44 protein-coding genes are annotated in these 49,842 nt (G+C 71.9%); 28 read left to right on the top strand and 16 right to left on the bottom strand.

The features are described 5' to 3' along the window. The first annotated feature begins 182 nt into the window (after positions 1-182). Entirely contained in the window at positions 183-2,117 is a 1,935-nt protein-coding gene (locus ABD211_RS29650; protein ID WP_344138952.1) for a M3 family metallopeptidase, read from the top strand. Between the two features lie 98 nt (positions 2,118-2,215). Here the strand turns inward: ABD211_RS29650 and ABD211_RS29655 are convergent, their stop codons facing one another. Genes ABD211_RS29655 through ABD211_RS29670 form a run of 4 tightly spaced genes read right to left on the bottom strand, consistent with a single transcriptional unit; the run spans position 2,216 to position 5,625 of the window. Then, positions 2,216-2,929 carry an ABC transporter permease subunit gene (locus tag ABD211_RS29655; RefSeq protein WP_344138954.1) on the bottom strand — a complete coding sequence of 238 codons (714 nt, stop codon included), beginning with the start codon at positions 2,927-2,929 and terminating at the stop codon, positions 2,216-2,218. Next, entirely contained in the window at positions 2,926-3,843 is a 918-nt protein-coding gene (locus ABD211_RS29660) for an ABC transporter ATP-binding protein (RefSeq protein ID WP_344138957.1), read from the bottom strand. Before ABD211_RS29660 ends, ABD211_RS29655 begins: the two co-directional genes overlap by 4 nt. After that, on the bottom strand, positions 3,840-4,712 hold the full coding sequence (locus ABD211_RS29665) for an ABC transporter permease (RefSeq protein WP_344138959.1): 873 nt from the start codon (positions 4,710-4,712) through the stop codon (positions 3,840-3,842). Before ABD211_RS29665 ends, ABD211_RS29660 begins: the two co-directional genes overlap by 4 nt. Beyond that, entirely contained in the window at positions 4,702-5,625 is a 924-nt protein-coding gene (locus tag ABD211_RS29670) for an ABC transporter ATP-binding protein (RefSeq protein ID WP_344138961.1), read from the bottom strand. The genes ABD211_RS29665 and ABD211_RS29670 overlap by 11 nt, the downstream gene beginning before the upstream one ends. A gap of 192 nt (positions 5,626-5,817) precedes the next feature. On the opposite strand from ABD211_RS29670, the gene ABD211_RS29675 reads away from it, so the two are divergent. Next, a complete protein-coding gene (locus ABD211_RS29675) occupies positions 5,818-7,140 on the top strand; it encodes a vWA domain-containing protein (RefSeq protein ID WP_344138963.1) in 1,323 nt (440 codons plus the stop codon). A gap of 27 nt (positions 7,141-7,167) precedes the next feature. Here the strand turns inward: ABD211_RS29675 and ABD211_RS29680 are convergent, their stop codons facing one another. The 3 genes from ABD211_RS29680 to ABD211_RS29690 form a co-directional block, all read right to left on the bottom strand. After that, entirely contained in the window at positions 7,168-7,338 is a 171-nt protein-coding gene (locus ABD211_RS29680) for a DUF4236 domain-containing protein (protein WP_344138965.1), read from the bottom strand. Positions 7,339-7,476: 138 nt separating this feature from the next. Beyond that, complete coding sequence (locus ABD211_RS29685) at positions 7,477-8,712, bottom strand: glycosyltransferase family 4 protein (RefSeq protein ID WP_344139028.1); 1,236 nt, start codon at positions 8,710-8,712, stop codon at positions 7,477-7,479. Between the two features lie 210 nt (positions 8,713-8,922). Next, positions 8,923-10,863 carry an amylo-alpha-1,6-glucosidase gene (locus ABD211_RS29690; RefSeq protein WP_344138968.1) on the bottom strand — a complete coding sequence of 647 codons (1,941 nt, stop codon included), beginning with the start codon at positions 10,861-10,863 and terminating at the stop codon, positions 8,923-8,925. Between the two features lie 110 nt (positions 10,864-10,973). Here ABD211_RS29690 and ABD211_RS29695 point away from each other — a divergent pair, with 110 nt between their 5' ends. Next, on the top strand, positions 10,974-13,625 hold the full coding sequence (locus ABD211_RS29695) for an MGH1-like glycoside hydrolase domain-containing protein (RefSeq protein ID WP_344139030.1): 2,652 nt from the start codon (positions 10,974-10,976) through the stop codon (positions 13,623-13,625). On the opposite strand, the gene ABD211_RS29700 is transcribed toward ABD211_RS29695, so the two are convergent. Both ABD211_RS29700 and hisN read right to left on the bottom strand, forming a co-directional pair. Next, on the bottom strand, positions 13,626-14,486 hold the full coding sequence (locus tag ABD211_RS29700; RefSeq protein ID WP_344139032.1) for a hypothetical protein: 861 nt from the start codon (positions 14,484-14,486) through the stop codon (positions 13,626-13,628). 100 nt (positions 14,487-14,586) lie between these two features. Further along, positions 14,587-15,381, bottom strand: a complete 795-nt coding sequence (gene hisN, locus ABD211_RS29705; RefSeq protein WP_344138970.1) for a histidinol-phosphatase — start codon at positions 15,379-15,381, stop codon at positions 14,587-14,589. Between the two features lie 67 nt (positions 15,382-15,448). On the opposite strand from hisN, the gene ABD211_RS29710 reads away from it, so the two are divergent. Beyond that, a complete protein-coding gene (locus tag ABD211_RS29710; protein WP_344138972.1) occupies positions 15,449-15,994 on the top strand; it encodes a DUF2087 domain-containing protein in 546 nt (181 codons plus the stop codon). Between the two features lie 673 nt (positions 15,995-16,667). Here the strand turns inward: ABD211_RS29710 and rsgA are convergent. Continuing rightward, positions 16,668-17,597, bottom strand: a complete 930-nt coding sequence (gene rsgA / locus ABD211_RS29715) for a ribosome small subunit-dependent GTPase A (RefSeq protein WP_344139034.1) — start codon at positions 17,595-17,597, stop codon at positions 16,668-16,670. 141 nt (positions 17,598-17,738) lie between these two features. Here rsgA and ABD211_RS29720 point away from each other — a divergent pair, with 141 nt between their 5' ends. From ABD211_RS29720 to rsrA, 5 genes are all read left to right on the top strand, one after another. Next, complete coding sequence (locus ABD211_RS29720) at positions 17,739-18,455, top strand: SOS response-associated peptidase (protein WP_344138974.1); 717 nt, start codon at positions 17,739-17,741, stop codon at positions 18,453-18,455. Positions 18,456-18,768: 313 nt separating this feature from the next. Beyond that, positions 18,769-19,176 (top strand): WhiB family transcriptional regulator, encoded by a 408-nt coding sequence (locus tag ABD211_RS29725; RefSeq protein ID WP_344138976.1) that lies wholly within the window; start codon positions 18,769-18,771, stop codon positions 19,174-19,176. Positions 19,177-19,208: 32 nt separating this feature from the next. After that, on the top strand, positions 19,209-19,811 hold the full coding sequence (locus ABD211_RS29730; RefSeq protein ID WP_344138978.1) for an alpha/beta hydrolase family protein: 603 nt from the start codon (positions 19,209-19,211) through the stop codon (positions 19,809-19,811). A 364-nt stretch (positions 19,812-20,175) separates the two neighbouring features. Then, positions 20,176-20,811 carry a sigma-70 family RNA polymerase sigma factor gene (locus tag ABD211_RS29735; RefSeq protein WP_344139036.1) on the top strand — a complete coding sequence of 212 codons (636 nt, stop codon included), beginning with the start codon at positions 20,176-20,178 and terminating at the stop codon, positions 20,809-20,811. A 4-nt stretch (positions 20,812-20,815) separates the two neighbouring features. Next, complete coding sequence (rsrA, locus tag ABD211_RS29740; protein WP_344138980.1) at positions 20,816-21,091, top strand: mycothiol system anti-sigma-R factor; 276 nt, start codon at positions 20,816-20,818, stop codon at positions 21,089-21,091. A gap of 63 nt (positions 21,092-21,154) precedes the next feature. Here rsrA and ABD211_RS33990 read toward each other — a convergent pair whose 3' ends face one another. Next, the gene (locus tag ABD211_RS33990) at positions 21,155-21,229 is read right to left on the bottom strand and encodes a 50S ribosomal protein bL37 (RefSeq protein WP_369814844.1); all 75 of its coding nucleotides are present in this window, start codon (positions 21,227-21,229) and stop codon (positions 21,155-21,157) included. A gap of 143 nt (positions 21,230-21,372) precedes the next feature. On the opposite strand from ABD211_RS33990, the gene ABD211_RS29745 reads away from it, so the two are divergent. The 4 genes from ABD211_RS29745 (at position 21,373) to ABD211_RS29760 (ending at position 24,880) form a co-directional block, all read left to right on the top strand. Next, positions 21,373-21,588, top strand: coding sequence for a biotin/lipoyl-binding carrier protein (locus tag ABD211_RS29745; protein ID WP_344138982.1), 216 nt, complete (start codon positions 21,373-21,375; stop codon positions 21,586-21,588). Continuing rightward, positions 21,585-22,109: a GNAT family N-acetyltransferase gene (locus ABD211_RS29750; protein WP_344138984.1), complete on the top strand. Its 525-nt coding sequence runs from the start codon at positions 21,585-21,587 to the stop codon at positions 22,107-22,109. Before ABD211_RS29745 ends, ABD211_RS29750 begins: the two co-directional genes overlap by 4 nt. Before the next feature lie 210 nt (positions 22,110-22,319). Next, entirely contained in the window at positions 22,320-23,348 is a 1,029-nt protein-coding gene (locus ABD211_RS29755; protein WP_344139038.1) for an SIS domain-containing protein, read from the top strand. Between the two features lie 44 nt (positions 23,349-23,392). After that, positions 23,393-24,880, top strand: coding sequence for a sensor histidine kinase (locus ABD211_RS29760; RefSeq protein ID WP_344138986.1), 1,488 nt, complete (start codon positions 23,393-23,395; stop codon positions 24,878-24,880). Here the strand turns inward: ABD211_RS29760 and ABD211_RS29765 are convergent. Continuing rightward, entirely contained in the window at positions 24,864-26,663 is a 1,800-nt protein-coding gene (locus ABD211_RS29765; RefSeq protein WP_344138988.1) for a glycosyltransferase family 39 protein, read from the bottom strand. The genes ABD211_RS29760 and ABD211_RS29765 overlap by 17 nt on opposite strands. Positions 26,664-27,151: 488 nt before the next feature. On the opposite strand from ABD211_RS29765, the gene ABD211_RS29770 reads away from it, so the two are divergent. The 3 genes from ABD211_RS29770 (at position 27,152) to ABD211_RS29780 (ending at position 30,558) form a co-directional block, all read left to right on the top strand. Then, positions 27,152-28,861: a nitrite/sulfite reductase gene (locus ABD211_RS29770; protein ID WP_344138990.1), complete on the top strand. Its 1,710-nt coding sequence runs from the start codon at positions 27,152-27,154 to the stop codon at positions 28,859-28,861. Positions 28,862-29,009: 148 nt separating this feature from the next. Next, positions 29,010-29,762: a phosphoadenylyl-sulfate reductase gene (locus ABD211_RS29775; protein WP_344138992.1), complete on the top strand. Its 753-nt coding sequence runs from the start codon at positions 29,010-29,012 to the stop codon at positions 29,760-29,762. A gap of 13 nt (positions 29,763-29,775) precedes the next feature. Continuing rightward, entirely contained in the window at positions 29,776-30,558 is a 783-nt protein-coding gene (locus ABD211_RS29780) for a sirohydrochlorin chelatase (protein ID WP_344138994.1), read from the top strand. A gap of 428 nt (positions 30,559-30,986) precedes the next feature. On the opposite strand, the gene ABD211_RS29785 is transcribed toward ABD211_RS29780, so the two are convergent. Together ABD211_RS29785 and ABD211_RS29790 are read right to left on the bottom strand one after the other, a co-directional pair. Continuing rightward, positions 30,987-31,241 (bottom strand): WhiB family transcriptional regulator, encoded by a 255-nt coding sequence (locus ABD211_RS29785; RefSeq protein ID WP_344138996.1) that lies wholly within the window; start codon positions 31,239-31,241, stop codon positions 30,987-30,989. Between the two features lie 343 nt (positions 31,242-31,584). Further along, complete coding sequence (locus ABD211_RS29790; RefSeq protein ID WP_344138998.1) at positions 31,585-32,508, bottom strand: diacylglycerol/lipid kinase family protein; 924 nt, start codon at positions 32,506-32,508, stop codon at positions 31,585-31,587. Between the two features lie 52 nt (positions 32,509-32,560). Between ABD211_RS29790 and ABD211_RS29795 the strand changes: the two genes are divergently transcribed. Continuing rightward, positions 32,561-32,983 carry a hypothetical protein gene (locus ABD211_RS29795; protein WP_344139000.1) on the top strand — a complete coding sequence of 141 codons (423 nt, stop codon included), beginning with the start codon at positions 32,561-32,563 and terminating at the stop codon, positions 32,981-32,983. 11 nt (positions 32,984-32,994) lie between these two features. Beyond that, entirely contained in the window at positions 32,995-33,726 is a 732-nt protein-coding gene (locus tag ABD211_RS29800; protein ID WP_344139002.1) for a FadR/GntR family transcriptional regulator, read from the top strand. On the opposite strand, the gene ABD211_RS29805 is transcribed toward ABD211_RS29800, so the two are convergent. Further along, positions 33,723-34,136 carry an ATP-binding protein gene (locus ABD211_RS29805; protein ID WP_344139004.1) on the bottom strand — a complete coding sequence of 138 codons (414 nt, stop codon included), beginning with the start codon at positions 34,134-34,136 and terminating at the stop codon, positions 33,723-33,725. The two genes, ABD211_RS29800 and ABD211_RS29805, sit on opposite strands and share 4 nt — an antisense overlap. A gap of 53 nt (positions 34,137-34,189) precedes the next feature. Continuing rightward, the gene (locus ABD211_RS29810; protein ID WP_344139006.1) at positions 34,190-34,834 is read right to left on the bottom strand and encodes a sigma-70 family RNA polymerase sigma factor; all 645 of its coding nucleotides are present in this window, start codon (positions 34,832-34,834) and stop codon (positions 34,190-34,192) included. A gap of 335 nt (positions 34,835-35,169) precedes the next feature. Here ABD211_RS29810 and ABD211_RS29815 point away from each other — a divergent pair, with 335 nt between their 5' ends. The 10 genes from ABD211_RS29815 to ABD211_RS29860 all read left to right on the top strand — a co-directional run. Continuing rightward, positions 35,170-35,874: a class I SAM-dependent methyltransferase gene (locus ABD211_RS29815; RefSeq protein ID WP_344139008.1), complete on the top strand. Its 705-nt coding sequence runs from the start codon at positions 35,170-35,172 to the stop codon at positions 35,872-35,874. A gap of 109 nt (positions 35,875-35,983) precedes the next feature. Next, positions 35,984-37,852, top strand: a complete 1,869-nt coding sequence (locus tag ABD211_RS29820) for an Ig-like domain-containing protein (protein WP_344139010.1) — start codon at positions 35,984-35,986, stop codon at positions 37,850-37,852. 164 nt (positions 37,853-38,016) lie between these two features. Next, positions 38,017-39,642, top strand: a complete 1,626-nt coding sequence (locus tag ABD211_RS29825) for a DUF11 domain-containing protein (RefSeq protein WP_344139012.1) — start codon at positions 38,017-38,019, stop codon at positions 39,640-39,642. A 159-nt stretch (positions 39,643-39,801) separates the two neighbouring features. Beyond that, positions 39,802-40,755, top strand: coding sequence for a L,D-transpeptidase (locus tag ABD211_RS29830; protein ID WP_344139014.1), 954 nt, complete (start codon positions 39,802-39,804; stop codon positions 40,753-40,755). Between the two features lie 211 nt (positions 40,756-40,966). After that, positions 40,967-41,554 carry a DUF4956 domain-containing protein gene (locus tag ABD211_RS29835; protein ID WP_344139016.1) on the top strand — a complete coding sequence of 196 codons (588 nt, stop codon included), beginning with the start codon at positions 40,967-40,969 and terminating at the stop codon, positions 41,552-41,554. Next, positions 41,551-42,354 (top strand): polyphosphate polymerase domain-containing protein, encoded by an 804-nt coding sequence (locus ABD211_RS29840; RefSeq protein ID WP_344139018.1) that lies wholly within the window; start codon positions 41,551-41,553, stop codon positions 42,352-42,354. The genes ABD211_RS29835 and ABD211_RS29840 overlap by 4 nt, the downstream gene beginning before the upstream one ends. Positions 42,355-42,376: 22 nt before the next feature. After that, a complete protein-coding gene (locus ABD211_RS29845; protein WP_344139020.1) occupies positions 42,377-44,509 on the top strand; it encodes a CotH kinase family protein in 2,133 nt (710 codons plus the stop codon). Positions 44,510-44,603: 94 nt separating this feature from the next. After that, a complete protein-coding gene (locus ABD211_RS29850; protein ID WP_344139022.1) occupies positions 44,604-45,434 on the top strand; it encodes a tyrosine-protein phosphatase in 831 nt (276 codons plus the stop codon). A 227-nt stretch (positions 45,435-45,661) separates the two neighbouring features. Next, positions 45,662-49,258 carry an ExeM/NucH family extracellular endonuclease gene (locus ABD211_RS29855; RefSeq protein WP_344139024.1) on the top strand — a complete coding sequence of 1,199 codons (3,597 nt, stop codon included), beginning with the start codon at positions 45,662-45,664 and terminating at the stop codon, positions 49,256-49,258. 66 nt (positions 49,259-49,324) lie between these two features. After that, positions 49,325-49,842 (top strand): hypothetical protein (locus ABD211_RS29860; protein WP_344139026.1); only part of this gene is annotated, 518 nt, incomplete at its 3' end.

The raw sequence follows: 49,842 nt of genomic DNA on the forward strand, positions 1-49,842 counted from the left end.
CCGCCGCCTAGATCAACAACACTGCGAAAGTCGAGCGCGTGTTTCGTGCCAAGATTTTTCATGGAGATCATCTTTCCGGAGCCGCATCCGTCGGAGTCGGCACATGCCGCAGCTTCGGCGTCCGGCGCGAGGTGCCCGGGGTAGGGTCGGCGGGTTGGCGTGCCGGGTGGCGGGAGGGCGTTATGTCGGGTGAGTTTGAGGCCGCGCGGCTGGCTTCCGGCGGGCCGGAGGAGTTGACGCGGGCCACCGGGGCCGCGATCGCCACCGCGCGGGCGGGCATCGAGCGGTTCAAGGCCGCCGAGGGCGCCCCCGACGCGCTCCTGGACATCTTCGACGAGGCGAACGCCGCCCTGTCCAACCTGCGCGAGCTGGCCGGCATGATCGCGAAGGCGCACCCGGAGGAGGCGGTGCGCACCGCCGCCGACGCGGCCGAGCAGGAGATCGACAAGGTCGCCACGGATATCTCCCTGGACCGCGGCGTCTACGACGCGCTGGCCGCCATCGACCTCGGCGCGGCCGACAAGACCACCCGGTACTGGGTGGAGAAGACCCTGCGCGAGTTCCGCCGCGCCGGTGTGGACCGCGACGACGCCACCCGGGCCCGCGTCCGCGAGCTGCAGGAGGAGCTCGTCGGCATCGGGCAGGACTTCGACCGCAACATCCGCTCCGACACCCGCACGGCCACCGTGGCGCCGAGCGCGCTGGACGGCCTGCCCGACGACTACGTGCGGGCCCACCCGCCCGGCGAGGACGGCCTGGTCCGCATCACCACGGAGTACCCGGACATCATCCCGTTCCTGACCTACGCCACGAGCGCGGACGCGCGTGAGGAGCTGTGGCGGCTGTTCCAGATGCGCGGGCACCCGGCCAACATCGAGGTGCTCGACCGGCTGGTCGAGCGCCGCCACGAGCTGGCCACCCTGCTCGGCTACCCGAGCTGGGCGCAGTACGTCACCGAGAACAAGATGATCGGCAGCGCCGACGCGGCCGGCGACTTCATCGACCGCATCGCGTCCGTCGCCGCCGGCCGCCTCGGAGCCGACCTCGCCACGCTGCTGGAGCGCAAGCGCGCCGACGACCCGGAAGCGGCGGCGGTCGACCCGTGGGACAACGCGTACCTGCAGGACCGGGTCAAGGCGGAGCGGTTCGCCTTCGACTCGCAGGCCATGCGGCCCTATTTCGAGTACGACCGGGTGAAGGTGGGCCTGATGGGGCTGACCGAGCGGCTGTTCGGGGTGACGTTCACCCGCCGCGAGGACGCCCCGGTGTGGCACCCCGACGTGGAGGCCTACGACGTCGCGCGCGGCGGCGTGCTGATCGGGCGCATCTTCCTCGACATGCACCCGCGCGCCGACAAGTACAACCACGCGGCCATGTTCACCATGGTCAACGGCAAGGCGGGGGTACGCATCCCCGAGTGCGCGCTGCTGTGCAACCTGCCCAAGCCGGGGGCGGAGCCGGCGCTGTTGCAGCACAACGAGGTGAGCACGTTCTTCCACGAGTTCGGCCACCTGATCCACCACATCTTCGCCGGGCACACCCGCTGGGCGGGCGTCGGCGGCATCAGCACCGAGTGGGACTTCGTCGAGGCGCCCTCGCAGCTGCTGGAGGAGTGGACGCTCGACGCGCCGACGCTGGCGCTGTTCGCCGTCCACCACGAGACGGGCGAGCCGCTGCCGGCCGAGCTGGTCGAGAAGCTGCGCGCGGCCGAGGAGTTCGGCAAGGGCATCTTCGTGCGCCAGCAGATGTTCTACGCCGCCGTCAGCCTGGAGATCTACCGGCGCGACCCGGCCACCTTCGACATCGCCGAGCTCAAGCGGGAGCTGCAGGCGAAGTACGCCCCGTTCCCGGAGGTGCCGGGGACGTGGTTCCACCTGTCGTTCGGTCACCTCGACGGGTACTCGGCGATCTACTACACGTACATGTGGTCGCTGGTGATCGCGAAGGACCTGTTCACCGTGTTCAAGCGGGAGGGCCTGCTGGACTCCGAGACGGCCGGGCGCTACCGCGACGCGGTGCTGGCGCCGGGCGGGTCGGCCCCGGCGGCCGAGCTGGTCCGGGACTTCCTGGGCCGGGAGTACACCTTCGACGCGTACCAGGCCTGGCTGAACAGCTGACGCGTTGACCGCAGTCGATCTATTTGTCTAGACTCGCGGAAAAAGGTTGCCGACCCCTCGGAGAGTGCGGGGCGCCCCACGGGCGCCCCGCACACGAATCAGGAGGTCTCGCCCGCCACGCTGAACGAACGCAGCCGGTTGATGGCGATCAGCGTGCCGCCCACGAGGAACACCGCGGACATGATCAGCGAGAGCGGCACCCCCAGCGAGCCGCTCAGGATCTCGGAATCCGCGATCTTGTCCGCGACCGCCGCCACGTACGCGCTGATCGACAGCTTCTGGGTGCCCGACAGCACGTTGCCGAGGATGCCCTCCCAGATCAGCACGTAGAGCAGGCCGAGCAGCACCGGCCGCCGGGTGAGCATGCTCATCGCCACGAACAGTCCCGAGTACGCGCACGCGCCCACCGCCGCGCCGGCCGCGAGCCCGTAGCCCACCGAGGCGGTCCCGGTGATGAGGCCGGCGATGCCGAGCGCCGGGGCCACGGTCACGGCGGTGACCAGGATGGCCACGACCAGCTTCGAGATGATGATCTCGGAGCGGGGCAGCGGCTTGGCCAGGATGTGCGTGATCGTGCCGTCATCGATCTCGGCGCCGAGCACGCCCGTGCCGATGATGAGCGCCATGAGCGGCAGCGTGATGCCCAGCCCGAGGCCGCCGAGCACCGGCCCGCCCCAGTCCTCCGGCTTCGCGTTGAGCGCCTCGCACAGCACCGCCAACCCGATGACCAGCAACGGCAACGGAAGCAGCAACAGGAACCTGCGCCGCCCGAACAGCCCGCGCAGCGTCATTGAAGCAATCGTTATATTCATGCCGCCACCAGGTACGAGAAGACGCTTTCGAGGGACTCGTCGGCCGGGAGGACGCGGCGTACCCGTACTCCCGAGGTTGTCGCGATCTTCGGCAGGGCGCGGGTGAACGTGCCGTAGTCGCCGGCCCGCACGGTGAGCCCCGTGGCGTCCAGCTCGACGCCCGCGACGGACTCCTCGGCCATGAGGGCCACCGCCAGCCTCCGGTCGTCGCTGGAGTGGATGGTGAACACGTGCGGGCGGTTGGTCATCAGCCGCCGGATCGTGCGGAAGTCACCCGACGCGGCGAGCCGGCCCGCCACGATGACCTGCACCGTGCCGGAGACCTGCTCGACCTCCTCCAGGATGTGCGAGCTGAACAGGATCGTGCGCCCCTGCCGACCCAGCTCGTCGAGCATGTCCATCATGTGCAGCCGCTGGCGTGGGTCCATGCCGTTGAACGGCTCGTCGAGCAGGAGTACGGCCGGGTTGTGCACCAGCGCGGCCGCGACCCGGGTCCGCTGACGCATGCCCTTGGAGTACGTCTCGATCCGGCGGTCCTGGGCGTCGGTCATCTCGACCAACCCCAGGGCCCTGGCGGCCGCGGCCCTCGGGTCGGGCAGTTTGTGCAGCTTGGCGCTGGCCTCCACGAACTGGCGGGCGGTGAGGAACCCGTGCGCCGCCTCCCGCTCGCTGACCAGGCCGAGGTCGCGGTACACCCCCGGGTTGCGCCAGGTCGGCTGGCCACCGACCTGGACCGTGCCGCGCGAGGGGGCGAGGAAGCCGGCCATCATGTGCAGCAGCGTGGTCTTGCCGGCGCCGTTCGGCCCGAGCAGGCCCGTCACGCCCGGCCCGAGCGTCATGGTCACGTCGTTGACGGCCACCACGTTCCCGTACCAGCACGACACGTTGGCGAGCTCAACGTTCACCGAGGTCATCGGGCCACCTTCCGGTAGCGCAGGAGGAGCAGGAGTACGCAGCCGACGATCAGCACCACGGTGCTCAGCGCGTAGTAGATGCCGTAGCCGGCGATCTCGTCGAAGTCTTTACCCTGGTCGCCCGTGAGCCAGGCGTTGGTGATCAGGACCAGGGACACCGGGTTGATGATGCCGGACAGCTGCTTGACCGCCCCGGTGCCGATGACCTGGAGGACGCCGAAAATGGGCGAGGTCACCAGGAACGCCACCACGATGAGCGCGGCGCTGACCGCGCGCCGGCCGGCCAGCGACGCGATGAGGATCGAGATCGCGCCGAACACCAGGCCGAACAGCAGCGCGGAGAGCTGGCCCTTGCTGTAGTCGACGGTCTCGTGCCAGACCGCCCTGCCGCCCTTGACGGAGAACACCGCGCCCAGGTACATGAGCGTCAGCGGCAGGGCCTGCAGCAGCCACACCGCGGTGACCATGGCGCCGAGCTTGCCCAGCGCGTAGTCCGAGCGCCGCAGCGGCCGGGAGAAGTACAGCGGCAGCACCCCGCTGCGCAGGTCGCGGGACACCAGTTCGGGGGCCGTGGTCGCGCAGAACAGGATGATCAGGAAACTCAGCTGCGCCGCGAACTCAGTGTAGCTGATGACCGCCTCCCCGGTCTGGGCCCGGATCGCCGTGACGATCGCCGCGACGAGCAGCAGGATGCCCTCGGCGAGCCACGGGAAGATCTTGGCCTTGGGGCCCCGGCCGAGGCCGAGGGCGGTGCGCACCCCGTGCACGTACAGGGAGCGGGCCGCGTAGCCGCGGCCCAGACGGGCACCGGCGTAGCGCTGGTAGCCGATGTCGTGGATGACGCCGGCGGGCTGGTTCTCAACCGACATGGGCGGGCTCCCCGGCGGTGTCGCGGAACAGGTCGGAGACGTGGTGGCGGCGCTGGTCGAGCCGGTGCAACGGCAGGTTGAGCGCCGCGACGGCGGCGAGGACCACGTCGTAGGTGGTGTCGTCGGCGAGCGGCACGAGCAGGTCGCGGCCCTCGGCACGGACGTCGAGGCCGCTCTCGGTCAGGCGTGCGGCGAGCGCGTCGGCGCCCTCGGTGACCTCGATGGCGAGCACGTCGCTCGCCTTCGTCATGGTCGAGATGTTCGCGGCCCGCAGCAGCCGGCCGCCGTCGATCGCGATGAGCGTGTCGCAGATGCGCTCCACCTCGCCGAGCAGGTGCGAGCAGACGACCAGCGAGATGCCGAACTCGCTGCCGATGCGGTCGATGAGGTTGAGCATCGCGTCGCGGCCGGCCGGGTCGAGGCCGTTCGTCGGCTCGTCGAGCAGCAGCAGGTCGGGGTCGTGCACGAGCGACTGGGCGAGCTTGACCCGCTGCTTCATGCCCGTGGAGTAGCCGCCGATGGCCCGGTAGCGCTCCTCGTACAGGCCGACGTGGCGCAGGGTCTCGGAGGCGCGCTCGCGGGCCGCGGTGCGGGGCAGACCGGACATCCGGGCCATGTGGGTGACGAACTCCGCCGCGGAGAGATCAGGTGGCAGGCAGTCGTGCTCGGGCATGTACCCCACCCGGGCGCGGACCTGCTCGGGCTCGCTCGTGGGGTCGATGCCGAGCACGCTGACCCGCCCGCTGGTCGGCGGCAGCAGGCCGAGAAGGATCTTGATGAGGGTGGACTTGCCGGCGCCGTTCGCGCCGACCAACCCGATCACGCCGGGCGAGACGTCCACGGTGAGATCGCTCAGCGCGGTGACCCCGTTCGGGTACCTCTTGGTGAGCGCCTCTGTCGCGATGAGTGTCACCGCCACACCGTAGATGGCAAGGGCTGGCCGGGGGATCCCGAGTCCCCCGGGTATATCCCGAGATCACGCCCCGTAGGGGTCGGATTGGCCGACCGTCGTCCTTCGAGTGGCCGAAAGGAGCACAACGATCAGTTGCGTCCGTCAGCCGACTGAACGCCCGACTCCGCGTCGCTACCATGCCCGCGCGCACGTATGACCGTCGCATGGTGCTCGGCGGTCGGCGAGAAGGAAAGGAACCGGCACGAGATGAGCCGACTCAGTGTGCCGCCACGGCGGGCGTTCGTACGGCGGGTGGGCGCCGCGGCGCTGGCCATCGCACTGGCCACGGGAACGGGCCTGGGTGCCCCGGCGCCGGCTCACGCCGATCCCGGCGAGACGTCCCAGCAGGACATCTTCGAGAGTCTGGAGATCGGCGACGTGCCGATCCACTTCGAGGTCATGGTGGACACATCGGCCACGATGTTCAAGGGCGGCCGGTTCGCCGCGGTGCGCAAGTCGCTGCTCGCGCTCGTCAGCGCCATGAGCCCCAACGACACGATCAACATCAGGACGTTCGCCGACTCGGACGGCGACTGCTACAACGGCTCGCTCGTCAATCCGCAGGACATGGTCTCCTGCCTGCCCGCCTCGTCCGAGGGCGATCGCTCGAACATGGCCCGCCCGATGCTCACCGCGTTCCGGAAGATGCGCGACGAGAACGCACCCGTGTCGGCGCTCATCGTGATGAGCGACATCGACCGCAAGTCAAGCGCCAACACCGACCGCAAGGACCCGCTCTGGAAGACGCTCAAGCCGGCCTCGAACGTGCCCGGCCTGCGCGTGTTCGGCTCCACGACGGGCGGGGTGTCCAGCGCGGGTGCGCTGCGCTCGGTGTTCAGCGGCGTCCAGACCATCAACATCACCAAGACCGACCAGGCGAAGACGTTCTACGGCAAGCTCCGCACCGACCTGCAGGTGAGCCGGTTGAAGTCGGTGCTCAAGCCGGACCTGGCCGCCCCGGTGACGCTGAAGTGGGACCACACGCTCGACAACGTGGACCCGTCCACGGGCACCGCATCGCACATGCTCACGCTGCAGGCGAAGACGACCAGAGTGCCGATCGTCCTGACCGACGTGACGCTCGAACGGATCGAGGGCGACCAGACCGTCACGGTGGGGAACCTGCCGGACCGCATCGAGCTCACCCCGGACACCCCGGCGTACTACTACGTGCAGTACGAGTGGCCGACCAGGTCGTGGTTCCGGCTCTCCTCGGAGACCATGGCGGTGCACGCCACGTTCACGCTGCGCGCCACCGTCAGCTCGCCCTGGGACACCGTGCTCGGCAAGCACGGCCTCAAGCGCGCGACGAAGCTCGACGGCCCGCAGACGATCGCGGTCAGCGGCGAGACGACGCTCAAGCCGCCGTACCTCACGTTCGTGCTGATCGTGGTCGGCGCGCTCGCGATCGTCGCGCTGCTCATCGTGGTGGTCCGCAAGCTCAACGACTGGCGCGGCGCGCACCGGCGGGCCTGACGGCCCGCCGGGCGGCGGCGTTCAGGGTTACTTGTCCTGCTTCCAGGAGACCGGACCGGGCAGGTCGACGCGGTGCGCCCGGGTGCGGGAGTTCCACGACCAACGGCCAATCTTGAACGTCCAGGAGGACAGGCCCTTGTTGGTGAAGTTCAACCGCAGTGGACCCAGCCGCCACACCTTGCGGAAGATGATGCCCATCGCGGGCGCCCCTTTCCTTGTGCACTCGGAGTGAGTACGTCATACCCGTCCGGCGTCGACCGCCAAACCGCTGACGTCATCACACACTGTGGAGCCCCGTGGCAAGTTACGCCAGGGGCTCCACAGTGTAGGGGCATGTCAGGCGGCGAGCAGGTTGCCCTCGGGCACGACGACGGGTGTGGGAAGCGCGTCGGTGACGAATGACGGGGCCTGCGCCACCGCCGCGTCGTACGCCGAGACGACGTGGCGGGCGATCGTCGGCCAGCCGTAGCGGGTCGCCACCATGGCCTTGGCCTGCCGCGCCACGCGCTTGGCGAAGGTCTGGTCGGCGAGCAGCGAGCTGACCGCCTCCGCCAGCCCGAACGGGTCGCTGGCCGGGAACGTCACGCCGGTCACGCCCGGCTCCACGATCTCGGCGAGGCCGCCGGTGCGCGCCACCGCCAGCGGGGCGCCGGCCGCCGCGGCCTCCAGCGCCACCATGCCGAACGGCTCGTAGATGCTCGGCACCACCATCGCGTCCGTGGCGGCCAGCACCGCGGGCAGGTCGGCGCCGAGGAAGCCGGTGAAGCTCACCGCGCGCTGCAGACGCAGCTGCTTCGTCGCGTCGACGAGCTCGGCCTTGTGCGGCCCGTCGCCGGCGATGACCAGGCGCATGCCGGGGTGCCGGGCGCGCAGCTCGGGCAGCGCGCTGACCAGGTGCTGCACGCCCTTCTCGTAGACGAGGCGACCGGCGAAGCCGAGCAGCGGCCCTTCGCCGGCGAAGCGGGTACGCGCGGCGGCCACGGCCCGTGCCGTCGTCCGCCAGACCGAACTGTCCACGCCGTTGGGCACCACGTCGACCCGCGACGCGGGCAGCTCCAGCAGCCGGGTGACCTCCCAGCGCATGTACTCGGAGCAGACCAGCACCCGGCACGCCTCGCGGGCCAGCCACACCTCCACGGAGTGGATGGTGCGGTTCATCTCCTCGGGCAGCCAGCCCTGGTGGCGGCCGGCCTCGGTGGCGTGGATGGTGGCCACCAGCGGGATGCCCAGGTGCTCCTTGAGCGTGACCGCGGTGTGCGTGACGAGCCAGTCGTGGGCGTGGATGACGTCGTACTCGCCGGTCGCGGCGGCGTGCAGGGCGGCCCGGGTCAGCGAGTGGTTGAACGCCATCGTCCAGGAGAGCAGGCCCGAGGTGACGAGCGGGAAGGTCGGCGGGTCCTCGGGAGCGCGGACGATGCGCACGCCGTCCGCGTACTCCTCGCGGGGCGCGCCCGGGGCGTGGCGGGTGACGACGGTGACCTCATGGCCGGCAGCCGCCAGCGATGTGGCCAGAGCATGCACGTGGCGGCCGAGGCCGCCGACGACGACGGGCGGGTACTCCCAGGACAGCATGAGCACCCGGCGGGGCGGTGTGGCGGCGGCGGGCGTCGGTGCGAATCGCGGCTTTTCGGGCACGGTCGCTCCCCCTTCTCTCCCCAGAACCGGCCGTCAGGCGTGCGCCAGCAGACACCCCCTCCACCGGGGGTGCCGTACGCCTAACGGGATTGCCCATCATTCTGTCGGGGGGCTGTTACCTGGGAGAACATGCGGATTTCGGGAATGTTACTTTGCGCCCATCATCCGGTAGCCGCGTGCGAGTTCGGCGACCGACCACGCCTGGAACGGGCACCCCGTCGCCGCGTGCGGCGCGTCGCCGTCGGCGGTCTCGCTCACCGACCCGACGCCCCACTCCGGCAGGTGCGCGACCAGACCGTCCAGCGCCCCGGTCGCGTCCACGCCGACCGCGAGGCACGCGTCCACGTACGGCCCGATGAGCCACGGCCACACGGTGCCCTGGTGGTAGGCGTGGTCGCGGTCGACGGGGGAGCCCTGGTGGCCGCCTTTGTACCCGTTCTCGCCCGTAGCGAGCGTGCGCAGACCCAGCGGGGTGAGCAGGGCGGCGGACACTGCCCGCACGGCCCCCGGGTCCCCGCCGCGCAGCGGGGCGTAGGGCAGGCCGAACGCCAGGAGCTGGTTGGGGCGCAGCGACGGGTCGTCGCCGCGCGGATAGGTCTGCAGTGACGTGGAGTCCACGACGTCGCGCAGCCAGCCCGTCTCCGGGTTGACGAACCGCCGGCGGAACGAGTCCACGGCCAGCTCACGCACCTTGAGCAGGTCGTCGCCGGGTCGGCCCAGCCGCTCCCGCAGCCCGGCGAGCGCGGCCAGCCCGTTGATCCAGAGCGCGTTGATCTCCACGGCCTTGCCGGGGCGGGGCGTCACCGCGATCCCGTTCACGACGGCGTCCATCCAGGTCAGCGCCTTGCCCTCGGCGCCCTGGGTGAGCAGCCCGTCGGTCGGGTCGACCCGGATGCCGTACCGCGTCCCGGCCAGGTGCGCGGTCACGATGCTGTCGAGCCCGTCCAGGATCGACGCGGCGAGGTCGTCGTCGCCGGTCGCCGCCACGTGCCGGTCCACCGCGTGCAGGAACCACAGGGTGCCGTCGGCCGTGTTGTACTCCGTCGCGCCGGTGTCGGCCGTGTTGGCGATCATCCCGTGCGACAGCGTGCCCGCGTAGGCCGCGAGGAGGCGCCGGCCCTGCTCCGCCCGCCCGGTCGTGAGGAACAGCCCTTCGTACGACGTCATGGTGTCCCGGCCCCACGCGCCGAACCAGGGGTAGCCGGCGACCACGTCCGGCCCGACCGGCGTGGTGACCACGAACGCGTCGGCGGCGAGCCGCAGGGCTGCCGATGTCTCGTCCTCAGCGCCGGCCAGGACCGTCGCCGCCCGGTCGCGGGCCGCTTCGATCACCGTCGACGCGGGCGGCGGGGGCGTGGCGAGGTCCCCGGCCCAGGCCGAGACCTCCAGCGTCCCGCCCGGCTCCAGCGTCGCGCCGAAGCGGCCCAGGCAGCGCAGGTCCTCGACCGGGTGCAGGCCACGGGCCGCCTCCTCGCGGGCGCGCACCCCGAGCCACCAGTTGCCGTCCGGCTCGAAGCCCGGCCCGGCGAGCCGGTAGGCATCGGCCACGACCACCCCGTCGGCGGCCGTCGCCAGAACGAGCTCGTCCCCGACGGCGTAGCGCTCGCCGTGCGAGTCACGCCAGGTGCCCAGCGCCTCGACGGCCAGGTGCACCGGCGGCCCGGACACGAGGCGGTGCGTGACGGCGACGGACGGTCGGCCGTACTCCATGGCTATCTCACGCTCGACCACGACGTCGCCGCAGCGCCACCGCCAGCGCGGCACCCCACCGCGCAGCTCGAAGCTCTCCAGCAGCGTGTAGCCGCGCGGCTCCACGTGGCCCGAGGCCCACTCGTGGGTGCCCAGCCGCACCCGCGCCCCCGACGGGAGCGTCACGACCGCGTCGAGGGCGGCCAGCGCCAGCTTCCGCGCGGCGGGCGTGGGGTCGGCCACCACCAGCAGGCCGTGGTAGCGGCGGGTGCGCAGGCCGGAGACGGTGCCCATGGCGTAGCCGCCCAGCCCGTCGGTGACCAGCCACTCGCGGGCACCCCCGGCGGAGAGGGAACCGCACACCTGAGTACCGAGGGACCACCGGGGGATGAATGTCACGTCGCGATCGTACGGGCGCTGCTCAGGGTAACGGAACTGATCGCTGTCGCCGGGTGGTGCGGCGGCCTGTAACACGACTGACGGACAATCTAGGCGTGACTGGGGATGCAATGGACGCTGAACGGGAGAGGCTGGCCGACGCCGACTCGGGCGTGGACGCCTGGCGGGAGTGGGGTCCCTACCTGTCCGAGCGGGCCTGGGGGACCGTCCGGGAGGACTACAGCGAGCACGGGACGGCGTGGGACTACTTCCCCCACGACCACGCCCGGTCGCGGGCCTACCGGTGGAACGAGGACGGTCTCGGGGGCATCTGCGACGAGCGGCAGACGTTCTGTTTCGCGTTCGCGTTCTGGAACGGGCAGGACAACATCCTCAAGGAGCGCATGTTCGGCCTCGCCGGCCCGGAGGGCAACCACGGCGAGGACTGCAAGGAGTACTGGTGGTACCTGGACTCCACGCCCACGCACTCGTGGATGACCTGGCGCTACCACTACCCGCAGGCCAAGTTCCCGTACAGCGAGCTGCACGATGTCAACCGGGCGCGCGGCCGGGAGGAGCCGGAGTTCGAGCTGGTCGACACCGGCATCTTCGACGAGGACCGGTACTTCGCCATCAACGTCGACTACGCCAAGGCCTCGCCGACCGACTACTGCGTCCTGGTGACCGTCACCAACCACGGCCCCGAGGCCGCCCCGCTGCACGTGCTGCCGACCCTGTGGTTCCGCAACACCTGGGCGTGGGGCCTGCCGGGCTGGTCGGACGTGCCGGCCCTGCACGGCTACGACGCCGGCACGCTGGTGGCCAAGCACCGCATCCTGGGCCGGCTCGTGCTCGCGGGCGAGGGCGACCCGGAGGCCCTGTGCTGTGACAACGAGTCCAACGCCGAGCGCCTGTGGGGCCTCAAGAGCCGCTCCAGGTACCCCAAGGACGGCATCGGGGAGTATCTGATCAACGACAAGCCGTTGGTCAACCCCGAGCGGATCGGCACCAAGGGCGCCCTGCACTACGAGCTGAACCTCCAGCCGGGGGAGACGAGGCAGATCCGGCTGCGGCTCGCGCTCGTGGCCAGCAGCGCCGACGAGTGGTCGCCCGAGGCCGCCAAGCGCGACCACGCCGCCCTCGACCTGGGCGCGGACTTCGACGCCGTGGTCGCCGCCCGCCGCGCCGAGGCCGACGCCTACTTCGCCGCCCTGACCCCGCCCACCGCCAGCGCGGACGAGGCGCTCGTGCTGCGCCAGGCCGTCGCCGGCCTCATGTGGGGCAAGCAGTTCTACCACTACGACGTCGTCCGCTGGCTGGCCGGCGACCCGGCCGGGCAGCCGGCGGCCGCCGGGCGCAAGCGGGGCCGCAACGGCCACTGGTGGCACATGTCGAGCTTCGACGTGATCTCCATGCCGGACCCCTGGGAGTACCCCTGGTACGCCGCCTGGGACCTCGCGTTCCAGTGCGTGGCGATCGCCCGGGTCGACCCGTCGTTCGCCAAGGAGCAGCTGCTGCTCCTGCTCCGCGAGTGGTACATGCACCCCAACGGGCAGATCCCCGCCTACGAGTGGGCGTTCGACGACGTGAACCCGCCCGTGCACGGCTGGGCGGCGCTCAAGGTCTTCGAGCTCGACGGGGCGCGCGACTTCGACTTCCTCGCGCGCGTACTTCAAAAGCTCCTGATGAATTTCACCTGGTGGGTCAACCGCAAGGACACCAGCGGCAACAACGTCTTCGAGGGCGGCTTCCTCGGCCTGGACAACGTGGGCCCGTTCGACCGGGGCGCCGCGCTGCCCATCGCGGGCGTGCTGGAGCAGAGCGACGGCACCGCGTGGATGTCCATGTACGCGCTGAACCTGCTCGAGATGACCCTGGTCCTGGCCACCCACGACCGCGCGTACGTCGACCTGGCCACGAAGTTCTTCGAGCACTTCGCCTACATCGCGGCCGCCGCGTTCGAGCAGGGGCTGTGGGACGACGAGGACGGCTTCTTCTACGACGTCATCCGTCAGGCGGACGGCACGCAGGTGCCGCTGAAGGTGCGCTCGGTCGTCGGCCTGCTGCCGCTGGGCGCGAACACCATCCTCAGCTCGATCACCCTGGCGCGGCTGCCCGAGGTGGCCGGGCGCCTGCGCTGGTTCCTCACCAACAAGCCCGAGTACGTGGACGTGGTCGGCGCCCGGCGCATCCGCGACGGCCAGCAGCTGCGCCTGCTGACGGCCGTCGGCACGGACCACCTGCTGATGATCCTGCGCCGGATGCTCGACGAGGAGGAGTTCCTCTCCCCGTACGGGCTGCGCACGCTGTCGCGCAAGCACCTCAAGGAGCCGTACACCGTCGAGCTTGGCGGCACCGAGTTCACCGTGGGCTACGAGCCGGCCGAGTCGGCGACGGGCCTGTTCGGCGGCAACTCCAACTGGCGCGGCCCGATCTGGTACCCGGTGAACTACCTGATCATCGAGGGCCTGCGGCGGTTCGGCCGGTTCTTCGGCGAGGACCTCATGGTGGAGTACCCGACGGGTTCGGGCGTGAAGAAGTCGCTGACCGACATCGCCAACGACCTGTCCCAACGGCAGGTCAACCTGTTCCTGGCCGACAAGGACGGGAAGCGGCCGCTGTTCGGGGACGTCGAGCTGTTCCAGACCGACCCGCGCTGGCGCGACCTGCTGCCCTTCCCGGAGTACTTCCACGGGGACACGGGCGCCGGCCTGGGCGCCATGCACCAGACCGGGTGGACCGCGCTGGTGCTGGACTACATCCTCACCCTGCACGGGCGGTGATTATTCGGGCGCGCGGCGCGTCCCGACGAACTGGTCCGGGCGGCGGTGGCGGCCGATCGCGTGGTGGTGCTGGGGCTCGGCGAAGAATGTCATGCCGATGACCGAGGCCAGCGTCGCCACGAAGCCGACCGCCGCCAGCCAGCCCAGGCCGGGCCGCACCTTGTCGCCCAGGAACATCAGACCGATGATCGCGGGCGGGATCGCGCAGGCGGCGTCCATCGCGGCCACCGCCGCCGTCGTCGACCCGCGCTGCATCGCGAGGCCGAGCAGCAGCTGGGCCACGAGGGAGTGCGCGATCAGGATGTAGAGCAGCGGGTCGGTGATGAACGCGTCCACCGAGTGCGCGTTGGCCAGCGGCCGGGAGGCGACCGCCGCCGCGCCGAACGACATTCCGGCGAGCGCGCCCAGGGCCACCGAGCCGGGTGCCCCGTGCAGTTTCGCCGCGAGCAGCCCCAGGACGGCCACCAGGCCGAGCGTGACGACGAGCGCGATCTCGCCGGTGACCCCGATGTCGCGGGACGGGTGCGGCTGCGCCGAGATGACCAGCGCGGCGATGCCGAGGCAGAGCAGCACCAGCAGCGAGATCTCGGCGGGGGGCAGGCGCCACTTCAGCACCAGGACGCCCAGGATCGCGGTCACGCCGAGGCCGGCCGCCATGCTCGCCTGCACGAGGAACAGCGGCAGGTCGCGGCGGGCGAGGAAGGCCAGGATGAAGCCCAGCATCTGGCAGAGCAGGCCGACGAGGTACGTCCGGTGCCGGGCGAGCCGGACCAACAGCGCGGGGTCGAGGGTGTGATGTGCCGTGGTCTTCGCGGCCGCCATCGACTGCAGCAGGTTGGCCACCCCGTACATGCCGATCATGGCAGCCAGGTAGAACCAGCCCGTAGACATCACGCGAGGAGGATAAGGGGCCGCTTCGGCTCGCGCCGAGACACAGTCGGGCGACCGACCCTCTTCTTGGTCATGAACCGAGCCGATCAAGGATGTCGGCATGCAGCGGCCCGTTCGTGGCGATGGCGCTGCCGCCGCCCGGACCCTCGCGGCCGGCCAGGTCGGTGAAGGTTCCGCCCGCCTCGGTCACGATCGGGATCAGGGCCGCGATGTCCCAGAGCGACAGCTCAGGCTCCACCATGATGTCCACGGCACCCTCCGCCAACAGCATGTACCCGTAGAAGTCGCCGTACGCCCGGCTTCGCCAGGTTTGCCGCATGATGTCGAGCATCGCGTCCAACCTGTCCGCCTGCTCCCACGAGTTGAGCGACGAGTAGCAGAACGACGCGTCCGCCAGCCGCCTGACGCCCGACACCCTGATCGGGGTCGCGGCGTGCTGGTGGCGCCCCGCCCACGCCCCGAGGCCCTTGGCGGCCCACCAGCGGCGACCCAGCGCCGGCGCGGACACCAGGCCCACCACGACCTCGGAGCCCTCCATGAGGGCGATCAGGGTGGCCCAGATCGGCACGCCGCGCACGAAGTTCTTCGTCCCGTCGATCGGGTCGACCACCCACTGCCGCTGGCTCGGCCCGGCCGCCGCGTCGCTGCGCCCGAACTCCTCGCCGATCATGCCGTCGCGCGGCCGCGTGCGCCCCAGCGTCGACTTGATCACCTTCTCGACGGCCGTGTCCGCGTCCGAGACGGGCGTGAGGTCCGGCTTGGCGGTCACGCTCAGATCGAGCGCCCGGAACCGGGCCATCGAGATGGAATCCGCGCTGTCGGCCAGGACATGGGCCAGCGCGAGGTCGTCGGCGTAGCGGGTCACGCACGCAACCTACACGGCTTCGATCTGAAGAGGGGGTCCGGCGCGACACGCCGGTAGGCTCACCGGAATGGGACCGAACGCCGTGCTCGGACTGCTCGCGGAGGAGAGCCGGTTGCGCGCCTTCGCGGCAGTGGTGCTCGGCGCCCGCACGCCCGGCGAGGTCGCGCTCCGCGCCGACCTCAGTGCGCGGGAGGCGGTCGCCGCGATCAACCGGTTGCTCCAGGGCGGCCTGCTGACGTCCGTCGACGGCGGCCTGGTCGCGCAGGTCACCCTCTTCAAGGACACAGTCCGGGAGTACGCCGCGGCGCAGAACGCGACGCCCGCCGAACCCCTCGACCCGGACCGTGACCGCGCGGCGGTGCTGCGCGCGTTCATCGCCGACGGCCGCCTCGTCTCGATCCCGGCCGCCCGCGGCAAGCGCCGCATCATCCTGGAGCACATCGTCTCCGGCTTCGAACCGGGCGTGAAATACCCGGAGCGCGAGGTGGACGCGGTCCTGCGCGCCTGGCACCCCGACTACCCCGCTCTCCGCCGCCACCTGATCGACGAGGACCTCATGTCCCGCGCCGATGGCGTCTACTGGCGCACCGGCGGCCCCGTCCTCCCCCGCTGACCCCGCCTCCCCACCCACGCCCCGCCGGAGGCGACCCCTCGGCGGGTGGCGGGGCGTCCTGCCTAGCGAAAGGCGACCCTGTGGCGTGGCCGCGCCATCGTGACGCCGCCAAAGGGTCTCCATTGCCGGCTTGCGCGGGGTCTGCTGCGCCGAAGGCCACCTCTTGCTGGCTGGGGCCGGGGCCGGGTGGCTGCCGCGGGTGCTCGCCATATGTGCACATCTGGCGAGGTCCGCCGGCCGGCCACCCGCCAGAAGTGCGCATCTGGCGGGGCAGACGGTCCTGCGCCTCGCCAGAAGTTCACTTCTGGTGGGGTGGGCGGTCTTGCGCCTCGCCAGAAGTTCACTTCTGGTGGGGTGGGCGGTCCTGCGCCTCGCCAGAAGCTCACAGTTGGCGAGCGTGATCGCACTGTGCCCCGCCACCTGTGCACTTCTGGCGCGAGGCGGGCCGGGAAGGGCCGTCACATGTGCACTTCTGGTGGGGTCCGGGCCGCGGTGCCCCACCACCTTCGCACTTTCTGGCGCGAGGCGGGCCGCGCGGGTCATCACGCGCGCTTCTGGCGGCCCGCCCTCCCCGCTCGGCCGGCCAGCGTTTGGACCGTGAGGCGGGCTATTTCGCGCGGAATTACCTGTCTAACGGTCCAACGTCGGCCGGGCCACCGCGCGGACGGTGGGGTCAGGCGGAGGGGCGGGTGTCGCCTGTGCGGGAGGAGAGGAGGCGGCGGTAGGAGGTTAGGCGGCGGGGGTCGGCGCCGCCGGCGGCGACCAGGGCGTCCAGGCCGCAGCCGGGGGTGGTCAGGTGGTCGCAGTTGGGGGAGCAGTTGACCGAGGCGGGGAGCAGGTCCAGGAAGCCGTGCAGGACGTTCTCCGGGTCCACGTGGGCGATGCCGAACGACCGTACGCCGGGGGTGTCGACCACCCAGCCGCCGCCGGGCAGCGGCAGGGCGACCGCGGACGTGGACGTGTGGCGGCCCTTGCCGATCGCGCTGACCACGCCCACCGCCCGGTCGGCGTCGGGGCTGAGCCGGTTGACCAGCGTGGACTTGCCGACGCCCGAGTGCCCGACGAGGCAGGACAGGCGCGAGCGCAAGGCCTCGATCAACTCGTCGAGCGGCCGGTCGGGGTGGCACAGCACGTACGGCAGGTCGAGGTCGGCGTAGTAGGCGAGCACCTCCTCCGGCCCGGCGAGGTCGGCCTTGGTGAGGCAGAGCAGCGGCTCGATGTCGGCGTCGTACGCGGCGACGAGGCAGCGGTCGATGAAGCCCGTGCGGGGCGGCGGGTCGGCGAGCGCGCTGACGATGACGAGCTGCTCGGCGTTGGCCACGATGACGCGCTCCTGGCGGCCCTCGACGGTGTTCTCGTCGTCGTCCGCGCTGCGGCGCAGGATGGACGCGCGGTCGTCGATGCGCACGATGCGGGCCAGCGATCCCTCGTCGCCGGAGGTGTCGCCGACGACCGCGACCCGGTCGCCGACGACGACGCCGCGGCGGCCCAGTTCGCGGGCGCGCATGGCGGTGACCACGCGGTCACCGATGGCGCAGGTGTAGCGGCCGCGGTCGACCGCGACGACGAAGCCGTCGAGGGCGGTGTCGTGGGTGGGCCGGATGCGGGTGCGCGGGCGCGTCGAGCGTCCCGGGCGGATCCGCACGTCGTCCTCGTCGTACTCGCGCTTCTTCGGCAGTTAACCGCTCCCATCGGTGGCTCCACGGGCCTGTGTGACATTCTGCCCGGCGCTACCGTATGGGTCATGTGTGGGCGGTACGCCTCGACGCGCAGCGCGGCTGACCTGTCGGCGTTGTTCGAGGCAGCGGACGAGACCGAGGGCGCGCTGGCGCCCGACTACAACGTGGCGCCGACCGATCCGGTCGCGCTGGTGCGGCACAGCGCGCGGGCGGACGGCCGGGTGTTGTCGCTGGCCCGGTGGGGTCTCGTGCCGTCGTGGGCGAAGGACACCAAGGGCGGCGCGCGCATGATCAACGCGCGGGCGGAGACGGTGGCGACGTCGCGGGCGTTCGCGCAGTCGTTCGAGCGGCGGCGCTGCCTGGTGCCGGCCGACGGCTGGTACGAGTGGCTCAAGCGCCCGGACGGCAAGCAGCCGTACTTCATGACCCGCCCGGACGGCGGGCCGCTCGCCTTCGCGGGCCTGTGGTCGGTGTGGGGTTCCGGCGACCAGCGCCTGCTCACCATCAGCGTGATCACGGTCGCGGCGGTGGGGGACCTGGCCGCGGTGCACGACCGGATGCCACTGGTGCTGCCGCCGCAGCGGTGGGCGCAGTGGCTCGCCGCGGACGACGCGACGGGGTTGCTCATGCCGGACACGGACTGGGTCACACAACTGGAGATCCGACCCGTAGGATCCGCTGTCGGCGATGTCCGGAACGACGGTCCGGAGCTTGTTCGCGCGGCCCCCGGTCCCGCGGCCGCAGTATCTCCGGCCGTACATCAAAGTCCTTCATTGTTTTAGGGCTTAAGCACCATTTGTCCGCAGGACTTTTGGCGTAAATGCGCTCTCCTCTTGTTCGGCATGCACAGAGTGCGATACAACACAGCGCCGGCCTGGTCACATTGACAGGCCTAGCGTTGGCGTTCGCCGAGGGGGGCGGACGTCGCACAACGACCCACGGGGGAGGTGGGTAAATGACCGACGGCACAGTCCGTTTCGGTATCAGTCATGTCGACACCCCGCAGTGCGAGGTGGCGGTATGGCCGCGCGCAGCGTGGCCATCGGCTGGCTCAGTGCTCAGTCATGTCGACGCCTCGCGGAGCGAGGTGGCGTCATGACGCGCGCAAGGATGCCCCGGCCGCATGAGGTGGCGGCGGCCAGTCGTGATCCGCGGCTGCGCCGGGCGTTCGAGGAGCGCGACGACGGTCAGGCCTGGCGGGTGCGGGGGGTGTGCCGCAGCGTCGACCCGGAGGTCTTCTTTCCCGCGCCCAACGAGGCGACCGACGCCGCGGTGGCGCTCTGCCGCACGTGCGACGTGCAGGGGGCGTGCCTGGCCTGGGCGCTCGACGTGGGCGACTGTCACGGCGTCTGGGGTGGCACGACCGCGCGCGAGCGGCGGGCCATGCTGGTCGCCTGGCGGGCGGGGATGCGCGAGTCCGGGACCACGTACGACGCGCTGGAAGCGGCCCGCGCGCTCGTCGGGCCGATGAGCGCGACCCGGGAACTCGTCGGCTCCGTCTGAACCGACGCCCCCGACTGGGGGATCATCGTGGGATGACCGTCGTCCAGACCCCGCGCGGCCCGGCGGAGGCCGACTGGGTGCTGCCCGCCGGCCGCCCCACGGGCCTGCTCGTGCTCGGGCACGGGGCCGGCGGCAGCGTGGACGCGCCTGACGTGTGCGCCGTGCGCGATGCCGCGCGGGCGGGCGGCTTCGTCGTGGCCCGGGTCACCCAGCCGTACCGGGTGGCCGGCCGGCGCGCCCCGCCGGCCGCCCCGACGCTGGACGAGGCCTGGACGACGGTCGTCGCCGCGCTGCCCGAGCTCATCGGCGCGAAAGCCCGCGGGTTGCCGCTCATCGTCGGCGGCCGGTCGTCCGGCGCGCGGGTGGCCTGCCGCACCGCGCGGGCGGTCGGCGCCGTGGGCGTGGTCGCGCTGGCCTTCCCCCTGCACCCGCCGGGCCGACCGGAGGTGAGCCGCGCCGCCGAGCTCGACCCCGGCCTGCCGACCCTCGTGGTCAACGGCGACCGCGACCCGTTCGGCGTACCCGAGGCGGTCGGCGCGGTCGAGGTGACCGTGCTGGCGGGGGAGAAGCACGACCTCAAGCGGGACCCGGCGGCGGTCGGTGAGGCGGTGGCCGCCTGGCTGCGCCGCCGGTGACGCGTGTCCTGGCCCAGATTGGCCTCGTTGGACAGGGTGAACAGGTAGCTGGGACATCTCCATTACCGCGGACATCCAGGTCCGTACCCAACCTCCCAGGCCCTTCCTGGTCCCCGGCGCCCGACCGGCGTCGGGGCCAGGACGGGCGAGAGAGCGTGACATTCGTCCCGCCCGGAATGAAGGCCTGGCCCTCCCTTGTTGGACCGACCGGAACCGATCGGTGAAAGGGAGATGGGTGACGGTGAGCGCGCTGGTGCGTAGTGGGACCGCTGAGACCCGCGCGGCTCGCGGACAACGGCGTACGGCGACGCGACCGCCTTCCGCGCCGCCACCCGGGTCGGGCGTCGTATCCTCTGCGCGAGCCATAAAGAGGAGCGAACGCGTGACATCGAGCGCCGGGGTGGGCGAGCAGCGGGCCAGGTTCGAGCGGGAGGCCCTACCCTTCCTCGATCAGCTCTACGCGGCGGCGATGCGGATGACCCGCAACCCCGCCGACGCCGAGGACCTGGTCCAGGAGACCTTCCTCAAGGCGTTCGCGGCCTTCCACCAGTTCGAGCAGGGCACGAACCTGAAGGCCTGGCTCTACCGGATCCTCACGAACACCTACATCAACTCGTACCGGCGCCGCCAGCGTCAGCCCGTGCAGGCGCCGACCGAGGAGATCACCGACTGGCAGCTCGCCGAGGCGGAGTCGCACACGTCCAGCGGGCTGCGGTCCGCCGAGACGGAGGCGCTCGACCGGCTCCCGGACAGCGACGTCAAGGACGCGCTGCAGAGCCTGCCGGAGGATTTCCGGCTCGCGGTCTACCTCGCCGACGTCGAGGGCTTCTCGTACAAGGAGATCGCGGACATCATGAACACGCCGATCGGCACCGTGATGTCCCGGCTGCACCGCGGTCGGCGCAACCTGCGCCGCCTGTTGGAGAACTACGCTGCGGAGCGGGGCCTCGCGCGGACCCCGTCGGACGATCCGGCTGACCCGGCCGGCCGGGAGGTGTAAGGCTGTGAGCTGCGGCGATCCCCATGACGTCGACTGCCAGCAGGTCCTGGGCGAGGTCTACCTCTTCCTCGACCTGGAGTGCTCCGACGACCGCCGGGCGGTGATCAGCGAACACCTCGACGAGTGCTCGCCGTGCCTGCGCGAGTACGGCATCGAGCAGGAGGTCAAGGCCCTCGTCAACCGCTGTTGCGGGGGCGACCAGGCGCCGGTGGAGTTGCGCGAGAAGCTGCGCGCCAGGCTGGCGGCGCTGGTCGTCGAGACGACCTACGAGCGCGGCTGAAGATCTTTCTCCGGGTACGCCCAGGGGGCCCGGCCGCGTCGCGACGGACCCCCGCGCGGCGACTCAGGAGTTGGGGCGCTTGCCGTGGTTGGCGGCGCTCTTCTTCCGGGCCTTCTTCTTGCGGGACTTCTTAGCCATGAGCTTCCTCCATCAGGTGTCGGGGAATTCTACGGCGCGCGGCCGGGCGCATGGTTGAGGACCGCCGGGTTCGTGATTGGATACGTCAGCGGTCCCGTCCGGGGGAGCGCGAAGCATAGTCACGTGCCCAGAAAGGGACACCCATGGCCGACGAGATCCGCGCCGAGATGGTCGCCAACGTGTGGAAGGTCGTCAAGGCCGTCGGTGACGAGGTCGCCGAGGGCGACACGCTGGTCATCCTCGAGTCCATGAAGATGGAGATCCCGGTCGTGGCCGAGTCGGACGGCACCATCACCGAGCTGGCCGTCGCCGAGGGCGACGTGGTCCAGGAGGGCGACCTCATCGCCACGGTGGAGTGACCACGGTCTCCCCTCACATCGTCGTCCGGCCCGCCGTGGCCGACGACTATGTTGACATCGCCCGGCTGACCGTCGCCGCCTACCGTGCCGACGGTCAGCTCGCGAGCGACCACGGCTACGACGCGGTCCTCGCCGACGTCGCCGGCCGCGCTGAGGCTGCCGAACTGCTCGTCGCCGTCGCCACGACGCCTTCCCGCCGGCGGGTCGTGGGCGCTGTCGCGTTCGTGCTGCCGGGCTCCGCCCTGGCCGAGCTGGCCGGGCCGGGCGAGGCGGAGTTCCGGATGCTCGCCGTCGACCCGACCGCCCAGGGCCTGGGCGTGGGCCGTGCCCTGGTGGCCGCCTGCGCCGACCGGGCCCGCTCCGCCGGCGCCCGCGCGCTGGTCATCTACGTGCGCGACTTCGCGACCCGCGCCCAGCGCCTCTACGCCGGGCTGGCCTTCGCCCGCACCCCGGCCCGCGACTGGTCCCCGTTCCCGGCCGTCACTCTCCTCGCCCTCCGCAAGGACCTCCCCAGCGCCTGACCGCCTGCTTATGGCGCCACAGCCGTGGAATCCCTGCGCGCATTCCAGGGCTATGGCGCCATCACCACACCCAAGCCGCGCTCGCGGGTGGTCGGTGGTGCTCGTTTTATTGCGGAATGGCGACCGAACGTGCAAGAGTGAGCATGAGGCGCGCAGGTTCGCGCACGAGTGGGTACAGGGGGAGTCATGGTGGAGCGTCCAGGCGCGGGCATGGCGGCCGACATCGCGGAGCAGCCGGACGTCTACGCGCGGATGCTCGACACCGTGGCCGGGCCCGTCGCGGCCGTCGCGGCGGAGATCGCGCGCCGCCGCCCGCGGCACATCGTGTTCACCGCGCGCGGCACGTCCGACCACGCCGCCCTCTACGGGGCCTACCTGGCCGAGATCCGCCTGGGGCTGCCGGCGGGGCTGGCCTCACCGTCCGCCGTCACCGTCTACGGGGCCCGGCCCGACCTGCGCGACAGCCTCGTCATCGGGGTGTCGCAGAGCGGTGGCTCGCCCGACCTGCGGGAGGTCGTCCGGGTGGCCCGCGAGCAGGGCGCGCTGACCCTCGCGGTGACCAACGCGCCCGACTCGCCGCTCGCGGAGGCGGCCGAGCTGAGCCTCGACATCGGGGCGGGGCACGAGCGGGCCGTGGCCGCCACGAAGACGTACACGGCGGAGCTGCTCGCGCTGCTGATGCTCGTCGAGGGGGTGCGGGCCGGCGCCGGCGCCCTGCCCGCCGACGAGCGGGCCGCGCTCGACGCGCTGCCGGGACTGGCCGCGGAGGCGCTCGCCGGGTCCGCGCCCGAGGAGCTCGCGGCGCGCTACCGGTTCGCCGGGCGGCTCATCACGACCGGCCGGGGGTACGCGTACCCGACGGCGCGGGAGGCGGCGCTCAAGCTCATGGAGACGTCCTACCTGCCGGCCCTGGCGTTCTCCGGCGCCGACCTGCTGCACGGCCCGCTGGCCATGGCGGACCCGGACGTGCCCGTGCTCGCCGTCGTCGGCGGCGGGCCGGCCGGCGAGTCCATGCGCGACGTGCTGGCCCGACTCGCCGACCGGCGCGCGGACGTGGTGACCATCGGCTCCCAGTCGGCCGGCGGCGTGCACCACCTGGCGACGGCCCCGGTCGACGAGCGGTACGCCCCGCTGTTGGACATCCTGCCGCTGCAGCGGCTCGCGCTGTCGCTGGCGCTCGCCCGCGGGGAGAACCCGGACAGTCCGCGTGGCCTGAAAAAGGTCACCGCCACCCGGTGACCCCCGGTCATCCCGCTGACACGTTCGTTTGACAGGCTCTGCGTGTGTCCACGCTGCGTGATCTCGTCGAGGAGCACACGACCCTCGGCCCGGCTGAGGTCGATCATCTGCACCGGCTGGCGGGCGACTGGCAGCTGATCTCCGACCTGTCGTTCGCCGACCTGTTGCTATGGGTGCCCACGGCGCACAGCCACCCCGAGTTCGTGTGCGTCGCGCAGGTGCGCCCGACCACCGCCCCGACGGCGTACCAGGACGACCACGTCGGCCGGATCATGGCCGGGCCGGAGGTCTCGCACCTGTCGATCGCGCTGCACCAGGGGCGCATCTGGCGCGAGGGCGACCCGGTCTGGTACGGCGACACCCCCGCCCGCCACGAGGCGATCCCGGTGCGCCGCCGCGACGGCTCCGACGTCATCGGCGTGGTCGGCCGCGACACGAACCTCACCACCGCGCGCACCCCCAGCCAACTGGAGATGAACTACCTGACCACGGCCGACGACCTGGCCCAGATGGTCGCCGACGGCACGTTCCCGCCGCCGCGGCACCCGGGTGAGACCACGAGCGCGCCCCGGGTCGGCGACGGGCTCATCCGGCTCGACGCCAGCGGCAAGGTGACCTACGCGAGCCCGAACGCGCAGTCGGCGTACCGCAGACTGGGCCTTGCCGCCCACCTCGTGGGTGAGGATCTCGCGGCCCTGACCAGCCGGTTGGCCAACGACCCGCTGGAGGGGAACGACGCGAGCAACCGCGTGCACGCGGCGCTGCGCGGCGACGCCCCGGCCCGCAAGGAGATCGAGGCCCGCGGCGCGACCGTGCTCATGCGGGCGCTGCCGCTCATCCCGGCCGGGGTCCCGATAGGGGCGCTGGTGCTGGTCCGCGACATCACCGAGGTCCGCCGGCGGGACCGGGAGCTGATCACCAAGGACGCCACCATCCGCGAGATCCACCACCGGGTGAAGAACAACCTGCAGACGGTCGCGGCCCTCCTGCGCCTGCAGGCCCGGCGCGTGGACACGCCCGACGCCCGGGCCGCGTTGGAGGAGTCCGTGCGCCGGGTGGCGTCGATCGCCCTCGTGCACGAGACGCTGTCGATCTCCCCGAACGAGGCGGTCGAGCTGGACGGCATCATCGACCGGGTCGCGTCGGCCGCCGCCGAGGTCGCCTCGCCCGAGTCGAAGGTGCGCCTGCACCGGGAGGGCACGTTCGGCGTGCTCCCCGCGGACATCGCCACGCCGCTGGTGATGGTGCTCAACGAGCTGCTGCTCAACGCCGTCGAGCACGGGTTCGCGCCCGGCAGCGGGGGCGAGGTGACCATCTCGGCCCACCGGTTCCGCCGCCAGCTGCACGTCAGCGTCGCCGACACCGGGCGCGGCCTGCCGGACGGCTTCGACCTGGACGCCGGCGACCGGCTCGGCCTGCAGATCGTGCGCACGCTGGCGCGTGGCGAGCTGCGCGGCTCGATCGAGATGCGGACCCGTTCCGAGGGGGGCACCGAAGCGGTGCTCGTGGTGCCGCTCAGTCCTCACCGATGATGCGGGTGGTCGGCGCGTCGGGGTCGTGCAGCGCCACCGGTTCCTGGGGCCACGCCGCCGGCTCGCCGTCGCGGACGTACAGCTTGAGGTTGCAGCCGCCGATGGTGTAGCGCTCGGCCATCGTGGTGTGCAGCCGCAGGAACTGCTCGGCGGAGCCGATGTGCGCGAGCCCTTCCGCGCCGTTCGCGCAGCGGTAGAGCCACAGCCGCTTGGTGTCGCCGATGCAGGGGGCCGCGTCCGGGCACTCCGTGTCGACGAGGGTGTTGTTGTCCTCCCGGGACTGGAACAGCAGCACGTCGCGCGGGGCGTCGGCACCCAGGTAGTACTCGATGCCGTTGCGGGTGGACCAGAGGTCCTCGACGGCGTAGATGATGCCGTCGCCGGGCTGGGCGTGCGTGCGCAGGAACTCGCTGACCAGGCGGTTGTCCGGCCCGATGTGGGCATCGTCGGCGCGCAGCTCGAACTGCGCCGGCATGGCGACGGCGGCCACCAGCACCACGGCCAGGACCGCGCGCACGCGCGTGCCGCGCAGCGCGAACGCCGCGAGCAGCACCCAGGCGACCACCGTGAACAGCACGTACCGGGGGACCCAGACGTGCGAGCCGATGGAGGCGAGCAGCAGGGCGGCCGGCGGCACGATCGCGATCGTCAGCAGCCCGGCGAGCACCCACCGCGACGCGGGCCGGGCCAGCAGCGCGATGCCCATGATCATCAGACCGGCCACCGTGGTGCCGAAGATGTCGCCGGGGGCGGCCGCCGCGACCTGCCAGTCGTACACGTGGATCCAGGCGAGCATCGCGTCGTGCTGCGGCATCGCCAGCTTGATGAGCGGGATCGCCGGCGCCACGCCCAGCGCGGCCGCGAGCGGCCACCACAGCAGGCGCCGGTCGCGGGTGGTCGACAGCCGCCAGGTCACCGCCACGGCGTGCCCGACGAGCAGCAGCAGCGCGACGATGTTGGCCAGCCCCAGCAGAGCCACGCTGGCCGCGTACGGCAGAAAGCGCCGCGGCGTGGGGCGCTCGATCGCGCGCACGAGCAGCAGCGTCGCCAGGGTCGCGAACAGCACCGCGAAGCCGTACGGGCGGGCGTCCTGGGCGTACCGGGTGATGGCGGGGACGGCCGCGAAGAGCAGGCCCGCGATGCACCCGGCGAACGGGTCGATCAGTCGCGTGCCGATCCGGGCCACGAGCGCCGCGGCGATCGTCATGGCGATCAGCGACGGGGCGCGCAGGGCCAGGTGCGAGTCGCCGAAGATCCCCATCCACCAGTGCATGAACAGGTAATACGGCGCGAGTACGCCGTCGAAGTTGGCGATCAGGGACATGATCTTCGGAACGGGGCGCTGGGCGGCGTTCCAGGTGGCCATCTCGTCCCAGCCGAGCACCGGCCGGGTGATGCCGACCCGGCCGACCACGTACATCGCGACCGCGGGCACGACCCAGGCCAGCGCCCGCCCGATGAACTGGGCGATCGCGGCGGGACGGACGTGCCGGCCGGGCGGTGGCTCCTCGGCGTCCGCCGCGGGCGCCGGCCCGGCCTCGGCGAGTGGGTCGGCGAGCGGGTCCACCTCGGTGCCGGCGAGCAGGTCGGTGCCGGCCAGGAGATCCTCGTAGCGTTCGTCGGTCTCGTCCGTCTCAGGCGCCTCGGGGGCCAGCGTGGCCGCCGTGGACGCGGCCGCCGGTTGGTCCGCCGGTGGGGTCGCCGCATCAGCGCGGAGCGAGCGGGCGTGCAGCTCCAGCTCGTCCGGGACCACGTCCCTGGACGCGGGACTGGCGTGGAGCACGGATCCATCCTCCGGGTCGTGCGCGGCCCAGACCCCCGGCCGGCGTCGGTGGCGGCCCGGTCGGCTCTCGTGGGCCAACGATCTCCTGTCAGCTCACCCTAGCGTCGTCCGATTTGGTAGACGTACTAGGCATGTGTCGATCCGCTGACAACATGCTGAAAAGCCGTCCGGGCCGAGGTCGGCAGTGGCGGTGGTCACTCTCGGGAAATGGGATGGCCGGCTCATCTGCTGGCGCCCGACGCGGCGAGCATGGGATTATGTCCGGGTGATGAACGCAGTCGTACGCCGCTTCGTGGCCCGCCGCCACGTCGATTACGGCCGCGTGCGCAGCGCCATCTGTCCGGCCGGCTGACGGCTGCCCGCCTTTCTGCTCAGCGGGCGCGCCCTTCGCCGGCGGCTGACACCGACGTCATCGCCTGCCTCCAGCCTTCACGCTGAGGCACCGGCCCGCGCGCCCTCCCGCCAGCTCCGTCAGGAGGATCGCGTCCATGTCGGTTACACCCAGCCAGTCCGCCCCCCGGCCCGCCCGCGCGGGTGCCGGTCAGGCCCGCCGCCCACGCGGTGAGGGCCAGTGGGCGCTGGGCCACCGCGAGCCGCTCAACCCGAATGAGCGCACGAAGAAGGACGACAACCCCCTCAACGTACGGGCGCGGGTTGAGACGATCTACGCCCACCGGGGTTTCGCCAGCATCGACCCGGCCGACCTGCGCGGCCGACTGCGCTGGTGGGGGCTGTACACGCAGCGCAAGCCCGGCATCGACGGCGGTCGCACGGCGGTCCTCGAGCCGCACGAGCTCGACGACGAGTACTTCATGCTCCGCGTCCGGGTCGACGGCGGTCAGCTGAGCCCCGAGCAGATGCGCGTCGTCGCCGACATCTCCACCCGCTACGCCCGCGACACCGCCGACATCACCGACCGGCAGAACATCCAGTACCACTGGATCCGCATCGAGGACATGCCGGCCATCTGGAAGGCGCTCGAGGGCGTCGGCCTGCAGACCACCGAGGCCTGCGGCGACTGCCCCCGCGTGGTGCTCGGCAGCCCGGTCGCCGGCATCAGCAAGGACGAGGTCCTCGACGCCACGCCCGCGATCGACGAGATCGTCCGCCGCTACGTGGGCGACAAGGCGTTCTCGAACCTGCCGCGCAAGTTCAAGACGACGATCTCGTGGCTGCCCGACGTGCCGTACGAGGCGAACGACGTGGCGTTCATCGGCGTCAACCACCCCGAGCACGGCCCCGGCTTCGACCTGTGGGTCGGCGGCGGCCTGTCGACCAACCCGATGCTGGCCCAGCGCCTCGGCGTCTGGGTGCCGCTCGACGAGGTCCCCGACGTGTGGGCCGGCGTGGTCGGCATCTTCCGCGACTACGGCTACCGCCGCCTGCGCCACCGCGCCCGGCTCAAGTTCCTCGTCGCCGACTGGGGCGTCGAGCGCTTCCGCGAGGTCCTCGAAGGTGAGTACCTGAACCGCAAGCTGGTCGACGGGCCGGCGCCCGAGCTGCCGGCCGAGCCGCTGGACCACATCGGCGTGCACGAGCAGAACGACGGGCGTTACTACGTCGGCGTCGCCGCCGTGGCGGGCCGGGTCTCCGGCAGCGTCCTCACCCGGGTCGCCGAGCTGGCCGAGGCCCACGGCAGCGGCCGCGTGCGCCTCACGCCGTACCAGAAGCTCCTGATCCTCGACGTGCCCAAGGACGAGGTCAACGGCCTCATCAACGGCCTGCGCGAGATCGACCTGCAGGCCGAGCCGTCGCAGTGGCGGCGGGGCACAATGGCCTGCACCGGCATCGAGTACTGCAAGCTCGCCATCGTCGAGACCAAGGCCCGCGCCGCGCAGCTGGTCGAGCACCTGGAGCAGACCCTCGGCGACCTCGACACCAGCCTGACGATCAACGTCAACGGCTGCCCCAACGCCTGCGCGCGCACGCAGGTCGCCGACATCGGCCTCAAGGGCCAGCTCGTGCCCGGCCCGGACGGCGAGATGGTGGAGGGCTTCCAGATCCACCTCGGCGGCGGCCTGGCGATGGCCAAGGGCCAGGAGGGCGGCTTCGGCCGCAAGGTCCGTGGCCTCAAGACGACCGCGGAAGAGCTTCCCGCGTACGTGGAACGGGTGGCCCGCAGCTACGTCGCCGGCCGCACGGAGAACGAGTCCTTCGCCCAGTGGGTGATCCGGGCACCTGAAGAGCAGCTCACATGAGCGAGTCGTCGGACCGGATGGTCCCTTACTACTGCCCGTACTGCGGGGGCGAGGACCTGCGTCCGCATGAGGATCAGCACGGCGCCTGGGCGTGTCGCGAATGCACCCGGGTGTTCACGGTCAAGTTCATCGGATTGGTGGTGAAGCGATGACTCTGCTGTCCGCGGTCGGCCTGCTGCCGACCCTGTCCCTGGGCGCCACCGGCGACGGACGCTCCCCTCAGGAACTGGCCGAGATCGCCGCCGAGGGCCAGGCGGCCCTCGACGGGGCCAGTGCCGAGGCCGTCATCGAGTGGGCGGTGGAGCAGTTCGGCGAGCGGTTCTGCGTGACCAGCTCGTTCGCCGACGCGGTGCTCGCGCACGTGGCGAGCCGCGTCGCCCCCGGCATCGAGGTCGTCTTCCTCGACACGGGCCTGCACTTCAACGAGACGTTGGCGGTGCGCGACCGTGTCCAGGCCACCATCCCCGTCACCGTCGTGTCGGTGCGCCCCGAGCTGACCGTCGGACAGCAGGACGCCGAGTACGGCCCGCGCCTGTTCGCGCGCAGCCCCGACGAGTGCTGCGCCATGCGCAAGGTCGAGCCGCTGGAGCGCCAGCTCGCCAGCTACGACGCCTGGGCCGCCGGCCTGCGCCGCGCCGATGGTCCGAGCCGGGCCAACACCCGCGAGGTCTCCTTCGAGGCGTCGCGCGGCAAGGTGAAGGTCGCCCCGCTCGTGAGCTGGAGCGACGAGGACGTGCAGGCCTACATCGAGCGCTACGACGTGCCGGTGAACGCGCTGCTGTCCCAGGGGTACGCGTCGGTGGGCTGCTGGCCGTGCACCCGGCGCACCAAGCCGGGCGAGGACGTGCGCGCCGGCCGCTGGGCCATGTTCGACAAGACCGAGTGCGGCCTGCACGCGTGAGCTGGCGCACCTCGTGACACCTCTGGTCATCACCGCTCACGGCAGTCCCGATCTGCGTTCGCCGGCCACCATGCGGCGGCTGGCGAGCGCGGTCGGGCAGCAGTGGCCGGGGCCGGTGGTGACCGCGTTCATCGAGTTCAACCTGCCGTCGGTGCCGGGGGTGCTGCGCGGCCTGGCCAGCCCGCGCCCGATCATCCCGGCGCCGCGCTGGCCCGAGACGGAGTCCGCCGGCCGGGCCGAACCGGAGCCCGCCGCGGTGCTCGTCCCGGCGCTGCTCACCAAGGCGTACCACGGTCGGGTGGACATTCCCGCGCTGCTGCGCGAGGCGGGGGTGCCGACCCGGGTCGCCGGCGTGCTCGGGCCCGCCGGGCCCGGCGAGGAGCCCGACCCGCTGCTGCTCGCGGCCCTGCGACGGCGCCTCGACGAGCTGTCCGGGACGTACGACGGGGTGGCGCTCATCGCGGCCGGGACGCGGGTCGAGGCGGCCCGGGAGACGGTCGGCCGGACGGCCCGGGCGCTGGGGGAGAGCCTCGGCGTGCCGTGCGAGGTGGGGTTCGCCTCGGCAGCGCCGCCCAGCGGCGGGGACGCCGTCGACGCGCTGCGCCGGCGGGGTGCCACGCGCATCGTCGCCGCGTCGTACTTCCTGGCGGCCGGGAAGCTGCACGACATCGCGGCCGGGTCGGCCCGCGCCGCCGGGGCGCTGGCGGTGTCCGGGCCGCTCGCCGACGCCCCCGAACTGGTCGACCTGATCGTCAAGCGCGCCACCGCCGCCCCCGCCCCGGTCCCGGTCGGCTAGCGGGACACTCCCGCCGCGCCACGGGCACACCGCAATTCGGAATAGGGCCGCCCATCCGGACCTATGGCGCCATAGACCCGCGCCAGACCTGGGGCGGTGTCCGGCGTGGGGAACACCGTGTCCCGCCCGGGAAGATCGCGGTTTCGAGCCGAAAACCGCTGCCACAGCGCTTTTTCGCACCAAACGCCGATCATCCAGCAGTTCCAGGGCGCAAGAGCCGATCGTGCCGCCGCGTTACCGGACGAGGCCCTCCGAGCTCCGGTGCCCGAAACCGCGACACATGATCGATCTTGGTGGCGGCGTCGGTCACCTCATTGGCTTATGAAATGCAGAAGCGCCCCGGGCCGGTTGTGGCCGAGGGCGCCTGCTGTGTGCGATTGAGCCGATTGGTGTGCGGACCCGTCGAGGACGGGGACTGCTCTTTCGGTCTAGAGGGAGTGAGCGCGGACCCGAATGCCGCCACGACGCTTGACGGTGCGTCGCTCTTCCTCGCTCATTCCGCCCCAGACGCCGGCGTCCTGGCCGCTCTCAAGCGCCCACTGCAGGCACTGATCGGTCACAGGACAGCGCCGGCAGACTGCCTTGGCCTGCTCGACTTGCAGCAGGGCGGGGCCGGACGTCCCGATAGGGAAGAACAGCTCCGGGTCCTCGTCGCGGCAGACAGCACGGTGGCGCCAGTCCATGGCGGCAACACTCCTTGATTCGTTGATTCGGTCGCGGTATTTCGTATGTCCCTTTGTCCGCGGTGCCGAACGTCAGAGCCGGGATGGCTATTCGGCGGGACCGCAGTGGCAGGCAGAGTCACCTTCACTCGGCTCGCTTGTGAATACTTTCACGAACTCACGCATTGTCAAGGGGGGATTGGACAAAAGGCCGAACAGGTGATGGACGTCACGAGCCATTTGCCCGATATGCACCGAGTTAAGAGCACCCCGATGACAACGCTGCGTAGTCAATCTAGTACGCCACGCCATAGCATGCCAGCATTTCCGACATATGAGCGTGTCGGCGTAGTGGATGTTCCAGTCAGCAGACTACGCGGAGTGCATCCTTCACAGCGGTAAATTTCAGCTCATCCCGCTCACCGAGGTAGTCGCCATCCAGTTGGTACGCCAAAGGATGCGCCGCCTTGAGGGTGAATTCATCCACGTCGTGCAGGGTCGCGACATGTGGGCCGGCCGGCACCCCCTTGCCGGAGAGGATCCGGGCGGCGGCGCGCGCCGTGGCCGACAGCCGCAGGGCGCGCAGCGCCAGGACGTCCAGGCCGGTGTCGAAGCTGGCGTCCGGACTGACGTGCAGCGCCCGCTCGCCTAGGTACGTCCACGGCGCCGTGTTCTGCACGATGACCATGGCCAGGTCGGGGTCGGGTTCGTGGCCGGGCCGGGACAGGGTGACCAGCGGGTCGGTGCGGTCGGTCTCCATCAGGAACTGCGCCATCGTGGACTGCAGGTAGAGCAGCGGGGTGGCGGTGCGCCCGCGCAGCCGCGCCCGCTCCACCTTGCGGACCACCTCGGCATCCAGGCCGAAACCCGCACAGAACGTGAAATACCGCCCGTTGGCGGTGCCCAGCCCGATGGTGCGGAACCGCTTGTGCTGGAGGGCGTCGAGGATCACCGACGTGCCCTCCGCCCAGTCCCGGGGCAGGCCGAGGGCCCGGGCGAAGACGTTGGTGGACCCCCCGGGGACGACGGCGAGCGCCGGCACGTGCGGGCCGGGCCCCTCCGACAGCAGCCCGTTGACCGCCTCGTTCACGGTGCCGTCGCCACCGAGAGTGACGACGACGTCATAACGCTCCGTGAGCGCCTGGCGGGCGAAGTCGGCGGCGTGGCCCCGGCGGCGCGTGTACTCGACGGTCAGTTCGGCCTCGCTGCGCAGCGCCCGCACGAGGAGGTCGCGACCCCGTGCCGACGTGGTGGTGGCCTTGGGGTTGACCACGAGAAGCGCGCGCATGCGGCGAGAGTACCGAGTCGGGCGCCGTGGCCCGCGCCGGTACGCTGCGAGCATGGCCGACACGCCCGAGCAGACGACCGCCGCGCCACCGTCAGGCGCGACGTTGACGTGGGCGGTGCGACTGCTCGCCGCCCAGACTGTCGTCCTCGCGGCGGTCACCGCCCTCACGGTGTGGTCCGACCTGACCGCCGACGCCGGCAGTCTGCAGGCGGCGCTGACCGTCACCGCGTACGCACTGGTGATCACGACGATCTTCGCGGTGCTCACCCGGGCACTGAGCCGCCGCCGCGCGTGGGCCCGCAGCCCCGCCATCGTGCTGGAGCTGCTCCTCGTGCCTATCGGGTGGTACATGGTCAGCGGCGGGGCGCCGTGGCTGGGCGTGCCCGTCCTGCTCGTCGGGTTCGTCGGGGCGGGCCTGTTGCTGGCCCCCGCCACTCGCGCGGCGCTCGGCATCCCCTGGCGACCAGAGGCGTAAACTCACCAATTGTGACCGTTGCGGTACGACTGCCGGCGTACCAGGTTCTCGCCGACGCCATCCAGGCCCAGATCACCTCGGGTGAGCTTCGGCCCGGTGACCGCTTGCCCACCGAGCCGCAGTTGTGCGCGAGCTCCGGGGTGAGCCGCAGCACCGTGCGCGAGGCCCTGCGCCTGCTCGCGAGTCAGCACCTGATCACGACCACGCGTGGCGTGACGGGCGGCAGCTTCGTCGGCCATCCCAGCACCGACCATCTGGCCACCGGTCTGACGACCGGGGTCTCGCTGCTGCTCTCCTCCGGCTCCCTGCGCCAGCGGGACATCCTGGAGATGCGCGGCATCGTGGAGGTGCCGGCCACCGGTTACGCGGCGCTGCGCCGCACGGACGCCGATCTCGCCTCGATCCGGGCCGCCCTGTTGGCGCCCCGCTCGGTCAATCTGGGCGAGCTGCTCGAGGTCCATCGTCAGTTCCACCTGGCGGTCCTCCGGGCGGCCCGGAACCCGCTGGCCGAGCTGATCGGCCGCCCGCTCTATCTGTCGCTGACCAAGGACCGGCTCACCGGGATCATCAACGACGCGTTCTGGGACCGGGTCGACATAGAGCACCACGAGATAGTCGACGCCATCGCGGCGGGCGACGCGGCCGCTGCGCAACGGGCGGCGGCCCGCCACGTCACGCACGTGCGGGAGGCGTTCGACCGGGTGCGCGACCGGGAGGACGTCGCCCTGGCGTCCCGGACCTAACGCCGCGACCGGCGCTTGGTGAGCTCGATGCGGGCGGTGCCGTTGTGCGCCGTGCCCGACACGTCCGTGGCGTATGCCGTCAGCACCTGCCACGCGAACGACGTCGAGGGCAGTTGCGCGCCGGCGACGGTCGGCGTCGCCACGACCACCGTCAGCCCGTCGTCGTGCAGGTCGAAACGGCAGGTCAGAGCTGGTTCCATGGTGGCCGGCGGCAGGCCGAGCAGCAGCGCGCACGCCTCGTCGACGGCGGCCCGCAGGTCCTCGATCTCGTCGGTCGAGAAGCGCAGGCGCGCGGCGAGGCCGGCGGTGGCGGTGCGCACGACGGCGAGATAGGCCGGCTCGGCGGGGACGGTCAGCTCGACGACGTCGCCCTCGACGGTCGCCACCTCGTCCATCTCGCCCTTCGCCATGATGCCTTGACTCTAGGGTGTCGGGGCTCGCGGTCGTGTACCGGATGCGGGGGTCACGCGGCCGCGACCAGCCAGGCCAGTTTCGTCGGGTTGGCGACGACGTAGACGCCGCTGACGCGGCCGTCCGTGACCGCGACGGTGAGGATGAACGCGTCCAGCAGCCGGGCGTGCTCGCGCGGGTCGGCCGGGTAGCGGCGGCGGTCCGCGGCGAGGGCGGCGGCCGCGCGGTGGTGCAGCTGCCGGCAGTGTGCGGGCTCGCGGTCCAGGGCCTCCGCGACCTCCGAGTACGGCAGGTCGAAGGCGGTACGCAGCACGTAGACGGCCCGTTCCGGGGCGGTGAGCCGCTCCATGAGGTGCAGGACGGCGATCGAGAGCGTGTCGTCGCGCAGGGCGGCCTCCTCGGGCAGCCCGCCCGGGTCCCGGCGGGCGCCGGTGGGCAGCGGCTCGGGCAGCCACGGCCCGACGTAGCTCTCCCGCCGGGCCTGCCGGGCGCGCAGGGCGTCGATGGCGAGCCGGGTCACGACCCGGGTCAGGTACCGACGCGGCTCCCGCACCTGCGCGGGGTCCGCGCGGCGCAGCCGGACCCAGGCGTCCTGCAGCACGTCCTCGGCGTCGTGGGCGCTGCCGAGCAGCCGGTACGCCAGCCCGAACAGCATCGGCCGGTGCTCGACCAGCTCAGCAGCACCCGGCGAACTCATGCCGTCACCTACGCTTCGCTCCGGTGCCGTCATGAGTCGTGCCTGAGCTGATGACTCGCTCGCTCATGCCGAGGGCGCCAACCTGGCCGCGACGGCGATGCGGTTCCACGTGTTGATGGTCGCGATCGCCAGGATCAGGTTGGCGGTCTCCTCCTCCGACCACTCCTCGCGGACCGCCGCGGCCCGGATGTGACAGCGGGGAAAGTGACGCGCGCTACACGCCGCCGCGCGGTTAGGTTGTGTCCGTGTTGGACGGTCAGGACAGGCACCGGCGTTGGTCGTTCAATGACAGAGCGGGGGAGTACGCCGCAGCGCGTCCGCCGTACCCGGAAAGGGTGTTCGAGCTGCTGGCGGAGCGCGGGCTGACCGCCGGGGCCAGGGTCCTGGAGATCGGGTCGGGGACGGGTCAGGCCACGGGTGAGCTGCTCGCCCGGGGCGCGGACGTGGTCGCCGTGGAGCCCGGCCCCGGCATGGCGGAGCTGCTGACCGCCCGGCTCGGCGGCGACCGGCTGCGGGTGGTGTGCGCCGACTTCGAGGACGCTCAGCTGCCCGACGCCCCGTTCGACCTGGCGACCTCGGCCACCGCGTTCCATTGGGTGCGACCCGACGTGGCGCTGCCCAAGCTGGCCCGCGCGCTGCGGCCGGGCGGCTGGCTGGCCGTCTGGTGGACCGTGTTCGGTGACCCGGAGAACCCCACCCCGTTCCGGTGGGACCTGCCGGCGCTGTACGACCGGTACCTGCCACACGAGCGGCGCGATCCGACGTTCGTGCCCGGCCCGCTGCGCGTCGACTCGTGGACCGACGAGTTGCGCCAGGGCGGCTGGTTCGGGCCGGTCGAGGTGGAGCTGATCCGGTGGGAGCACCGGCTGACCGCCGCCGGCGCGCGGCGGCTGTTCGGCTCGTTCCCGAACGTCAACGGGCTGCCGGCGGCGCGGCGGGAGGCGTTCCTCGACGAACTGGGCGCCCTCGTCGACGAGCGCGGGGGCGAGGTCGCCGACCCGTACGTGACCGCGGTGTACCTCACGCGTCCGACCCGCTGATCGCTTGTTTGGGCGATTTGCACTATTTGTGCTTTTGAAGGTATTTCATTCGCTACGGTACATAACCGTTATGTGGGAGGAGTCTGTGGCACGAACAGGAAGGTGAAGCATGCTCCGTTCACTGTGGAGCGCGCGCGGCGCGCCCCGGCTGATCGCGGGCTCGGCCGCCGCCGGCGCGGGACTCGCGGCCATCGTGTGGCTCGCGCCCAACGGCTACGCCGACGCCACCTCACCGAGCTGCCCCACCCCCGTCATCAACTCGGGCACGCTCACGCCGCCGATGCCCGGCAAGCTCGTGAACGCCGGCACGTCGACCACGACCATCACCGGCCGGACCGAGGGCGCCTGCGGCTGGTCGGCCGACTCGAGCCTGCACCTGTGGGCGCCCAACCCGAGCTGGTTCCAGGCGGGCAGCCCGGCCGAGCTGGGCGACAACCCGGTGCAGGTCTCGCGGGTGACGGTCACCAAGGATGAGGACCGCGGCGCGACCACCACGACCTACCAGGCGACCGTGCCCTCGTCCGGCGACACCTGGGTCGGGGTGCGGTACCGGATCCCGGACGCGGCGCCCGACCTGGGCTTCGGCGTGAACGAGAGCGCGCTGATCCCGACCCGGATCGTGGTCCGCACGCCGCCGAAGATCAACCCGCCGCCGCCCGTGCTGCCGCACGACAACAGCGACACGCCACTGTCCGGCACCGCGTGGCCCGGCGACACCGTCAAGGTCACCGACCAGGACGGCAACACCGTGTGCACCACGGTGGCGAAGGCCGACGGCACCTGGAGCTGCACCGCCGCGGAGACGTTCCCCAACGGCACGACCTCGCTCAAGGTGTCCGAGCACGGCACCGGGGCGAACAACCCCGAGTACCCGGGCCTCAGCTCGGCCGGCCTGCCCGACCTCGCCGGCAACACCGTGCGGACGGCCGTCATCACGTCCGACCCGGCCGTCATGAAGTCGATCAACGATGCCACGCCGAAGCTGGGCGACGTTGTGACCTACACGATCGTCGCCACGAACAACGGGCCGAACACCGCCGTGTCGTGCTCGGTCGCCGACGCCTTGCCCGACGGCGTGGAGTACGTCTCGTCGACGACGACCGCGGGCACCTTCGACCCCGCGACCGGCGCGTGGACCGGCATCGGCGACCTCGACAAGGGCGAGCGCCAGACGCTGACCATCAAGGCGAAGGTCATCGACCGGGGGACCATCATCAACCCGGCCGAGATCACCGCGACGGCCGCCACCGACGGCACCAACACGAGTCGGCTGCGCGGGGCCGACGGCGTGCCGGACTGGAACCTGAACCCGGCCAACGACGCGGACACCGCCGTGCTGGAGACGGTGCCGTCGGCGGACCCGCAGCTGACCAAGCGGGTCGACCAGCGGGCCCACGAGCTCGGCGACGTCGTCGTCTACACGCTGGTCGCGACGAACAACGGGCCCGACGAGGCCACCGGCGTGTACGTCAGCGACCCGCTGCCCGAAGGCCTGGAGTTCGTGTCGGCCGCGGCGAGCGTCGGTACGTACGACGAGGCGGCCGACCGGTGGGCCATCGGCAACCTGCCGACGACCCTGACCGCCACGCTGACGCTGCGGGCGAGGGCCACCCAGCCCGGCACGATCCGGAACACGGCGACGATCGCCGTGGCGGGTTCGCGGTCCGGCACCAAGGTCGGCAGCAACCCGGGGGACGCCAACACCAACCGGGGCAACGACGCGGACTCGGCGGTCATCGAGGTGCCGGACTCCTCGGGCACCGTCCCGGTCACGAACCCGGGATCGTCCGCGAGTGGGTCTTCGCAGCCGAGCTGGGCCGGCTCGTCCGAATCCGGGGCGGCGAGCGGCAACATGGACAGCCTGCCCGTGACCGGGGCACCGGCCACGGTGGTCGCCCTGCTCGGGTTGGGCGCGGTGCTGTCCGGGTTGGCGGTCATCTTCGGCGCGCGGTACGCGTACCGTCGCCGGACGACCTGACGCGAGGGCACGTGCCGCCCGGCGCCGCCGCTGGCCAGCGGTAGCGCCGGGCGGCGCCGCGTGTCCGCCGGGGCCGGCCGGCGAGTCGTACGAAAGAGCTTTTTGAGGTCATTTCATTAGATAGCTTGGCAAGCGAAGACAGAACGCCGACCGAGGGAAATGCCATGTTCCCTTCGCAGCAGGTCGCGCCCGCACATCGGCCATGGCGGGCGGCCGCCGTCATCGGCGTCGTCTGCGCGGTCGTCGCGTCCGGTGCGCCGCCCGGTCACGCCGACGCCGGCTCGCCAACCTGTCCGAGAGCCCGCGTCACGATGGGCTCCCTGGCGCCGGGGCTGCCGGGCGTCCTGGTCAACGCCGGCACCCCGACGGTCACCGTGCGGGGGCACACCCGCGACACCTGCGGCCGGGCGCCGGACGCCACCCTGCACCTCTGGGCGGCCGAGCCGACCTGGTACCAGGCCGCGACGCGCGACGCGCTCGGCACCCACGCCGTCGACGCCGCCCGCGTCGAGGTCACCCGTGACGAGGCGACCGGGACGACGGACACGGAAGTCGCCGCGAGCGTGCCCGCGTCGGGGGAGTCCTGGGTGGGCGTGCGGTACCGGATCCCCGACGCCGCCACGCGCCTCGGGCGGCCGGTCAGCCACAGCGGGCTCGCCGCGACGAGGATCGTCGTCCGTACGCCGCCGACGATCGATCCGCTGCCGGCCGTCCTCCCGCACGACAACGGCGACACCACGCTGACCGGCACCGCCTGGCCGGGCGACACCGTACGGGTCGGCACGCCGACCGGGCGGCTCATCTGCGAGACGTTCGCCGAGCCCGACGGCCGGTGGACGTGCCCGTCGACGAGCTTCCCGCACGGGGCGACCGAGATCACCGTGCGGCAGGTGGGCGCCGGGCCGAACAACCCCGCCTATCCGGGCCTCGACTCCACCGGGCTGCCCGACCAGACCGGCAACGTCGTGCGGACGCGGGTGATCACCGCCGACCCGGCCGTCCTCGTCGAGGTGGACAACGGGACGCCGAGCGTGGGCGAAACCGTGACGTACACGGTCACGGCGGTGAACCTCGGGCCCGACACCGCCGCGGGGGTGGGCGTCGTCGCCACGCTGCCCGCCGGCGTGCGGTACGTGTCGTCGACCGCGACGGCGGGCACCTTCGACCCCGCCACCGGCGCCTGGACGGGCATCGGTGACCTGGGCCCCATGGCGCGCCGGGAGCTCACCATCTCCGGGCGCGTCGTGGCCGAGGGCAGTTACACCCTGTCCGCGACGATCTCGGCGACGGGCGCGACCGACGGCGTCGGCACGAGCCGGCTGCGCGGCGCCGACGGTGTCGCGGACTGGAACCTCAACGCCGCCAACGACACGGACGCAGCCGTGGTGGCCACCGCGCCGTCGGCTGATCCGCGGCTGCTCAAGCGGGTCAGCCGGCCCGTCTCGCAGGTCGGTGACATCGTGCGGTACACGCTCGTGGCCACGAACGCCGGGCCGGACACGGCCACCGACGTGGTCGTTTACGACCCGCTGCCGCGTGGCCTGGAGTTCGTCTCCGCGCGGTCGAATGTCGGCCTGTTCGACGAGCGGACCAACCGGTGGACCATCGGCGACCTGCCGACGACGGTGACGGCCCGGCTCGTGCTGCGCACGCGGGTCGTCCGCCAGGGCGTGATCCGCAACGCGGCCACCGTCCGGGCGGGCGGCGCCCGGCGTGGCGCCGCGTCGGGCCCCGACGCGAACACCGACGTCACCAACGACGCGAGCGTGGCGGTCATCACGGTGCGCTGACGCCTACCGCGCCCGGGTGACCCGGCGGGAAACCCGTCGACGGCCCATGTTCCGGCGATCTGTCCTGCTCAGGGCCGTTTTCGCGCCCGGATTGGGACGGGTGCGGCGCGGGTAGCATCGGATTGCGAGTCGCAGACCACCGTTGGGGAGGGGTCGACCGTGACGTGGAAGCGTGTGCTGCCCGGGCTTGTCGTCCTGGCGATCGCCCAGTCCCTGCTGACCGCGTGCGGCGGCGGAGGCGCCGGTGCACAGTGGACGCAGGGCTCGTCGCCCGGCGCGCCGTCGCAGACCGCCGGGACCCCGGCGCCCTCCGGGTCGCCGAAACCCACGGGCAGGCCGGTGCACGTCCGGCTCTTCCAGGGCGACGGGTCGACGTGGGGCGTCGGCATGCCGATCATCGCGTACCTGTCGGCGTCCATCACGGACGCGAAGCCGTTCGCCGAGGCCACGAAGGTGACCGTGGACGGCGCCCCCGTCGCGGGGGCGTGGTATTTCCAGAAGTCCGCGATCTACAAGGGCTATCCGCTGGAGGCCCACTACCGCCTGCGGGACTACTGGCCCGCGCACGCCGAGATCCACATGGACCTGCCGGTGGAGGGCCTGTCGGGCGGGCCCGGGTGGGTCTACGACAACAGCCTCACGCTGGACATGTCGACCGGCGCGGCCAACGTCGCCAAGATCGACGGTAAAACCAAGCGGATGATCGTCACGTCCGACGGGAAGCAGAAGTTCAACTTCCCCGTCTCGCTGGGCGCCGCCAAGACGCCGACGTTCAACGGCACGAAGATCGTCATGGCGAAGTCCAAGGTCGAGCGCATGGTCGGCGACGACTACGACGTGAAGGTGCCGTGGTCGGTGCGGATCACCAACTCGGGCGAGTTCATCCACTCGGCGTCCTGGAACGGCGGCAACATCGGCCGGCGCAGCACCTCGCACGGCTGCACGAACCTGCTCGTCGCCGACGCCAAGAAGTACTTCGACTTCGTCCAGATCGGCGACGTGACCACCTACGTCAACACCGGCGGCAAGACGATGCCCAGCTGGGACGGGTTCGGCGACTGGAACCTGCCCTGGTCGACGTGGCAGTCCGGCGGCGCGGTGTCCACTTCCTAGCGACGCATCGATTAACGGGAATTTTCCGTCACGTTCGAAAATGACGGCCCCGCGACCTCGCCGGTCGCGGGGCCGTCCTGTCGCGTCGACCGATATCGATTGGATAAAAGTCTCGATAGATGTCGATAGATTTATGCGAGTCTCTTCGTAAGGCGCCGTTCACCTGACGGATGCCTGATCGATACCTGTGTCTCGCCTGGAGGAGACGGACTTGTCGCAGATCTGGTCCTTCGTGATCGACATCGTGGCGGTCGGCCTACTCGTCTTCGGACTGTATTTCCCCCGCCACCGCCGGCGGGACCTCGTCGTCGCGTACCTCGGCGTCAACGTCGGCGTCCTCGCCGTCGCCAGCGCCGTCAGCCAGACCTCCAGCGGGACCGGCCTGGGGCTCGGGCTCGCCCTGTTCGGCGTGCTGTCCATCATCCGGCTCCGCTCCACCGAGCTTGACCAGCACGAGGTGGCGTACTTCTTCGCCTCGCTCGCGCTGGGCATCCTGTGCGCGCTCGGCAGGCCCAACTGGATCTCGGGCGGACTCGTCGCGCTGCTCCTGCTGGTCATGTACGCCGGCGACCACCCCCGCCTGCTGCGCGGGTACCACCAGCAGATCATCGTGCTCGACTCGGCCATCACCGACCGGGTCGCGCTCCTGGCCCACCTGGAGCAGCTGCTCGGCGCCCGCGTGCGGGCCGCGACCGTGCAACGCCTCGACCTCGTCAACGACACGACCACCGTGGACGTGCGCTACTCGCAGGCGCCGTCGGGCGTGCGGGTGCCCGTGTCGACCGGGGCGCCCCGGTGACCGCCACCGCGGTGCGCGAGCCGCTGTGGCACCCGCCGGCCATCGGGCTCGACGAGTTGCTCGCGCTGGCCGCGTTGCAGACCCGCGTCGACCGCAAGTACGTCGTGCCGCTCGGTGAGGTCGACGCGCTGCTCGCCGCGGCGGTGACCGGGGCCCGGGTGCTGGAGATCGACGGCGCCCGGTCGTTCGCCTACGAGTCGCTCTACTTCGACACCCCGGACCTGTTGAGCTACCGGCTCACCGCCTACCGGCGGCGGCGCCGGTTCAAGATCCGGACGCGGTGCTACCTCGACTCGGGCGACTGCTGGCTCGAGGTCAAAACCGCGGGACAACGCGGGAGTACGGTCAAGAACCGGTCCCCGTACGCCCTGGACGACCGGGCCAGCCTGCACCCGGGCCGGCCGTTCGTGCGCGGCGCGCTCGAGGCGGGCGCGGTGCCCGTCGACCCGGACTCGGCGTTCGTGCCGACGCTGATCACCCGGTACCAACGCACGACCCTGTACCTGCCGGACACGGCGAGCCGGGTCACTGTCGACACCCGGCTCACCTGGGAGGACGCCGGGCGCCGGCTGCACCTGCCGGGCGTCGCCATCATCGAGACGAAGTCGGGCTCGACGACCTCCTGGGCCGACCGCCTGCTGTGGCGGCGGGGCCACCGGCCCGCCCGCATCTCCAAGTACGCCACGGGGCTCGCCGCCCTGCGCCCCGAACTGCCCGCCCCGCCGTGGCGGCAGACCCTGCGCCGGCATTTCGTGCCAACCGGCCGCACGGTCGCCACCCACTCCACCAGCTGGCTCTGACCCCCGAGGACGTGACCCGCACATGAGAAGGTCCCTGCTGAAAACCGTCGTGCCCGCCGGGCTCGTCGTCGTACTCGTGGCGGGTCTCGCCACGACGCGGGCGATCGCGGCCGACACCGGAAATGTCGCTGCGCTGCCTCTGGCCGCTAACGCGGCAGGTGACCAGGCCGGCGACATCGTGTACTCCACCCCTAGCGGCACCTTCGCCGGGAGCGTGTCGGTGTCCCTGAGCACGGCGATCGCCGGTGCGCAGATCCGCTACACGACGGACGGCTCGGTGCCGTCGGCGAGCTCGCCCGTCTACGGCTCGGCGGTGCAGATCACGCGCACCACCCAGCTGCGGGCGCAGGCGTTCGTGAGCGGCGCGGCGAGCGGCAACCCGGGCTCCCAGTTGTACGTCGCGCAGAACGTGTCCACCTCGCACGACCTGCCCGTGCTGGTCATCGACAACTACGGCAAGGGGGTGCCGGGTCGGGACTACGTCGACGCGGCGTTGCTCGAGCTGCCCGCGGGCTCGCTCGCCGGGGCGCCCGTGCTCGCCACCCGGGCCGGGGTGCACCTGCACGGCAACTCCAGCACGATGTTCGCCAAGAAGCCGTGGCGGGTCGAGTTCCGCGACAACACCGACGACGACGCCGACTACCCGTTCCTCGGCCTGCCCTCCGACTCGGACTGGGTGCTGCGCGGGCCGTTCTCCGACAAGTCGCTCGTGCGCGACGCGCTCATGTTCGACCTCGACCGGGAGATGGGGCACCCGGCGCCGCGCTACAGGTTCGTCGAGCTGTACTTCAACACCGACGCGCAGCCGGTTGGCGCCGACGACTACCAGGGCGTGTACGTCGCCATGGAGACCATCAAGAACTCCAAGAACCGCAACAACCTCAAGGACCTCGACGAGGACGACGTCACCGAGCCGACCATCAGCGGCGGCTACATCATGCACTTCGAGTGGCAGGCCGCCGAGGAACCCACGCTGCCGTGCAGTGGGGCCAACTGCTGGCAGTTCCTGGAGGTGGCCGACCCGGACCCGCTGGTCGCCGCGCAGAAGACCTGGATCACCAACTACGTCAAGCAGTTCTCCGACGCGCTGCACGGCGGCTCGTGGACGGACCCGAACACCGGGTACGCCGCCTACATCGACGTGAACTCGTTCGTCGACCAGGTGATCCTCTACGAGCTCGGCCGCGACATGGACGCCTACATCCGCAGCTTCTACCTGTACAAGGACCGTGGCGCGAAGCTGTTCGCCGGGCCGATCTGGGACAGCGACCTGACGTTCGGTGTCGGCGGGTACTTCAACAACAACTCCACCTCGGGCTGGCAGTACCAGCAGACGCGTACCCCGGTGGCCAACGACTGGGTCAACCGGCTCATGCAGGACCCGGCGTTCGTAAACCTGATCAAGCAGCGCTGGTCGACGCTGCGCCAGGGGATCCTGTCCAACGCGTCGCTGGAGGCGCGGATCAACCAGCTCACCGCGCCGCTCGGCAACGCCGCGCAGCGCAACTTCACCAAGTGGCCGAACCTGTCCACGCAGATGATCGGGCCGTTCATCACGCCGACCGCCAACACCTGGCAGGGTCAGGTCCAGCAGCTCAAGACGTGGATGCAGCAGCGCGCCGCGTGGCTGGACTCGTCGTCCGGGGGCGCGTGGTTGACGACGGTCGTGCCGACCTCGGCGCCCGTCACGACGCGGCCGCCGACGTCCGCGCCTGTCACCTCGCGGCCGCCGACGTCCGCGCCCGTCACCTCGCGGCCGCCGACGAGCGCGCCCGTCACGTCCGCGCCGATCACGACGCGGCCGGTCACCTCCGCGCCCGTCACCACGCGGGCGGCGACGTCCGGGCCGGTGTCGGGCGGGTGCTCGGCGGCCTACACCACGGTCAGCCAGTGGCCGGGTGGGTTCCAGGGCGACGTCAAGGTCACCGCCGGTCCCTCGGCCATCAACGGCTGGCGGGTGACGTGGACGTTCGCCAATGGACAGACGGTCACGCAGTCGTGGGGCGCCACGGTGACGGCCAGCGGCTCGGCCGTGACCGCGACGAACGTGTCCTACAACGGGGCCCTGGCCGGCGGGGCAAGTACGACATTCGGGTTCCTCGGGTCCTGGAATGGCACGAATACGGCGCCGTCGGTAACCTGTACCGCGCTGTGAGCCAGCGAATCGGCGGCGGCCCCGAGGACATGCGGGGCCGCCGCCGCTGGCATATCCGGTGGGGCGGCCCGGTTTCCGTCATTAAGCTGCGTCCATGGAGAACACCGTGACCGCCGGGTCGCCCCGCGTGGGGGAGCCCGGTTGTGCGATCGGCATCGCGTCCCTGCCCAACCTGCGTGACCTCGGCGGTTGGCCGACCGCCGACGGCGGACGCGTGCGTGCCGGCCTGTTCTACCGATCGGTCGATCTCAGCAGGCTCGCCGACGCGGACCTCGACGCCTTCGGCGCGCTGAACATCCGCACCATCTACGACCTGCGCACCGTCGCCGAGCGCGACCAGGCGCCCGACCGGCTGCCCGACGGCGCGGTGTACGTGTCGCTCGACGTGCTGGCCGACGCGATGCGGTCGGCGCCCGCGACCCTGACCGACGTGCTCGCCGACCCGGCGCTCGCGACGAAGCTGCTCAGCAACGGCCGGGCCGTGACCATGTTCGAGGGGGCGTACCGGCAGATCGTCGCCTCCGACAGCGCCCGCGCCGCGTACCGGCAGCTCTATCTGGAGCTGGCCGACCCGGCGTGCCGGCCGGCGCTGGTGCACTGCCTGACCGGCAAGGACCGCACGGGCTGGGCGGCCGCCGCGCTGCTGCTCGTGCTCGGCGTGCCCGACGAGCTGGTCCGGGCCGACTACCTGCTCACCAACGCGCAGCTGCTGCCAGCCCTGCAGCCGAAGTTCGACGCGTTCGCCGCCCGGGGCGGCGACCCGGAGCTGCTCATGCCGGTGTTCGGCGTCCGCGAGCAGTACCTCAACGCGGCCATTGACGAGATGCACCACCGCTACGGCACGATCGACGACTACTTCACCACTGCCCTGGGCCTGACCGACACGCTGGTCGCAACTCTCCGAGCCGCCTTCATCGAGCGTTAGCCTTTCTTGCGGTGTTTGGACCGTTACGCAGGTTATCGCGCGCTGAATTCCCAGCCTGACGGTCCAAACGTCGGTGGGCCGCAGTCAGTGGTCGTTGAACATTTCGCGAACGCTGCGAAGAGGGTTTCCGGCCGGTAGCCGGGCACGTACGTTGGCGGGGCCGGAAGCCGCGCTCCAGTGTGGAGGTTCGTGCCGTGGGTCGTTGGAGTCGTCGTCGGGTCGCGGGTGTGACTGCCGCACTGTTGGCCGTTTCCCTCGCCGCCGTGGTCGTGAACGCCTCGTCCGCGGCCGCGGACTTCGGGGAGGGCAACCTGGTCGTGCTGCGGGTGGGCACCGGGTCGGCCGCGCTGAGCTCGGCGGCCACCGAGGCGTTCCTGGACGAGTACACCCCGGCGGGCGCCCTGGTGCGGACCGTGGCGCTGCCCACGACAGGCACCGGTGCCAACCGGCGGCTGACCGTCAGCGGATCGGCGACCACCGAAGGGGCGCTGGCGCGTTCGGCGGACGGGCGCTACCTGACCCTCGGCGGATACGACGCCGACCCGGGCACGGCGTCCGTGGCCGGGACGGCCGCCGCCACGACCGCGCGGGTGGTCGCCCGCGTCGACGGCGCGGGCGTGGTGGACACGTCGACCGCGCTGACGGACGCGTACAGCGGCGGGAACATCCGCGGCGCCGTGACCGACGACGGCAGCCGCTTCTGGACCGTCGGCTCCGCCGGCGGGGTGCGCCTCGCCGCGGCCGGTGCCTCGACCTCCACGCAGATCAACAGCGCGGCACCGGTGAACCTGCGGGTCGCCGGGATCGTGGCCGGGCAGCTCTACGTCACCACGGGCAGCTCCCCGACCGGCCTGTACGCCGTGGGCGCGGGCCTGCCGACCACCGGCGGCCAGACCCCGGCGCTGGCGGCGGCCGCCCCCAGCCCGTACGGGTTCGCGGCGCTCGACCGTGACGCGACGGTCCCCGGGGTCGACACCCTGTACGTCGCCGACGACAACGGCACGGCGGGCGGCGTCCTCAAGTTCTCCTTCGACGGCGCGACGTGGACCGCGCGCGGCGCGTTCCGGCCGGGCGGCGCCGGGGCGCGCGGCATCACCGGCGCGGTGACCGGGTCGGGCGCGACGCTGTTCGCCACGACCACCACCAGCGGCGGCCAGCTCGTGAAGGTCGAGGACACGGCCGCCTTCGACGCCACCATCGCCGCCACCTCGACCGTGCTGGCCACGCCCCCGGCGAACACGGCCCTGCGCGGCGTCGCCTTCGCGCCGACGCCCACGACGTCCGGGCCCACGACCGCGGCGCCGACGACGGCTGAACCCACGTCGGCCGCGCCCACGACGGCTGAACCCACGACCGGGGCCCCGACAACCGCGCCGCCGACGACCGCCCCGACCACGACCGCCCCGACCACGACCGCCCCGCCTGTGCCGTGCACGACGGCCGCGGTCGCCATCGGCTCGGTGCAGGGCGCGGGCGACCTCAGTCCGGTGGCCGGCAGTTCGGTGACCATCCGCGGCACCGTGGTCGGCGACTACGAGGGCGCGAGCCCCGCGCTGCGCGGGTTCTACCTGCAGGACGCCGGCGACGGCCTCCCGGCCACCTCCGACGGTGTGTTCGTCTTCAACGGCAGCGCCAACGTCGTCGCCCCCGGCGACGTGGTCCAGGTGACCGGCACGGTGTCGGAGTTCCAGGGCCAGACGCAGCTCACCGCGGCGGTCGGCGGCGTCGAGGCGTGCGGCACGACCGCGCCGGTGACCCCGGTCGACATCACCCTGCCCGTGACCGACCTCGAACCGTACGAGGGGATGCTGGTGCGGGTGCACCAGACGCTTACCGTCACCGAGCACTTCCAGCTCGGCCGGTTCGGCCAGGTCGTGGTGTCGTCGGGCGGCCGGCTGCGCCAGCCCACCTCGGACATCCGCGCCACGGACACGGCGGCGGTCGCCGCGGCGCAGGCCGCCAACAACCGCAACCGGCTGATCATCGATGACGCGACCAACGGCCAGAACCCCGACCCGATCGCGTTCGGGCGCGGCGGTCAGCCGCTGTCCGCGAGCAACACGCTGCGCGGCGGCGACACGGTGACCGACCCGGTCGGCGTGCTCACCTACACCTGGGCCGGCAACGCGGCCAGCGGCAACGCCTACCGGCTGCGGCCGCTGGGCGCGCTCGGCGGCGCCGCCACGTTCGTCGCGGCCAACGAGCGCCCCACGACCCCGCCGGACACGGGCGCCGGGTCGGTGCGCGTGGCCAGCGCGAACCTGCTCAACTTCTTCACCGAGTTCACCAACTGCCGCTTCGGCACGCAGGGCGCGGTCACCGACTGCCGGGGCGCGAGCGACGCCACGGAGTACCAGCGCCAGCTCGCCAAGGAGGTCGCGTCGCTGCGCTTCCTCGACGCCGACGTCATCGGCTACATGGAGATGCAGAACAACGGGTACGGCCCGACCAGCGCGGTGCGGGCGCTCGTCGACGCCCTGAACGCGGCCGACGGCCCGGGTACCTGGGCGTTCGTCGACGCCGACGCCGCCACCGGCGTGGTCGACGTGGCGGGCACCGACGCGATCAAGGCCGGCATCATCTACCGCGCCGCGGCGGTCACGCCGCTGGCGTTCGGCACGTTCGTCAACCAGGACGCGATCTACGAGCGCCGCCCGGTGGCCCAGGCGTTCACCACCCCGGACGGCGGCCGGTTCACGGTCGTGGCCAACCACTTCAAGTCCAAGGGCTCCTGTCCGACCTCCGGCCCGGACACCGATCAGGGCGACGGTCAGAGCTGCTGGAACGCGCGTCGCACCACGCAGGCGACCACGCTGGCCGGCTGGCTCGCGGACACGGTGGTGCCGGCCGTCGGCGACCCGGACGTGTTCATCGTCGGCGACCTGAACTCCTACGCCGGCGAGGACCCGATCGCGGCGCTGGAGGCGGCCGGCTACACCAACCTCGTCAAGGCCTACCACGGCGACGACGCGTACTCGTACGTGTTCGACGGGCAGTGGGGCTACCTGGACTACGTGCTGGCATCGGCCAGCGCCGTGCCGCAGGTGACCGGGGCCGGCGACGCGCACCACAACGCCGACGAGCCGTCGGTGCTCGACTACCTGACGGACTTCAAGAGCGCCGGCCAGATCACCTCGCTGTACGCCCCGGACCGGTTCCGGACCAGCGACCACGACCCGGTGGTGGTCGGCTTCGCGCCGAGCGTGACCCGGGCGGCCACGACGACGACGCTCGCCACCTCGGGCAGCCCGTCGGTGCTGGGCGCCCCGGTGCGGTTCACGGCGACGGTGGCCGGCCCGGCCGGCGTCCCGGTCGCGGGCACGGTGCAGTTCACCGTCGACGGTCGCCCGTTCGGCGCCCCCGTCGCCGTGACCGGCGGCGTGGCCGGCCTGGAGACCGCGGCCCTGCCCGCCGGCACGCACACGGTCACGGCCGCCTACTCCGGGAGCGCGGCCCTGCTCGCGAGCTCCGCGACGGCGGTCACCCAGTTCGTCCGGTACGCCGTGACGATCACCTCGCCGGCCGCGGGCGCCAGCGTCCGGGCCGGGACGACCGTGCCGATCAGGGTGACGCTCGCCGACGCCTCGGGCACCCCGATCCCGTGGGTCGAGGGCCTGGTCGTGGGCCTGACCCGGGTCAAGGTCTCCGCGTCGGGCGCGCAGACGCTCCCGGCGGTCACCCCGCTGTACGACCCGATCTCGCGGTCGTACCTGGTGCCGTGGCCGACGACCAGGCGGCCCACCGGGACGGTGACGATCGCGGTCGACGTGGCCTACCCGGGCGCGGCGACCCAGCGGGTGACCACCACGCTGACCCTGTCCTGACCCCGACACCGCCGGGCGCCGGGTCGTCATAGGGTGGGACCTCCCCGGAGACCGGGAAGGACACCCATGACGACCCGGCTACGCGGCGGCCCGCTGACGACCGCCGCCTCGGCGCTGGCCTTCGGCGTGCTCGGCTGGCTGTGCGGCCACGAGGTCGTCCTGCGCCTGTTGGCCCACAGTCACGGGGCCGATCACGGCGTGGCCGCCGGCGTTGAGCATGTCCACGACAGCCGGGCCGCTACGGTGATCATCGCGGCGTTCGTGGGCGTGACCGCGCTGGTCGCGGCCCTGTCGCCCGTCATCCGGCGCGGCCTGTCCGGTCACCAGGCGTGGGCGCTGCATGCTCCCCTGTCGACGGTCGGCTTCCTCGCCGTGGAGCTTGCGCGCTCCGGCGTCGCGGGCGAGCACATCCTCCCGCCGCCGCTGGTCCTGCTCGTCGGCTGCCTGGTCCAGGCGCTCATCGGCACCGGTGGCGCGCTGCTGTGGCGGGCCGGCGCGGCCGCGCTGCGCCGATGCGTCGCGTGCCTGCGCGCGGTCCCGGACGCGTCCCTACGGCTCCGGCCGGCGCCGCCCGTCGGCCCGGC

Source organism: Luedemannella flava (assembly GCF_039528515.1).
Taxonomy (GTDB): domain Bacteria; phylum Actinomycetota; class Actinomycetes; order Mycobacteriales; family Micromonosporaceae; genus Luedemannella; species Luedemannella flava.

Coding starts and splice junctions, on each gene's coding strand:
- ABD211_RS29650 (WP_344138952.1), top strand. CDS start 183: ATGTCGGGTGAGTTTGAGGCCGCGCGGCTGGCTTCCGGCGGGCCGGAG.
- ABD211_RS29655 (WP_344138954.1), bottom strand. CDS start 2,929: ATGAATATAACGATTGCTTCAATGACGCTGCGCGGGCTGTTCGGGCGG.
- ABD211_RS29660 (WP_344138957.1), bottom strand. CDS start 3,843: ATGACCTCGGTGAACGTTGAGCTCGCCAACGTGTCGTGCTGGTACGGG.
- ABD211_RS29665 (WP_344138959.1), bottom strand. CDS start 4,712: ATGTCGGTTGAGAACCAGCCCGCCGGCGTCATCCACGACATCGGCTAC.
- ABD211_RS29675 (WP_344138963.1), top strand. CDS start 5,818: ATGACCGTCGCATGGTGCTCGGCGGTCGGCGAGAAGGAAAGGAACCGG.
- ABD211_RS29680 (WP_344138965.1), bottom strand. CDS start 7,338: ATGGGCATCATCTTCCGCAAGGTGTGGCGGCTGGGTCCACTGCGGTTG.
- ABD211_RS29685 (WP_344139028.1), bottom strand. CDS start 8,712: ATGCTGTCCTGGGAGTACCCGCCCGTCGTCGTCGGCGGCCTCGGCCGC.
- ABD211_RS29695 (WP_344139030.1), top strand. CDS start 10,974: ATGGACGCTGAACGGGAGAGGCTGGCCGACGCCGACTCGGGCGTGGAC.
- ABD211_RS29700 (WP_344139032.1), bottom strand. CDS start 14,486: ATGATCGGCATGTACGGGGTGGCCAACCTGCTGCAGTCGATGGCGGCC.
- ABD211_RS29710 (WP_344138972.1), top strand. CDS start 15,449: ATGGGACCGAACGCCGTGCTCGGACTGCTCGCGGAGGAGAGCCGGTTG.
- ABD211_RS29720 (WP_344138974.1), top strand. CDS start 17,739: ATGTGTGGGCGGTACGCCTCGACGCGCAGCGCGGCTGACCTGTCGGCG.
- ABD211_RS29725 (WP_344138976.1), top strand. CDS start 18,769: ATGACGCGCGCAAGGATGCCCCGGCCGCATGAGGTGGCGGCGGCCAGT.
- ABD211_RS29730 (WP_344138978.1), top strand. CDS start 19,209: ATGACCGTCGTCCAGACCCCGCGCGGCCCGGCGGAGGCCGACTGGGTG.
- ABD211_RS29745 (WP_344138982.1), top strand. CDS start 21,373: ATGGCCGACGAGATCCGCGCCGAGATGGTCGCCAACGTGTGGAAGGTC.
- ABD211_RS29755 (WP_344139038.1), top strand. CDS start 22,320: ATGGCGGCCGACATCGCGGAGCAGCCGGACGTCTACGCGCGGATGCTC.
- ABD211_RS29770 (WP_344138990.1), top strand. CDS start 27,152: ATGTCGGTTACACCCAGCCAGTCCGCCCCCCGGCCCGCCCGCGCGGGT.
- ABD211_RS29775 (WP_344138992.1), top strand. CDS start 29,010: ATGACTCTGCTGTCCGCGGTCGGCCTGCTGCCGACCCTGTCCCTGGGC.
- ABD211_RS29785 (WP_344138996.1), bottom strand. CDS start 31,241: ATGGACTGGCGCCACCGTGCTGTCTGCCGCGACGAGGACCCGGAGCTG.
- ABD211_RS29790 (WP_344138998.1), bottom strand. CDS start 32,508: ATGCGCGCGCTTCTCGTGGTCAACCCCAAGGCCACCACCACGTCGGCA.
- ABD211_RS29795 (WP_344139000.1), top strand. CDS start 32,561: ATGGCCGACACGCCCGAGCAGACGACCGCCGCGCCACCGTCAGGCGCG.
- ABD211_RS29805 (WP_344139004.1), bottom strand. CDS start 34,136: ATGGCGAAGGGCGAGATGGACGAGGTGGCGACCGTCGAGGGCGACGTC.
- ABD211_RS29810 (WP_344139006.1), bottom strand. CDS start 34,834: ATGAGTTCGCCGGGTGCTGCTGAGCTGGTCGAGCACCGGCCGATGCTG.
- ABD211_RS29820 (WP_344139010.1), top strand. CDS start 35,984: ATGCTCCGTTCACTGTGGAGCGCGCGCGGCGCGCCCCGGCTGATCGCG.
- ABD211_RS29825 (WP_344139012.1), top strand. CDS start 38,017: ATGTTCCCTTCGCAGCAGGTCGCGCCCGCACATCGGCCATGGCGGGCG.
- ABD211_RS29845 (WP_344139020.1), top strand. CDS start 42,377: ATGAGAAGGTCCCTGCTGAAAACCGTCGTGCCCGCCGGGCTCGTCGTC.
- ABD211_RS29850 (WP_344139022.1), top strand. CDS start 44,604: ATGGAGAACACCGTGACCGCCGGGTCGCCCCGCGTGGGGGAGCCCGGT.